Raw genomic sequence first — 57,671 nt, forward strand, 5'->3', positions numbered from 1 at the left:
ATTTAGGTTAAACTGTATTTGAGTCATAATTAATTCCTCCACATTGTTTTCTTCGCCGTTAACATTGTAACCATGAGGAATTAATTTGACTCATTTTCTTTTTACACAATTATATGGACTCAATCCCCATTGATTACCTTCTTCCCCTTTTTTCAGCGGCTTCGGTCACCTATAACCCCTATTGATTACCGTCTTCCCCTTTTTTCACCAACTTCGGTCACCTATAACCCCCATTGATTACCTTCTTCCACTTTTTTCAGCATCTTCGGTCACCTATAACCCCTATTGATTACCTTCTTCCCCTTTTTTGCCCTCTTCGGTCATTAAATACACCCAACCAAAATCAAAGACCATCCCGCTAGGCGAAATGGTCTATAATTGTAATCTATGATTTTTTCCCAAGCACCGGCGTCCGATCCTCCGTTTACCTCGATGGCGGAAGCATCGTTAATGCTACCCTGCCTTTTTTCATATCTACCGAGTCTACCCATACGGTAACGACATCTCCTACAGATACAATGTCTAATGGATGCTTTACAAATCGATTGCTGAGTTTTGAAATATGCACAAGCCCGTCCTGCTTGACGCCTATATCAACAAATGCACCGAAGTCAACTACGTTTCGAACTGTACCTTGCAGCTCCATCCCTGCTTTTAGGTCCTCTAGCTTTAGAACATCTTTTTTCAAAAGAGGGCGAGGTAAATCATCGCGTGGGTCACGTTCTGGTCTAACTAATGCATCAATAATGTCCTTTAGGGTTAGTTCCCCTATAGCTAGTTCTTCGGAAACTGAATTTAAATCGAGACCATGAAGGGCTGTTTTAAGCTCTTCTGTACCAAGGTCATCGGTCGTAAAGCCGAGACTTGCTAATAATTTCTTCACTTCATTGTAGTTTTCAGGATGGATCCCTGTCCTGTCAAGCGGCTGCTTTCCATCCAGTACGCGCAAGAAGCCTATCGCCTGCTCATACGTTTTTGCCCCTAAACGAGGAACCTTCTTTAGTTGTACTCTGCTTGTAAATTTCCCTTCCTCTTCACGCTTTTTCACAATATTGTTTGCTGCGGTTTTGTTAAGCCCTGCTACATACTGTAAAAGCGATGGAGAGGCGGTATTGACATTTACACCAACTTTGTTAACTGCCGTTTCGACGACAAAATGCAATGATTCTGACAGTCGTTTCTGGGAAACATCATGCTGGTATTGACCGACACCAACCGATTTTGGGTCAATCTTCACCAATTCTGCTAATGGGTCCTGCAATCGACGGGCAATGGAGGCCGCACTTCTCTCTTCTACCTGCAAATTCGGAAACTCTTCTCTCGCCAGTTCAGATGCCGAATAAACACTGGCCCCTGCTTCATTAACGATTAAATAGAAAATTTCCTCATCCATTTCCTTTAAAATATCGGCAACAAACTGTTCTGTTTCCCTTGAAGCAGTCCCGTTTCCAATGGCTGCCATCTCCACTTTATATTCGCGAAGAATGTTAATAAACTTTTCGCGGGCTTCCTTCGTCTTTGAAACAGGAGGATGCGGATAAATGACATCAATTTTCAGTACCTTGCCTGTTTCATCGACTACCGCCAGTTTACATCCTGTCCGGTAAGCAGGGTCGACTCCGATAACAATCTTCCCTTTTAACGGCGGCTGCAATAGTAAGTTCCGAAGATTTTCAGAGAATATATGTATGGCTTGCTCTTCACCTTTTTCCGTTAATTCACTGCGGAGTTCCCGCTCAATCGAAGGTTGAATCAATCGTTTATAGCTATCTTCCAACGCCTCTAACACGATTGGGGCTGCCGGTGAATGTGGAACACGAACCCATTTTTTCGTTAGATACGCCATAATTAAATCCATATTCATTTTAATTGACACTCGTAGGATATCTTCTTTTTCCCCGCGGTTTAATGCAAGAATACGATGTGGAACAATTTTATTTACAGGTTCATCATATTCATAGTACATTTCATAAATATTTTTCTCGTCTTTTTCCGCTTCTTTGACGACAGATACTACTGCTCCGGATTTAAAGGTTTCTCTCCGAATCCATTTACGGCTTTCAGCATCATCGGAAACCCGCTCGGCAATGATATCTCTTGCACCTGAAAGTGCGTCCTCCACCGTGAGGACTCCTTTTTCCTCCGATAAAAATTGCTTTGCTTTTTCCTCGATACTTTCTTTCGAAAAAGTCAGCAGCCATTCAGCCAATGGTTCCAGCCCTTTTTCCTTCGCGACGGTTGCTTTAGTCCGTCTTTTTTGTTTATAAGGTCTATATAAATCTTCAACCTCTTGAAGTTTCTCTGCCTTGGTAATTGCGGCGTTTAGTTCATCCGTTAATTTCCCTTGTTCACCTATTATGCGGATAACCTCTTCTTTTCTTTGCTCGAGGTTTTGGATATACTGCCAGCGTTCTAATATATTTCTGATTTGGACTTCATCAAGTGCGCCTGTCATTTCTTTACGATAACGAGCAATAAAAGGAACTGTATTGCCTTCATCTAGTAATGAAATAACACTTTTTACTTGTTTGAAAGAGATTGCTAATTCAGCAGCAATTTTCTTTAACAACTGATCATCTTTTACGATTGTATCATTCACAAAGCAAGCCTCCATTCCATTTCATTCTATTGTAGCAGAATAAGTAGTGAGTTTCATTAAACGGGGGTCCCCTTATTACTTTCAAAAAGGCACTGTTTGATTTCCGCTCCAGGTACCCGCATTCCACAGGCGGTCCGGGATTCTCCTCGGCGCACTACGCCTGCAGGGTCTCCCAACCACCTGTTTCTCTCGCAGGAGTCTTATGCCTTTGCTTCAATCAACATGTGTACAAAATCAACAACTTTAACATGGCCATTCCAAAAAAAATAGGCAAGCACATTGGCTTGCCTAAGCAATTTTGAGAATGAGGTCAGGATATGTATGAAAAAACGCTCTTCCTAAAAAGAGCGTGCTTTGCGTTAAAATTCGATGAGACCCAGGCTTATCTGCAAGGCTTCATCCACTTTCTCCATCATTTCGTCATCGAGATGGGTGATTTTATCGGTTAACCGCTGCTTATCAATTGTACGAATTTGCTCTAACAGAATGACCGAATCTCGTTCAAATCCGTAGCGCTTCGCATCAATTTCTACATGAGTAGGAAGCTTGGCTTTTTGAATTTGAGCTGTAATCGCTGCAACAATCACTGTGGGACTAAACCGATTCCCGATGTCGTTTTGGATGACAAGTACAGGTCGGACGCCGCCTTGTTCAGAACCAACAACTGGGGATAGGTCCGCGAAATAAACGTCACCACGTTTGACTATCAAAGGATTATCCTCCGCTTACAAGACGTTCAACTGTGTGTTCTGCCTCATATTCTGCTAAAAATGCTTCTGATGCAATCCCTAGATTTATCTTTGCCATTTCCATGTATCCACGTCTCATCGACTCGCGAATTTGTCTCTTTTTACGCTCGCGTAAATACATTTTTGTTGCCTGGTAGATAAACTCGCTGCGGTTTACATTTTCTTGTTTTACAAAACCATCTAATTCAGTTAAAAGATGTTGCGGTAACTTCACTAAGATTTCCGTAGTTGCGCCGGATTCAGACACAAACATACACCTCCACCATCACTACACACCATTTTTATCTAACCAGAATTCCTTCTGATGAATAAACGCCACTCCACTTCATGAATCGCCTTTTGGCCTGTTTCATACAGTGAGTTTCATTTATTATCTGTACCATATTTAATAATAACACTAATCGAACCTATTGCATAGACTAATTATAATACTACTGTATTATAAGCCAATAAAACACCCTTTTATGCACAAATCAACGCAATATCATAAATATGATGAAAAAACATGATTTAGCCCATTAATCTTGAAGAAGATAATTTTTTAAATCGACAATTTTTCCATCCTTTTTATAAAGACGTGGGACCCGATAGGCGATGATACAAGGGACCTCATAATTAATCGTGTCGAGATTTTTGGCAATCTCATTTATTGAAATAAACTGATTCTCCTGCGTGCCAATTAAGGTGACGGTTGTCCCAATCGGAACATAATGCGGCAGCCGGATCATACATTGGTCCATACAAATTCTACCGACAATTGGCGACCTAACACCTTCCACAAGCACTTCTTGTCCTTGCAACTTGCGAATCCAACCGTCCGCATAACCAATTGGAATCGTCCCAATCCACTCTTCTTCACCAGTTTCATAGGTTGCCCCGTAACTCACTTTTTCACCCTTGGGCATCTTTTTGACGTGGACCAGTCGTGATTGGAGTGAAAATGCCTCCTTTAGCTGAAAGGGAATTTCATTTTCCATCTCAAGTGAAGGTGTTAGTCCATACATCGCAATCCCAATCCGGACTGTATTAAAATAAGTCTTTGGATAGCGCAAAGCTGCCGCACTATTGCTGGAATGTATATACTTTGGTTTTTGTTTTAACGCCGAAACCATGTTTTCAAATGAAGCTAGTTGCTGATACATATAGGTTTCGTCTAGTGCATCCGCCGTTGCAAAGTGCGTAAAGATCCCTTCTAGAATAAATTGATCATTTTCAGAGATCATTTGCTCGACCACCGTTAATTCAGATACACTTCGAACGCCGATTCTTCCCATTCCAGTATCTACTTTGATATGAACTGAAATCCTATCATCGGGTGTTACATGTTTTAATGCCTCTTCCAGCCATTCTGGTTGGAAAACGGTCACAGTGATAGCAAATTTTGCAGCTACTTGGATATCTTCAGGCCGTGTCGCACCCAAAACCAGGATCGGAGCAGAAATCCCTTTATTCCTTAAGGCAATAGCCTCGTCCATAAACGCAACAGCAAGATAGTCTGCCCCTGCTTCAAGTGCGGTTTCTGCCACTCGAAGATCTCCATGGCCATACGCATTTGCTTTGACAACTGCAATCATTGTCACTGCTTGAGGCAAATGCTTCTTTATTGAGGTTAGATTAGCATGAATACAATCTAAATCCACTTCGGCCCATGTATCACGATAGAAAAAACCTTGCTCTTCCATGTTTCCACTTCCTAATAGCTTTAATTATATATTATTCCATTTTATCACAAAAAATATCATACGACTGTTACCTTTTTATATCAAAAAAAGAGCAAGCCCTATATAAGCCTGCTCCTTGACTGATTTATTTTACTGCTTCCCCTTGGACAGATGCTGCCACCTCAATTAGTTCTTTTTTCGTTAAGTTCTTGGATGCAATCATATAATCGACACCATTATGCGACCAAGAAATCGAGTGATCGGAAACTGCCCCAATCGTTGCCCCTAAGTCGACAATATCCCCTTCAACATAGGTTGGATTGGTAGATGCCGTTTTCGCAGTTACTTTTTCTTGGACAAGTGTAAAGGATTTTTTACCATCGTAAGTGAGAACAACCCTTTTCCCATCCTCCAATGCCACTTCTTTTTCCTCGATTAGTTTGGTTCCTTTCAGTTCTGCAGTTGGATACATAACCGTAAAGGCATCATCGCCGCCATCTGCCATTGCCGGCAGGTTGAGTTGAGCCCGTGTCATGTTTTTCTTCATATCGAAATCGTCCTTGTCAAAGCTGGCATTAAATTTAACCTTTGAGAACTCGACTGTTACGAGGGCATTTCGATCTGGATCCATTACTTTTACCACAGCTGGTGATAAATCACCTTTATTCAATTTGATTTCTTGGAATGGCAGCATTGAATTGTTTTGGTAACGGGTTTTGGTTTCAAATACATAATAATCCTTTGTAGTGGAGAATTTCGCACTTTTATCAGCAACAATGTCCTTAATCAGCGACTCATACAAGTAGGCCTGGCTGCTGTTTTGCGGCCAATCGCTTTGGAAACGGAAGCTCTTATTTAGAGCAGGCGTCAGAACAAATACCCCTTGGTTATTCCTTAAAATCATCTGACTTTGGTCTTTTTGAGCATTTTTCAAATTCACACGATAAAAGGTAGGATCTTTGTGCCAGATTTCCACGTTATACACTTGTGAATCCGAACCCATTTTCAACGTCATTTTTGCATTCACCTTATAGCCGCTTAGGTCATCTAGTTTTCCTGTTAACTCTTTAACCACATCACCTTGTGATTTAGAGCCACAGGCAGCTAGTACAAAAATGACCATTAGCCCTGTGATTAGCAGCAACAACTTTTTCCTCATTCCTTCAACCCCTTCTTGTCTCATTTCATATGATTCTAGAGAAGAGAAAGGCAGGGGTCAGGCAATGGAGTTTGCTATCCAAAATGACCATGGCTGACCTTGTCTCTCCTGTTTCCCTATGAATATATGAGACAACCTTTAGGAATATGATAAAGAAGTTGCCAAGCTATTTATTTAAATAAAATTAATCTTCTTCAATCATGACTTGCGCGACGGCGTAGTCCCTGCTATGTGATATGGATAAATGGGCCCGCGTCTCAGGCTTTGCAATAAATGGTTTTCCAGTGCTATCATTGTCGATTTCTATGTCTAAAAATGATAGCTCAGCACCAATTCCCGTGCCATTCGCTTTTGAATACGCTTCTTTTGCCGCAAAACGCCCTGCAAAAAATTCTACCTTTCTTGCTGCCGGTAACTCCTCAAATTTCTTCCGTTCCGTTGGGGTTAACACGCGGTCAACAAACTTCTTTTGGCGAAGTAGGATGTCCTGGATCCTTGAAAGTTCAATAATATCGATTCCAATCCCTTTAATCATTCTTCATCTTCCTTCTATTTGTTATATGATTAGCATAATAGTGTACAAGATAAGAAAAGCGGAATCGCCCGGTTAGCGGCGTATGGACTGGAGCACTTTGACCGAGATAAAGGAAACACGGAGAGCGTTAGCAATCCGATGTTGACTTATCGTAGGGAAAAGGGCGAAGTACACTAGCCGCTGGGCGATGGAGCTAGACAGTAGTCTAAGTTCATGTCTAAACTTATATATTATGTGACACAGGAGGTGCAAGTAATGTTTACACGAACGGAAAGCTTTCGCGATTTTATCCGCCTTTATCCGATCGTTTCTATTATCATTACCATTCATTTAGGATTATATTTATTAACTAGTTTACCAGTCTTCCCAAACGCCTGGTTCTTTGAAAACCTTTCCGGAGTAAATCTTTACATAACGGAAGGAGAGTATTGGCGCTTAATTACACCGACCTTTATGCATAGCGGGTTCTCACATGCTCTGTTTAATAGCTTTTCACTGGTTTTATTCGGACCAGCCCTCGAGCGCATGCTTGGCAGTGGGCGATTTTTATTCATATATCTGCTCACAGGAATCATCGCGAATGTTGCCACACTGCTGCTCGAACCACTTACATATACCCATGTTGGTTCAAGCGGGGCAATATTTGGACTGTTTGGCTATTATTTAGCGATTATTGTCTTTCGGAAACATATGCTTTCTAAGCAAAATGCGCAAATTATCCTGACACTCTCTGTGGTTAGTTTAATTATGACATTTTTACAGCCGAATATTAATATTACCGCTCATCTTTTTGGATTACTTGGCGGCTTTTTACTAGGGGCGATTCCTTATTTTAATAAAAAGGAATTAACAGATTCAATTCGAGGTACCGCAAACTGGGCAAGCAGTAAGAAAAAAAGGATCTCTTATCAATCTCCTTGGAAAGTTCTCATTTGGGCCGCGATTATCATCATTGCAATTATCGGATTACTCGCACAAAAATAACAGGGATTTGCAGTCGAATCATCCTTCACTGCTATCCCTTTTTTCCTTTGCCCAGCTTCTCCCCCTTATTCGATAGTAAAACTTGACTGGTCGATCCACGTTATGCCTTCACTATCTTGCAAATCCTTTACTAGTTGGAAAAGTGCCGCATCTTTTCGCTTCGCTTCAATCATACAGTGAATCTCAGGAACTGTCCCTTTGATTTGCTGTAAAAACGTGAGAAACATGTGGGGATCTATCGTGTCCGCATGTGCTCGAAAATCTTTTTCGGAGCGCGGACTCGATATATGCATCTTTATCGGCAGCGACGACTGTGCCCATGACGCAACAATCCGCTCCCAATCCGTCACCCATTCTTCATCTTCATGGTTAGCGAGGTGGTGGTGATAATCAAATACCATCGGTACCCCTAACTTTTCACAGAGATAAAGTGTGTCCTTCACTGTAAACGTCGTATCATCATTTTCAAGCATAATCATTTGTTGGATCGATGGGGAAATATAAGCCCAATTATGAATAAACAACTCGAGCGCTTTCTCCTTATCGTTATACCCACCGCCGACATGAAGTACACATCGGTGTTCGGGATCTATTTCTAGTCCTTTTAGCAAAGCTTTATGCATGTTGAGGGTTCTCAAGGAATTTTTTAAAATCTCTTTATCTGGAGTATTCAGCACCACGAAATGATCAGGATGAAAGTCAATCCGTGACGGATGTTCCTTTAGATAATTTGCCAGTTTCTTGAGGGTATCATTTAACGGGGTGATGTAGTCCCAATCGAGTAATTCCTCATGATTGGCGAGCGGAATCAGGCGAGAACTTAGCCTAAAAAAATGAATTTGATTACCTGCATTATGTTTTAAAAGACGGAGGCAATTTTCTAAGTTCGAAATCGCAATTCTCTCTAATTTCCGAATCGCCGCGTCCCTGTCTTTTATTTTTTCAAATTGGGCAAATGTCATTGTTTGCGAGGGGGAAGCATTCTGAAGTTCGACACTCATTGCGACATATCCAAGTCGTACCATTGTCATCATCATCACTCCAGCGGATTGTGTTTATGTTTACTATTCCCTTTTAGGCATAGAAAAAAGCATGAACAAAATCGTCCATGCTCTTGTTTATTTATTCCTCGAGCTGCAGCGCCTAGGCGCTTCCGCTTTTCGTTTAATGATTAAATGTTCTAGGCTTTGAAGTTGATTTACCGCCGCCCGTTCTTTTTTCACCGCTGCGAGGCTTGGCTGGAGCCTTTTTCCTGTTTCGGTCTCCATTGTAAGAACCTCTAGAATCATCTCTTCTTCTACGGTCACGGTCATACGGCTTTCTTTCTCTTCTTTGTGGAAGCTGTTCTTCTGTTAACTTAATTGGTGTTGTATCCGGTTCTTTCGTTAACATTTTCAATACAGCGGCAATTACAGTTGATGCATCATTTTCTTCCAACAATTCTTGCGCTGCTGCTTTATAATAATGTAAATTGTTTGATTCAATCGTTTGAACGATTTTTTCTACAACCGCTTTTTGTTGGCCTTCTAATGCTTCATCAAGCGTCGGAGCCTTCATTTTATCCATTTTGCGTTTTGTGGTTTTTTCCACAACCGCTAGATAAGATTTTTCACGCGGTGTAATGAACGTCATCGCCATTCCAGTTTTACCAGCACGGCCAGTACGGCCAATACGGTGAACATAGCTCTCTGGATCTTGTGGGATATCGAAGTTGTATACATGGGTAACGCCTGAAATATCGAGACCCCTTGCAGCTACGTCTGTTGCAACTAGGACATCAATCGTTCCTTCTTTAAATTTGCGCAGGACAGAAATCCGTTTTGCCTGGCTCAAATCACCATGAATACCTTCTGCTGTATACCCTCTTAAAGTTAGTGCCTCAGATAATTCATCAACACGGCGCTTCGTACGGCCAAACACAATTGCAAGTTCTGGTGATTGAATATCTAAAAGTCTTGTTAACACATCAAATTTATTTCGTTCCTGAACTTCAAGGTAATATTGCTCAATTAAAGGAACCGTCATTTCTTTCGTTTTCACGCGAACGATTTGCGGGTCTTTCATGAACTTTTCAGCCATTCTTTGAATTGGCCCAGGCATTGTCGCTGAGAAAAGTAATGTTTGGCGTTCTTCCGGTGTTGAAGCAAGGATGGATTCAATATCTTCAATGAATCCCATATTTAACATTTCATCCGCTTCATCAAGGATGACAGTGTTAACTGTATCAAGACGCATCGTTTTTCTGTTGATATGATCCAATACACGACCTGGAGTACCAACAATGATATGTGGAGCCTTTTTTAATGAACGAATTTGACGGCTGATATCTTGCCCGCCATAAATCGGCAATACACGCACTCGTTTACCGGAACCGATTTTATACAGTTCTTCTGAAACTTGAATGGCAAGTTCACGAGTTGGCGCAATAATAATCCCTTGAATCGCATCCGCACTAGTATCAATTTTTTCAACCAATGGAATTCCAAATGCAGCTGTTTTCCCTGTTCCTGTTTGAGCTTGCCCGATCAAATCAATTCCTTTTAGCCCCAACGGAATAGTTTCCGACTGAATTGGTGTAGCTTCCTCAAAACCCATTTTAAGGACAGCTTGTAAAGTGGCCTGGCATAGGCCTAATTCTTCAAACTTTGTCAATGTTTTCATTCTCCTTCATCTATGTGAAAATATTTTTGAGAGCTGAATATTTTCGCCGATACTCAGAAAAGCGGTAGCGCCTGCTCTATTGAGGCGAAAAGCGCTGGAGGCCTTAAGGTGAAGTCCGTTTTGGATTCATCAAGAATGGAATCCTTGACGATATAAGTTTAAATTTCATCTAGGATGAAATAAGTTTTTATTTCATCCACAAGGATGGAAGTGGATTTTTATACTTCATCTTAGGCAGGACCGAACGTCTCGGTCCCCTTGGCGCTTGAGCTGACACGCATCAAAAATGCCGTAAATAGGTAACATCTTTATTTTACCAAAAAAAAACATGCTCCCTCAAGGAGTATGCCCTTTAATCATCGTTCTTTAGACACGTTGATGAACATCATACCACTGTTACTAGTATTTTGCAATCAAGATAAGTTTGCAGAATATCCAAACCAATCTTATTACCTCATCAAAAAGCCTAATGTTTGAAATAAAAGGGCACCTTCTCCTCTCAAGGAGGGTCTCTGTTATTTTTCTTTTTTCACCCAGAAATCATTCATGTTCTTGTTAGTTTTAATTTCCTTAATTTACTTGCAGGGCAGTTACGATTTCTTCTAATTTCATTCCTCTTGAGGCTTTGACGAGGATTAACGTTTTATGATTTACATGTTGCTTTAATTCTTGAATGAGCGCTTCTTTTTCTGTAAAGGCAAACACTCTTTCAGATCCTAAAACCGTTCTAGCCTTCTGTGCAATATGCCCTCCTAATTTTCCATAGGTGAACAGGAGATCAACTTTTTCACCGTTTAAGGATTCACCAATTTGCTGATGGTATTGCTCTTCCTGTGGACCAAGCTCTAACATGTCGCCTAGGACGAGGATTTTTCTTTCATAACCTTGAAGATTGGATACTAACTCGATCGCTGCCAGCATTGACGTCGGGCTGGCATTATAGGCGTCGTTAATGATTTTTTCGCCTTGGTTCCCTTCTACTAACTCCATCCGCATATTAGTCAACTTAATACTAGCTAACCCCTCATTCATTTTTTCAAAGGGAATGGAAAAATAGTTCGCAATGAGCATAGATGCTAAGGCATTTAAAATATTATGCGTCCCGAGGACGGGAAGTTCAAAAGCAGAATCTGATGCATTAATTCTAAAACGATTTCCATTGTCTAACTGAGTAATTTCAGTGGGATATAAATCATTTGTTTCATTTCTTCCAAAGGTCTCAACCTGGACATTTCCGATGTGGCATTGAATTCTATCCATAAGCAGCGGCTCATCACCATGCAGGACAGCTAGTCCCCCATCTTTGAGCCCTTGCAGGATCTCAAGCTTTGCTTCGGCGATTCCTTCCCTTGAACCAAGGTCAAGAAGATGGGACTCACCAATATTAGTTATGACCACAGCATCTGGGCAGGCAAGCTTCGTCAGGAACTCAATTTCGCCTCTGCCGCTCATGCCCATTTCGAGAACGGCAATTTCAGTGTCCTCGTTTAATCCTAAAACGGTTAACGGCAGGCCAATATGGTTGTTATAATTACCTTCAGTCTTTTGAACCTTATATTGTGTAGAGAGGATACCAGCTGTCATATCCTTGGTCGTCGTTTTCCCATTGCTTCCTGTGATGCCGACTACTTTAACCGCTAATTGTTTCCGGTAGCTTCTTGCTAATTCCTGTAGGGCAACTAGACAATCTTCCACGATCAAGATCGGTAAATGTAAGGGCGGGTTTGGTACATCCTTTTGCCAAAGGGCAGCTGCTGCACCCTTTCGGATAGACTCCTCTACATATTTATGGCCGTCAGAATGTTCCCCTTTAAAAGGTATAAACAAATTTCCATTTTCAATCTTACGTGAATCAATCGATACACCCGTGATGAGGGTATCAGCAAATGTATTCATAACATCCTGAGCAGAAAGCATCTCAGCAATCTGTTTTAACGATCGTTTTATCATGGATATCCTCCTTTTTATTTCTTTGGTGTAAACTTTCCAATATCAACAATAGGCTTTGACATAGCATTTTTTTAAACCTCGGTTACTGCGGTGCACTTCTAAATACAAATGGACACGGCAGCTTCAGCCGTGTCTCTGTTTTTTAGAAAGTAAACTTTATCTGTTGTTTCTCTGCATGTCTTTCTTTGGCCAGATTGACAAGTCGCTCAATCAATTGCGGATACTCGACTCCTGTGTGTTTCCATAGAAGCGGGAACATACTAAACGGCGTGAAGCCTGGCATCGTATTGACTTCATTAATCAACGCCTTCCCATCTTTGGTCAAGAAAAAATCTGCTCGGACTAGACCAGAACAATCCAAAGCTTTAAAGGCTTTTACCGCCATTTCTTTCAGTTGCTTATATTCTGCGTCGTTAATGTCAGCAGGGATAATGAGTGCGGTATCTCCGCTTTCGTATTTTGCTTTATAATCATAGAAATCTTTCTTTGGAACTATTTCACCGGCCACTGAACATTCCGGTTCATCATTACCAAGAACCGCCACCTCGATTTCACGGGCAACAACGCCTTCTTCAATAATGACTTTGCGATCAAACTGAAAGGCTTCTGCAAAAGCTGCTTCTAATTCAGCACGATTTGTACATTTGCTGATGCCAACACTGGAACCAAGGTTGGCTGGCTTTACAAAGCATGGGTAACCAAGCTCTGTTTCAACTTTGCTGTAAGCCTCCGTTTTCGCTTTCTGCCACTCACTTTTAATAAAAGCTACATAGTTCACTTGGGCAAGACCTGCTTGTGCAAACACATTTTTCATCATGACTTTATCCATACCTGCCGCAGAAGCAAGTACTCCATTGCCGACGTATGGAAGATTTAACAGTTCTAATAAGCCCTGGACAGTTCCGTCTTCCCCGTTCGGTCCGTGTAACAGAGGGAAAATCACATCCAGCGTTTCATGCTTTTCAGCTTGGAAAAGTGCTGGAGCTAATGATAAAGGAGATAATTGATTCCCCTCTGAAAATTCAAGTGCCTTCACATTTTCTACTGGTCCAGTTAATTGCTGCCCTTTAATCCAGTTTCCTTCAGTATTTATGTAAATTGGATGAATATCAAATTTTTCAAGGTCTAACGCCCGAATGACAGCTAGTGCTGTTTGCAGGGATACTTGATGTTCAGCTGATTTTCCTCCATATAATAAACCTAATTTTGTTTTCATACGAAACCTCCATTTTCTCATTCACGGTTATATTTTAAACCTATTTTAAAAAGAAAGGAAATGTAGTCACCCAAGTTTTTTTAAGTTTTTTCCTATTGGCTATTTTATGATGTCTACGGCTTGCTTAAATACTAGCGCTCAATATTTTGTCAATTTAATATTCCTTTTTTTATTATCCTGTATAATGATTTTGAAACGTTTGATTGGAGGCGAGTTCATGACGGGATCACTTTTATCGATATTATTATTAGGCTTTTTGCTAGGAATTAAGCATGCAATCGAGCCTGATCATGTTATTGCAGTATCCACCATCGCGAGCGAATCTAAGAATTTAAAACGCTCCATCTTTGCTGGTGTCTACTGGGGCATTGGGCACACGGCCACCCTTTTTATTTTCGGAATGTTTTTGATTGTCGCCAAAAATACGATCACAGATACAGTTGCACTGAGTCTTGAATTTATCGTCGGAATCATGCTCGTTAGTCTCGGCCTAAATAGTATTTTAACATTTATGAAACAGCGTCATCCTCATTCCCATACCACTTCGGACCATGAAAAAAAAGCTCGGACTCATCTTAAATCCTTCTTCATCGGGCTCATTCACGGGCTAGCCGGCAGTGCGGCCATGGTTTTATTAACCATGAGTACAGTTTCGTCTGCATGGCAAGGTGCCTTATACATACTTATTTTCGGTTGTGGCACTATCGTTGGGATGCTCAGCTTTTCAACCGTGATTGGGATCCCCTTTGTGTTAACATCCGGTAAGCAAGTGAATCGATATTTGAATAACCTTGCTGGCATAATCAGCATATTATTCGGAATTTATTATATGTATAACTTAGGCGTGAACGAAGGATTATTTAATCTATGGTTTTCGTAAGTATGACCAAGTGCCCTTTTTTCCTATTCCAAATAAACAGTCCCACCCAAAGAGAGTGGGACTTTTGTTTTATCCAAAAAAAAATCAGACGACGTTTAACTTCCATTCCTTTGTTTTTTTGTCAAAAATGATTTTGGCATGACATGGTTTCGATGAGATTTGATCATATTCCTCGACCATATCGTCCATATTGGCGAAATCACCAATTACCCAGACGGGAATTTCGATTCGGCTCCGCTGATGATCCGCATCTCGTAAGGAAATACAAATCCCTTCCTTAATGAACGGTGTTAAAGACAGAAGGATTTCTTTATTTACTTGCGGATAGGTCTTTTTCTTTCGAAAGCCAAGAATGGATTTTTCAATTTTAAGATCCCCAAGCTTTCCTGCAACTACTTCGCTAAGGATATGGAAGAAATCCTTGAAGCTTCGGTAATACGTTTTGTTAAACCAGCCATCATCTTGAGCCAAATAAACAAAACGGTTCCCCAGTTTATTATAAAAAGGCAATTTTAGATGGTGTTTTTGATGACCTAAGTACAATAGTTCTGCGATTTCCTGCCCAGTCAGTTCATTCAACACATCTTCCTCAATAAAATCAATCCAACAGAAATTACCGTAACTATAGACATCTTCTTGAGCTAATTTATTTATTCTTTCATCCGGGCAGTATTCAAGTTGGGTATGCATATTAAAATCAGCATCATCAAAGCGGTGCTTTAGTAAAAGCAAGTGATTTAATGAACCTGAAAAAGCAGCAGCGAATTCAGCAAATTCGATACCGGAAGACAGTACATACTGGTCTGTTTGGTTCAAATGGACATAGATGAGATCCTGTATGTCTTGATGATGCTTTTTCAAAGCAAAACTCCTCCGATCAACACATAAAATGGTTTAGTCAATACTTCCTTATTTTATCAAATAATAGTCCAAATAGCTTATTTCAATTCTTTTACAAATAATAAGTTTGATTGACGCATACTAGATTTATGCCTATTGATTATTATTTGTTAATTTTCTTTTTTCATCTATATTTCTTTAGCCAATCAGAATCTATGCATAAGCGAGATAAGGAGCTGGTCCATCAGCCATGATTAAAGATATGAGTCAAGATGAATTAAGTTTATATATCATTAAAACATTAAAGGAAAATAGAAAAACGGAATTTGATAGTATTCTCGATGAACTCCAGCCCTATGATATTGCCAAGATCTATGAGGATCTCCCGGAAAAGCATAAAGGACGGTTTCTACTGTTTTTAAAATTTGACGTTCTTGCAGACTTGATGGAAGAACTCGATAAGGAGGATCAACTTGGCTTATTAAATATTTTAGGAATTGAAAAGTCTAGTATAGTTCTTAATTTAATGGATAATGATGATCTGGCGTTATTGCTGCATGAAGTATCGCCAGAGAAAAAAGATTCCCTTCTTTCTGGAATGAAGGCAGAGGAATCGATTGCCGTCCAAGATATTATGAAATATCCGCCGGAAACAGCCGGAAGAATCATGACGAATCGCTTTGTTTGGATTCGCAGCTATTTTACGGTTAGAGAAGCCGTAGATAAGTTTAAGGTGTTCGCTGAATTTGCCGAATCTATTAACTATCTATATGTTATTGATGAAGACCGGAAGCTAGTCGGGGTGGTTTCTTATCGTGATTTACTATTAGCAGAGCCAGATGAAAAAATAAGTACAATTATGTATGAACGGATCATTTACGTTACGGTATCAACAGACCAAGAGGTTGTCGCGCAAATCGTCGGGCGTTATGATTTTATAGCCATACCGGTAGTTGATGAGGACAATATTCTTGTCGGAATTGTCACCGTCGATGACATCATTGACATCGTAATTAAGGAAGCCAATGAAGATATTGAAAAATTATCGGCGACAGGGAAATCGATCGATTTTGAAACAAAAACTTTAGTTGCAGCAGCAAGAAGGCTCCCCTGGCTGATCTTACTATTATTTATCGGTGTGGTTTCAGGAAGAATAATCAGCAGTTTTGAAGATACCCTGCAACAGGTCGTAGCGCTTGCCTTTTTTATGCCGATGATTGCCGGAATGACCGGGAATACAGGAACCCAATCGCTGGCAGTCGTAGTAAGAGGGCTGATTTCGTACGATATTGATAAAGGTGTGATTGCGCGTTTAATCGCAAGGGAACTTGGCGTTGGGATTACTATCGGCATTACCTGCTCTATTCTTATTGCAGTGATTGCATATATCTGGCAGGGAAGTCTCATTTTAGGTGCTGTTGTCGGCAGTTCCCTATTTTTCACCCTTATCATCGGGACCCTTGCAGGGACGGTTATTCCTCTTATTTTATTTCGCTTAAAAATTGATCCTGCGGTTGCCTCAGGACCCTTGATCACAACCTTGAATGATATTTTTTCACTGCTTACCTACTTTGGGATTGCCACCATGTTTTTAAAATATCTCATGTAGAAAAAAAGCAGCTCCATTCTGTTGCATTTTTAATTTTTCCGGAATGTCTCAAAGAAAAGGACCATAATTATTTCTTAAATAGACAAACTGGTTTAAACTAAAGTAAGGAGAGAAATAATCATTTACTTAAGCGAAGGTGAATTATGTCAGACTTTATCCAATCGATTTTAGAGTTCTTATCACAATTGGGGTATTTCGGGATTGCGTTAGGATTAATGATCGAGATTATCCCAAGTGAAATTGTCTTAGGTTATGGCGGCTATATGATATCGCAAGGTCATCTCAATTTTTTTGGGGCTGTAATTGCAGGGACTGTTGGCGGGACAATCGCTCAATTGTTCTTATATTGGGCCGGTTATTTTGGGGGCAGACCTTTTTTGGAGAAATACGGAAAATATGTCTTGATTAAAAAGAATCATATTGATATAGCTGAACAATGGTTTGAAAAATATGGTGCTGGGGTTATTTTTTCCGCTCGGTTCATTCCCGTTGTTAGGCATGCGATTTCCATTCCAGCTGGTATTGCCAAAATGTCAGCAGCCAAATTTACGCTTTACACCGTGGCGGCTGTTATCCCATGGACAATTCTGTTCCTTTACTTAGGAAAAGTCTTAGGCAGTAACTGGGCACATATTAAAGAGTATGCACAACCCTACGTAATGCCTGCCATAATCGGTGCTATTGTTCTAGGGGCAATCTATTTTTTAATCAAAAAGACAAAGAAAACCACCGATTAATTTCGGTGGTTTTCTTGTGTTGAAAATTTTCTTTGCGCCCATGTGTCGAGCTTTTTCACATGTTTTTTCCCAATCGTTAAACCATATAAAATCAGTAAAACAATAATTAATGTAAACGAGTCGACTTTCTTTGTCGCGATAAAGTTAACAATGCCCATCAATACCTGAGGAATAACCCCTGTTAACAATAAGAGAACCGTGGCTATTTTAAACCAGAAGCTCGATTTCATTCCATATCTGGCATACAGCAAAAAGAATGTGGACGACCAGGCTAATACTTCTAAACTCACTAAGATGGCCCACTTATTTTCAACCAAAAAATCCAATGTCCGTCCCACCTTTTACTTTTTAAAATGAAATGGCAGTGTTGACACAATAACCTTCTTTTTAAAAATAAGATAGGTACGAATTAATAAACTCGATTGGTTGTGCAAGATATTATGCCAGCTTTTCTTGGTAATAAATTGAGGAATCAATACTGTAACCCGATAATTGTTTTCGCTTGCTTTGTGCTCAACCGTATCAATAAATTTCGATAAAGGAATTAGAACACTTCGATAATGTGATTGTAAGGTAACGAGTCTCACATCCGGCTGCCATTGCTGCCATTTTTCCTCGAACCGTTTTTCATCCTCACGATCAAACGACACATAAACGGCAAAGATTTGATCCGTTAATGATTTTGCATAATTAATCGAATTCTCAACAACCTTCGTAATCCCTGCAACCGGTACAATAATCACATTCCCCTCAATTGGAAGGGCAGGATTGTCTGGATGAATCCTTAATTGCTCACCTACTGCTTCATAATGATAATTAATTCGTTTGAAGGCAAACACGATTAACGGTAAAAAGATGAACACAAACCATACTTGGCTAAATTTTGTTAAGAAGAAAATGATTAATACGGCTAAGGTGATAAGTGCACCGACTAAATTGGCACTTAGTTTTGCGACCCAACCAGCCGGTTTTTCCCGTAACCACTTGATAATCATCCCTGATTGTGACAAGGTGAACGGAATAAAAACACCAACCGCATAAAGCGGAATTAAGTACTCCGTTTTCCCTCGGGAAACAATGATTAATATAATCGAAGCAACTCCTAAGGAAACAATCCCATTGGAATAACCCAGTCTGTCTCCCCTAATCGTAAACATCCTTGGCATATACTTATCCTTGGCAAGCGCGTAGGCCAATAAAGGAAATGCGGAATATCCAGTATTAGCAGCCAACACTAAGATGAGGGCTGTCGTTCCTTGGACAAAAAAGTAAAGATAATTGCGTCCAAAGGTTTCTTTGGCAATTTGAGAGACAACCGTTTCGTCATGCTTAGGCGAAATCCCGTAATAATAGGCTAGGAAAGTAATTCCCGTAAATAATAAGGCTAGCAGCGTTCCCATTAAAATTAATGTCTTGGCAGCATTTTTAGGTGCTGGATCTTTAAAGCTTGGAATCGCATTCGAAATCGCTTCAACCCCGGTTAACGCCGAGCATCCCGACGCAAAAGCGCGAAGCAGTAAGAAAAGCGTAATCCCTTGAACCGGCGTCCCAATTGCTGCATGCTGGACGATTGGGGAAACATTACCGGTCATAATTTTAAAGAGGCCGACACCAATGAGGATGAACAGAGCTATTACAAACAAATAAACCGGATAGGCTAGGATAGACGCTGATTCCGTTAACCCGCGCAGATTAAGAATGGTGATAAAGATAACTAGGACACAGGCAATCCCAACGGTATGCGCGTGCAGTGTTGGAAAAGCTGATGTAATTGCATCAGTACCAGCGGTAACACTTACCGCCACAGTCAATATGTAATCCACTAATAGAGAGCCTCCGGCAATTAATCCCGCTTTCTCGCCGATGTTTTCTTTTGAAACAATATAGGCCCCACCGCCATGTGGGTAGGAATAGATAATTTGTCGGTAGGATAAGATGAGAGCGGCTAATAGAAATAATACTCCCACTGCAATCGGAACAGAGTACCAGTAGGCAATGACACTAACTGTGGCTAACACAATTAGAATCTGTTCCGTCCCATATGCCACAGATGATAAGGCATCGGAAGATAGAATCGCTAAAGCCTTTAGGATATTTAATTTTTGTTCGCCTAGTGCCGTTGATTTTAACGGCCGGCCGATTAAGAATCTCTTAAAAGAAGAGAGCACTTGTTTCACCCACCAAATTTGAAGTAGAATTACCGATTGATTTTAACACAATACCCTTGGTTATATGAAGTGTTTTCTTTTTGAAACTACCAAATTTTTCATGCAACAGGCAATTAATAGCAGCTGTACTACTTAGTCTTATCCTAAATGGCACGATTAATGAAGAAAATTATCCGCAAAAGGCCGAAAAAAACTGCCTGGCATGTTTCTAGCCAAGCAGTCTATTTGTTTTTAAAGCATCAATCCAGTAATGGCCGCTGTTAATAAACTCACAAGTGAAGCGCCAAACAGCAGTTTAAGCCCAAACTTGGCCACCTGGTTCCCTTTCTTTTCGTTCAGTCCTTTGACCGCTCCGGTAATAATTCCGATCGAGGAAAAGTTGGCAAAGGAAACAAGGAATACCGAAACGATCCCAATCGTTCTTGTTGAAAGCGAATCTGTGATTTTTGCTAAATCCATCATCGCTACAAATTCATTGGATAATAATTTTGTCGCCATAATGGTGCCGGCCTTCACCACATCCGACGCCGGCACACCGACAATAAAGGCAAACGGCGCAAACACATACCCTAGAGCCACTTGGAAGCTAATACCGAATATCGCTGCAAACACATGATTGATTAGACTAATCAGGGCCACAAACCCAATCAGCATCGCCCCAACGATGATCGCTACTTTGAATCCATCTAAAATATACTCTCCAAGCATTTCAAAAAAGGTTTGTTTTTCTTCTTGAATATCAATAATATCTTCTTTCTCCGTAACCTCATAAGGATTAATGATATTCGCAATGATAAAACCGCCAAATAGGTTTAATACAAGGGCAGTAACCACATATTTTGGCTCAATCATTGTCATGTAGGCCCCTAAGATTGAGGCTGAGACTGTAGACATCGCAGAGGTACACAATGTATAGAGACGATGTTCAGGTAAATAGGCAAGCTGTTTTTTCACCGAAATAAATACTTCCGATTGACCAAAGACAGCTGATGCTACGGCATTATAGGACTCTAATTTACCGAGACCATTGATTTTACTTAACAGCAAACCGAGGAAGCGGATGATGATTGGAAGAACTTTAATATGCTGCGCAATCCCAATGAGCACAGAAATGAACACAATTGGCATCAAAACGTTTAGGAAAAACGGTCCTTCCCCTTTGTTAGCGATTCCACCAAACACAAAGTTAATCCCGTCAGCACTATACTTCAAAATATACTCAAACAAGCTTGATATGCCTTTAATCAATATAAGGCCTACTTCTGTATTTAATAGTAAAAATGCTAAGACCAGCTGCAAAACAAGCATGGTGATAATGGGCTTGATTTTAATTCCCTTTTTATTAGAGCTGGCAATAAACGCTAGTAAAAAAATAACGACCAATGCTACTAGAAATAATATGTATTTCAAATTAATTCTCTCCCTTATCTAGGTGTCCATTTTGGAGTGTAAGAAGTTGAAAATAGTAATACGACAAAAATCGACATTTTTCAAACACGTTGTTGATTATAAAAGCGCTGTCATTTTGTGTCAATTCATATAGACAAAGTAATACTATTCAGTTTTCCCCTACTTTTCTAATAACTATTAAAAATGATGGACGGTGTTCCAAAAAAAAAAGCACGGAGGTCTTATTTAGACTCCATGCTTTCATGTATATATGACGCTATAACTATTTTACGGTCGCTTTAATGACACGCTTCATTGCCAGCATCTGTCCCAAATGAATACTCTCATGGAAAATCGCAAAATTTGCTAACTCACCAAAGGTCTCCTGACCAAGGAATGGCGTTTTCAGCCTCTCGGTAAAACTCTCCGCTGGTATTTCTTTTATCCGTGTCAATTGTTCTTGCAACTGCACGATTAATTCCTGCATAGGAGGAATATCTCCTTCCCAGGCAGCAGGACTCGTACCTGAGGCAAACAACTCCATGTAGCGGGCTGGCAGCTGGGTTGATTTTTTCGGAAAGCCAAACATCATTTGCTCGGCAACAGTTAGAACATGGCCCGCATGCCAATGGATGTTATTATTAAATCCTTCAGGCTGAACGCCGGCAATCCCCTCTTCTAGATCAGCCACAAAGTTAACAAATCTTCCCCTTGTAAGCTCAAAATGCTTGAATAATAATTCACTCATCTCTCTTTGCCTCCCTTTCGATTGCATATCTATAGTTTAATGGATTGGCACCGTTCATGGAAACCTACATTTCGATAGGGGCTTCCAATCCTACTAAACGTAACCCTTCTTTTAAAACTTCTGTTACCGCATAGACGAGAGCTAATCGTGCCTGCTGTTCTGCACAGTCCTCGAGGATTTTCACCTCAGTGTAATATTTGTTGAACGCCTGTGCCAGGTCAATAATATATTTTGCCACTTGGGACGGGTCGAAGTTGAGACAGGCTCTCTTAATCGCAGGCGAGAATTCCATTAGGAGACTAGTTATCTTCCATTCTTTCTCCCATGAGTTGGTGTAGGTTGCAGCAGCTGACTCAATCTTACCAGCAGCTTTTCGTAAAATCGAACATGCCCGCGCATACGTGTATTGAACATAGGGACCGGTTTCCCCTTCGAAGCGAAGCATCTCTTCTAATGAAAATTCAATATCATTCATTCGATTGTTCTTTAAGTCATGGAAAATAACCGCCCCAACGCCAACTTGTTTGGCTACTTCATCTTTGTTTGAAAGAGTAGGATTCTTCTCTTCAATATTATGACGGGCCATCGCAATAGATTCATTTAAAACTTCCTCTAATAAAACAACCTTTCCTTTTCTCGTTGACATTTTCTTGCCGTCTTTTAGCATCATCCCAAAGGGAATATGGTGCATTTGGTTCGACCAATCGCAGCCCATCTTTGCTAACACTGCAATCAACTGTTTAAAATGCAGACTTTGTTCATGGCCAACCACATACAAGGATTGAACAAATTGGTATTCCTTCTGGCGATAAAGAGCGGCAGCTAAATCACGGGTCGCATAAAGGGTGGCTCCGTCAGACTTCTTAATGAGGCACGGCGGCAGTTGTTCTTCCGTTAGTTCAACCACCTGCGCCTGATCCGATTCCACAAGTAAGTGCTGTTCTTCAAGAAGTTGAACAACTTGATCCATTTTGTCATTATAAAAGGCCTCGCCTGCATAGGAATCAAATTGAACGTTCATTAATTCATATATTCTTGAAAACTCTTTTAATGACTCATCACGAAACCATTTCCAAAGTTCTAATGCTTGCTCGTCCCCATCTTCCAACTTCTTAAACCAACTGCGTCCTTGATCTTCAAGGGCCGGATCCTTCTCCGCTTCTTCATGAAATTTTATATAAAGGGATAATAACTCCTTAATCGGGTTTTGTTTAACCTTTTCAGCATCTCCCCAAAGTTGATAGGCCGTGATCAACTTCCCAAACTGCGTCCCCCAGTCACCAAGGTGGTTGATTTTAATCGGCTTATAGCCACATTTCTCCACAATTAGTGCAAGGGAGTTGCCGATGACCGTCGAACGCAAATGCCCCATCGAGAAAGGTTTCGCAATATTTGGGGATGACATGTCAATCGTAACTGCACCACCGTTTCCAAACGAGAGCGCACCGTAATTACCTTTTTGTGCGATGATCTCTCCCACGACATGTTCTGAAGCTGTCTTTTTGTTTAAAAAGAAATTTAGATACGCACCCACCACAGTTACTTTTTCAAATAGTGGAGAAGCAATCTGTTTACTTAATTCTTCCGCGATCACATTGGGTGATTTTCTTTTCAGCTTTGCTAACGTAAAGCAAGGGAAAGCTAAATCGCCATGTTCCAGGTGCTTAGGTTTTTCGATCATCAGTTCCAGGTCTGTCAGTGATATCTCTTCGTCAAGCAGTTCATGTAAAAGAGACGCCAGCTCTTGTTTAAAATTCATCTTCTTCGACCTCCTATTTTTTTAAAACGCAAAAAACTCCCGTCTCTACTAAAAGAGACGAGAGTTTATAATCCCGCGGTACCACTCTAATTGTTCAAATAATGAACCAGCTTTCCTTTGTAACGGAGAACCCCTCCGGCATACCCTACTGTTTGTTTCAGGCACGCATCTCAAAAGTGCGCTTCATTATCTAGTCTGTTTCAGGCTCTCACCACCCCTGAATCGCTGCACCATCTTAGATAGCTACTCTCTTTATCATTGATTTTTTCCGAATTTATTACTTGTTATTATACTGGATTAAAATGGTTTTTTCCAGTGACTGCTGATTATTTTTTACAATCAGGTAATCCTACTACTAAAGGAGGGATTTTAATGGCGAGAAGAAGAAATAAAATCCTTGTCCCAGAGGCGCGAAATGGCTTGGATGCGTTGAAGGCAAAAGTAGCAAATACCGGGAACCCAGAAGATGCGAAATTTGAAGCAGCCGAAGAAGTCGGGGTTCCATTGAAAAAAGGGTATAATGGCCAACTCACCTCAGAGCAGGCAGGGAAAGTAGGCGGCCGACTCGGAGGCAGCATGGTCCGGGAACTAGTGAAAATGGCACAAGAAAACCTAGCGAAGAAAAAGTAAAGACTGGGGCCTAATTTTTTTAGGTCTCCTTATTATTTTTGGCTGGTTAAAGGTTATTGTTGATATTTTAGCAATATTGATTGGACGCGGATACAGCGAGACTCCTGCGGGATAAGCCTGTCATGGGCGAGCACACTCAAAGGAGTAAATTTTAAAAAAAATCAACCTTTTTGATTAACAAAGTATATTTTTTAAAAAAAGTTTGACAATTTTGTGACAATTGATAGAATATTCTTACAGGGGAGTTGATGATGATGCAGGAAAAACACTTAAAGAGTATTTTTACATTTAAGAGAACGGCTATCTTCGGAGGTAGTCTAGGTATCATTCTTATTTTGTTAGGTCAATTTGCAAGCGGTTACAATACGACTTATTTCTTAACTGCACTAGGATTTGGAATACTCGCCGGTTCCGTGGTCAATTACCTTTTTGGAACATTCTTAAGTTTAATGGAAGAATTCACTGGCAATCGTAAAAAGGGTGCAGCTATTGCCACTGCTTCAAAAAATTATTATCTTCTAAAATAAAAAAAGCGGATGGACCACTTTTCGGGTACGTCCGCAGGCAGATATAAATACTAAAAGACTTGTACAGATGCGTACAAGTCTTTTTTATGTGGACAAACCCTTTACTAAAAACACTTTCATGATTTCCGCGATTTGTTCGGAGCTCATCGGCTGATGATTCTTCTCCCAGTCTGATACTAAGGCAATATACATTTTTAAAAGCAGAAAGCTGGTAATTTCAGTATCGGCCGCTGGGATTGCCCCTTTGGCGATGGCGGCATCCATTTTCTGTCTTAAATAAGCAATAATTTCATCCTCGACGTGCTGCAGCATTTCCGAAACCGCTAAGGTCCCCATTTCCGTTTCCTCTTGGACCAGTTTAATCATCAGATGGTGCTGGGAACGAAACTCTAATAACCGATAAAGAGCCCGATGCACGTTTTCGGTAAAAGGTAACTCTGGTTGGATGACTGAGTCTGCTTCCGCAATCATTTCCTTCACCATGGTTGAAATAATCTCTTCGAATAACTCTTCCTTATTTTTGAAAAAGGTGTAAATCGTCCCTTTGCCAACATTGGCCAGTTTTGCGACTTGGTCCATCGTTGTTGCTTTATAGCCAAATAATGAAAAAGACTTGGTTGCTGCCTCTACTATCATTTTTCTCCGATCGGTTGCCATGACGACCTCCACTGACCATTTTAGTTTTTTAGTCACTCTTTTTATAATATACCATATGTTACATTCCTGTTCAATTTCACCAATAACGAAATGCAGTTGCAAATCCGGGCTCCTGATTAGGAACCCGTAGAGCGATAATGCTTTACCCCATATTGCCAAACTAGAAGACAAGGAAGAATAAACAAACTGCCCGCAATGGGGATGAGCATGTAATAGAACTCGGTCCCACTGTTCTTCCCTATAATAAACAATAGTGGCAGGTAATTTACTGTTCCAAAAGGAATCACGAAGGTAAAAAAACGGGTCACCCATTTTTGATAAATATTTAATGGGTATTGCGCCATTTCCCTTCCGCCATCAGTAAATATGTTGACCACCTCAAGACCTTCAATCGTCCAAAAACACAAGGTGGCGGCGAGGATGTAGATGCCTGTAAAAATAAACACCCCGCTAACAATCATCAGCACCAAAGTGACAGCTTTTATCACCGACCATTCGATGTTGAGATTGGCCAGGGCCCAGGACAAAACAACCGCACTTTGAAGGAGACGGCCAAATCTTGTAAACTCGAACTTCGATCCGAGAACTTGGATAAACGTACTGCGGGGACGGACCAGTAATCGGTCAAATTCGCCAGTCCGAACTAAACTGGAAAAGGCATCAAAACCACGGGCAAAGCATTCACTCAGCGCGAAGGCCATGTGAATAATCCCAAAGCAAAACGCCACTTCAAAGAATTTCCATCCTCTAATTTGCCCAAACTGTTCGAACAAAAAGTAAAGACCCGCAAAGACCGTAAATGGAATAAAAAATTGCCCCAGCGATAATAACCAAAATGATGCCCGGTATTGCATTTGTGATTTAAAGTGAATCCATAAATATTTAACGTAGATTCCCATCGTCGATTAACCCCCTTGGACGACAACTTTCTTTAACACGTTGTTTAGTGCCGTTCTCCCCAGCCAAATCAGACCGAACAAATAAAAAAACTGGATGATGATCCCGATCATGGCATCCTGCAGCGGGATATGTCCTGAGTACACCCTGAACGGAAAATCTGCCGTCCATCGAAAGGGCAGGACATTCGCGATTTTTTGAAGCCACTCTGGCATGAGTGGTACAGGAATGATTAACCCGGCAAAAAATTCTCCGAGGACGCTAAACACCAACAATGATCCCATTGGAGACAAGGTCACAAACACAGAAATATACAAAAACATCGAAATGGCCACGAGTAGCAGCAATCCTAGTATTAAAGAGCTTAAGAATAATAGAAAGGCTGAGAAACTAGGCGGCATGGTCATGTTATATGGTTTTGGTAAAAAGAATGAAATGATTAAAATGGGGAAACAGCGCAAAAAGGCACTTGATAGCCGCTGCGCTAGTAGCTTAGCATACCAGAAACTATAAAGCTCACATGGCCGGCATAGTTCGTATGCAATATTTCCACTTGTAATCAGATCAAAAAGCTCCTGATCACGAAACCACATTGTTATAAAAACAAGAAAGGCCTGTTGCAGCCAGATGTAGGTGGTTATTTCTTTTAAAGAAATGGCCGGGCTATTGGTGGCATGTTCGTAAAAAGCCTTAAATACCATTAGCGCGATAAAACCCCAGAAGAATTGAGTGGCTACCCCCGCCAAAGCCGCAGTCCGGTATTGCATTCCCATGTTCAGCCTCATCTTCAAAACAGATAGATACACCCTCATATTTGGTACTCCTTATAGAGTTTGAGGATGATTTCTTCGATTGGCTGCGATTCAATCGAGACATCTATCAACTCCAGCTGATTGGACAATTGGGTAATAATCTCGGATGTGTTCACCTGTTCGGTATCAATGCAGAGAACTACCCGTTCAGGTGACTGCGAAAGCACGGTTGCATGCGGAATCCGGATTGGACTTGCATTTTTGCGGAAATCAGCTGTGATTGTTTTCTGGGCACCAAATTGTTTTCTTAATTCCTCTAACTGGCCGTCATACAATAAGCTCCCTTTTCCGATTAAGATGACCCTGTCGGCCAATGCTTCGATATCATTCATATCGTGGGTGGTGAGGATCACCGTGACTCCCTTTTCTTTGTTAATCGTTTTGATGAACTGGCGGACCGCTATTTTCGAGGCTGCATCAAGACCGATGGTTGGTTCGTCTAAAAATAATATTTTGGGATTATGTAGGAGTGAGGCCGCTATTTCGCAGCGCATCCGCTGCCCTAAACTTAATTGGCGGACGGGTGTATGGATCATGTTTTGCAGTTCGAGTGTTTCAATGAGTAGATTTAGCGTAGTTTGATATTCTTGCTGCGGGACCTTGTAAATGTCTTTTAACAGTTCGAACGAATCTAATACCGGGACATCCCACCATAACTGCGAGCGCTGGCCGAAGACAACTCCAATATTTTGTACATACTGAACCCGATCCTTCCATGGTGTGAAGCCCATGATGGAGCAATTCCCGGTTTCAGGCACCAGGATCCCGCTCATGATTTTTATCGTGGTTGATTTCCCCGCCCCATTCGGGCCGATGTAGCCGACAATTTCTCCTGGATTAATAGAAAAAGAGAGATCCTTAAGCGCATCAACAATTGTATGTTCTCGATAAAAAAGAGCCTTTGCCGCCTGGCGAAAGCCTGTCTGGCGCTTGGCCACCTTGAAGGATTTACTTATATTTTGTACATGAATCAACCGCTTTCCCCTCCTAATCTATCTTGAGTCACAGAGGAAAATAATAACATCTGGAATAAATTTGTGTCAAGAATTTTCTAAATAATGAACTTTTTTAAACGTTAACAAAATATACATTTTTATCCTCTAAACATCACCTTAATTTTTATAAAATGAACTTGTGCAAGACACGGAGAAAGGAAGTGGCATATGCTGTTTAAATCACGTATTAAATCAGATGAATTAAAAATTCTGTCTTATTTACACACACGAATGAATTTACCTGAAAATGACAACCAGTACTTTTTAAACCTTAAAAAGGGGTTTGAAGGGGAGGTGATGTTTGACTTGTTAACCGAAAAACTTCAGTGCAATTGTTATATACTGAACGATTTGTTACTGAAGGTTAACAATACGATGTTCCAAATCGATACCTGATCATAAAGGATACACTTCACTTTTTCGAAGTAAAAAATTATAAAGGCGATTATTATTTTGAAGGTGACAAATTTTACTCGAAGTCTAGCAAGGAAATTCTCAATCCTCTCGACCAACTAAAACGAGGTGAATCCTTACTCCACCAATTACTCCTTAAACATGGTTTTCATTTCCCCATTGACCCAAAGGTGGTTTTTATTAACCCCGAATTCACCCCTTATCAATCACCTAAAAACAAACCTATTATTTATCCGACACAAATTAATAGTTTCATGAAAAATTTTGACAACACCTCATTGAAATTAAATAACAAGCACAGAAAGCTAGCAGAACTATTAGTTTCACTGCATATTACCAAGTCTTCTTATACTCAGATACCCACTTATCATTATAGTCAGTGTAAAAAAGGTATTACTTGTTCAGCCTGCGATTCTTTTTCGATTACAGTCGAAGGAAGAAACTGTAGGTGCTTGGAATGCGGACAAGTTGAATTGGTTGAATCAGCTGTTTTGAGGATTGTAGAGGAAATAAAGATGCTTTTTCCAGATATGAAAATTACGACTAATTTGGTACATGAATGGTGTTGTGTGGTTGGTTCTAAAAAGAGAATCAGTAGGATTCTGGAGAAGAACTTTAAAATTGTCGGGGTTCATCAGTGGGCCTTTTACGAATGAAAGAAGAATTTATTTTAGTTTTATTGGTAGCTTTGTCAGATCTTCTCCTAAATAACTTATAGTAGGGACTTTTAATCCTTAAATACCCTATGAAGGACATTTTGCCTGTTCACTTGAGGAATGTGTCCTTCACCTACCTTGTGAGAGACATTCTTCTTACTCTCTCCGATGATACTGTCCTTCACCGAGTCTATGAAAGACATTCTTATTACTTTCTTGGAAGATACTGTCCTTCATCGAGCCTATGAAAGACATTCTTCTTACTCTCTTCAAAGATACTGTCCTTCATCGAGCCTATGAAAGACATTCTTCTTACTCTCTTCAAAGATACTGTCCTTCATCGAGCCTATGAAAGACATTTTTCTTACTCTATTCGATGATACTGTCCTTCATCGCGCATATGAAAGACATTTTTCTTACTCTCTCCGATGATACTGTCCTTCATCGAGCTTATGAAAGACATTCTTCTTGCTCTCTTGGAAGATACTGTCCTTCATCGCGCATATGAAAGACATTTTTCTTACTCTCTCCGATGATACTGTCCTTCATCGAGCTTATGAAAGACATTCTGATTATTCTATTCGATGATACTGTCCTTCATCGAGCTTATGAAAGACATTCTTCTTGCTCTCTTGGAAGATACTGTCCTTCATCGAGCCTATGAAAGACATTCTTCTTACTCTCTTGGAAGATACTGTCCTTCATCGAGCCTATGAAAGACATTCTTCTTACTCTCTCCGATGATACTGTCCTTCATCGAGCCTATGAAAGACATTTTTCTTACTCTCTCCGATGATACTGTCCTTCATCGAGTCTATGAAAGACATTTTTCTTACTCTCTTCAAAGATACTGTCCTTCATCCAACCTCTCTCCCCTTTTTGATTCATTTCCCTTCCGTCTCTTCAATCCGTGCCGTAGAAATCCATGCAGGAAGTTAAATGATACAATCATGAACATTCTCATATTAAAAGCATGAACTTTCCCACTACCGTCCGGAGTCATTTTCCCTTATGATTACAATACAATAAAGCATGGTAATAAGTTTTCCGAAAGGGATTGATCATGATGAACATATTCGTAACACTCGTTATTGTCCTTGTCATAATTGGCTTTGTACTATTTTTCAAAGTGAAAGGAAGAAATAATCCCATCAAAAGGGGTGGCCTTGGCATCATTACTCCTGTTTTATTTCTGTTGGTCATGTTTTCGTTAAGTATCAGTCAGCTGCTCCATATTCCTGGTGAACCTTTTCATCTGCCAGCCTATTGGGAAATATTGATTGCCGCTCTGTTAGGCACATTGTTTGGAGTAATTATGCTTACCCAGACATCCTATGAGATTCGTGCAGATGGGTTGATCTATTCAAAACCAAATAAAACATTTAAATATGTAATCATCACGATCATTATCATTCGCATCGCTTTAAGTCAGTATTTTAAGAGTATGGATTACATTGAATTTACTGTTCTGACGATGGTCTTAGCATTTCTATATATCTGTGTTTGGCGGATTGGAAGCTATCTTAAATTTCGTAAATTATATGTCCGCAGCCGACTAGCTGAAACTAAATGATGGCTATAATAAAAAGCTCTTCTATCTATTTTTTACAGAGAGAAGAGTTTTTTTGTACTCAGTTCCATTTTTTCCGTAACAATCCTTTAATAGAATGAGTGGGTTACATGCCTTTCTGATATCGTGTAATATTCATAGAAGTTGTATTTTCTGTGGAAAGTTTATCGATTCTCAGGGAAGGATAAATGTGGAAGCATATCATTTATTAATTTTGGAGGATGTTTCTTGATTACTCTCATCAAACCCTTGTTAGTTAACATCACGATCTTATTATCGTTTACATTTAATGCAAACTTATTTTTCCCCTTTCAAACGAAAGTTCCTTTTTCATTAAAACAAAAGGTGATTTATGGTTTAATCGGTTCGTTTGGTGCACTTTTCTGTATGTTTTATCCCATTGAAACGTTAGGAGCTACACATTTTGATTTAAGGATGTGTGCCATTCTCGTTCTTACCCTCTATGGCGGTTGGCTTCCTGGACTGATTGTTTTAGGAAGTGTCTGCGTTGTCCGCTATCTGATTGGCGGAAAATTCCTTATAATCGGCATCACGGTTTCCATTTTGGCCTTCGTAAGTGCCCTATTTTTCAGGAGATTTTTTCACAAATCTCCTTCAAAGCTTGCGGCAGGGACCGTGGTCATCATTTGTTATTTTATTGTCTATATTACAATCCTTTATTTCAGCGTCAATTTTTTAAAATCACCCTTTTATTTCATCTACTTTATTGCCATGTTTTTTACAAATATCGCCCTGATTTTCGTCATTGAAAACTTGATAAAGATTAATAAGCAATTTGAGGAAATGGTTTATCTTGATAAATTGACGATGATTGGCCAGCTTGCAGCTTCCATCGCACACGAAATTAGAAACCCGCTTGCGACGATCAGAGGATTTATCCAATTTTTAAGTACAGATACCACGGATTTGAAATTCAGAAAATACTCAGCCTTAATTATGGAAGAACTAGATCGTACCAACAGTATTATTACGAACTATTTAAAAGTGGCGAAGCCCGAACCGTTCCAAATTGCAACGGTTTCAATCAATGATGTGATTCATGACTGCGTTCAATTAATGCGTCCTCTTGCCACTTATTCTAATGTCATCATCGACTTTGAAAAAAAAGAACCGCTTTATGTATACGGGGATGAACCACATTTAAAGCAAGCCATCATGAATGTGATTAAAAACGGGATCGAATCGATATCCACTCAGGGAACCATTAAAATTGATTTAAATGCTGACCATTTTAACAATACGGTTGAAATTAGAATCAAGGATAACGGAAAAGGGATGTCGCCCGAACAGTTAAAGCAGATCGGCTTGCCCTTTTATACAACAAAAACGAAGGGAACAGGGCTAGGCAGTATGGTTACGAACAAAATCATCCGTGAATTGAATGGATCGATTGAATATGAAAGTGAAATCAATAAAGGTACAACAGTAAAAATTGTTTTCCCATTACAAATAAATAACACAGCAAGCGCCCCATCCTCGATATTTAAATAAAATGCTCAGAGCTTTATTTGCTCTGAGCATTTTTCTTTGCCATTTTTACTAAATTAACGACTTTTTCAAGTTTCGCAAATAGCGGTACCGAATGAAAAAGAAATAAATAACTTGTGCAAGGAGGAAACTGGAAAGAACGATGACCATTTCTTTTACAATTGATAATTCGTACAAGCTTTGCAAGGCCATGAAGGCAAACCCACTATGCACAAAGGCCACAACAATGGGAACAAAGAAAAGCAAGGCAAGCTGCTGGGTAACAATCTTGTTCAATTCCTGATCAGTTAAACCAACCTTGGTGATCGTTAAATATTGGCGTCGGTCATAATCCAAATCGGCATAAAGCCGGAAGTATAAAAAGCTTCCTGCCGCAATGAAGAAGACTGCCCCTATGAGTAAGGCTACGAACAGCATCATTTTATACATGCTCATTTGTTTTTCAAATAAAGTACCACTAACCGTCATCGAGTATGGTTTTTGTTCAGCAAACATAGTCATGCCGTCTTTTACTAGATTCTTTGCCATTCCTTTCGTTTCTTCGAGGTTCTCCGTGTAAAACCCGGTGAATTTTTCCGTATTTACTGGTGTAAGCTTGTTAAATAGATCATCACTGACCACGACGCCTTGACTAAGGATTAATTGAATCGGTATGACGATGTATTTAGTCGCTTGGTCCTGATGAAGTTTTATCTGATCTTGTTTTAAGGTATAAGTAATCTTTTCCAAGTTACTAAAAGTAGATGTGCGCAATTCTAAGATGTCATTACCAACAAGCGGTTTTTCGCTCATTTCGAAGCCTGCTGCTTTTGCGATTCTTTGATAGTCAGAAAAAGAAACGACTGGAATTTTCTCAGGCGCATAGGCATCGGTTGAAGAGGCAATAGCTACGTATTTAATTGGAACCTCATTGGTGGTATAGTTGATATTCTTTTCCTTTAATTCCGCTTTGATTTGGCTTAAATTTTGCTGATGAACGGGCTGATCATCTTTTGCTAAATAACTGATTTCTGCTGGATATTCTTTGTCCAATTGCTTATTCATCACATTCATTGAAGCAAGAGTCCCGACTGCACAAAATGCGACTGTCGAAACAATTGTTACCATGAAAAACATCCGAGCATTGTCCTTTAAACGGTAGGCTAGGCTGGAGATCGTAACCAAATTCGTTTTTTTCCAAAAGAGGATGCGATTTTTTTGAAGTATTTTCGTCACCCATACCGAAAGTTGCGTGTAGAAAAAATAAGTTCCGATTATAGTCATACCGATTACCGGCAAGATTCGAACCAATAATGTCAGCAAGGTTGCTGTTGCAGCTAAATAATAACTCACGCTAAGCAATACCGCAGATAAGAGTGATAGCAAGATTGATACTTTTGGTTCTTTTTTCGGTTTTTCGCCTGCTTGAAATAAATCAATTAACTTATTTACTCTGACCAGGATGGTCGTAAATAATGAAATACTTAAGAAAAGGATTAAAAAGGCACCAATCGTGAGGAGGAGGGCTTTCCCCGATAAATAGAAGGGCAAAGCTTCTATTCCAATCATTTTCGAACCGACCATTAAAAATAATTTCCCTGTGATCATCCCTGCCACAATACCAACGATAATCGCTCCGATTCCGATAATCATATTTTCCAAAAACACCATGCTATTTAATTGGTTTCTCGTCATACCATGCATCATTAAGATTCCAAATTCCCGTTTCCGTGATTTTAAAAAGGTGCTGACGGAATAGAGCACAAAAAGGAAAGAAAACACATACATAATCACCTCTGCAGCGGTCATTAATTGAACAGCGACTGCCGAAGTAACTCCCTTTTTTATATCGGGATGGAAGATAAACAATGCGTATATGAAAAAGATTAAGACCGAAAAAGCGCTGCTTAAAAAATAAGCGGAGTAGGTCCGTTTATTGCGGACCACATTTCTATAGACGAACTGTGGAAAGGTCACGGCTGTCCCCTCCTAACAATGCTAGCATATCAATAATTTTTTGGAAAAACGCCTGGCGGTTATCGCCGCGGTAGATTTCGTTATAAAGTTGTCCATCCTTAATAAAAATAACACGGTGACAATAGCTGGCTGCGACGGCATCATGTGTGACCATTAAGGCCGTAGCCCCGTCTTCCTTGTTAATGGTTGTTAGTGTTTCCATAACATCCTTTGCCGATTTTGAATCCAAGTTACCTGTGGGCTCATCGGCCAAAATTAGGGCTGGTTGGTGTATGATGGCACGGGCGATAGCTGTTCGCTGCATTTGCCCCCCTGAGATTTCATAGGTTCGTTTTTTCAAGATCTGGTCTATCCCTAACTTTTTAGCGACCTGATTGAGCTTCAGATCCATTTCCTTGACCTTTTCACCATCTAGGGTGAGCGGCAGAACGATATTTTCCTCCACTGTTAACGTATCGAGTAAATTAAAATGTTGAAAAACAAACCCAAGCTGATGGCGTCTAAATAGCGCCGTTTCTTTCTTGTTTAGTACATGGGGGTTTTTCCCGTTGATCGTAATTTCACCGGCTGTCGGTCTATCGATGGTAGCAATTAAGTTTAAGAGCGTTGTCTTCCCACTCCCAGACGGCCCCATAATCCCGACGAATTCGCCTTTATCAATCGTAAAATTTATATTTTCAATTGCTTTATGAGCAACTTTTCCTTCATAAATCTTCTCTAAATGTCTCACTTCTAAAATCGACATCCATTTTCACTCCCTGTTCCATTTGTACCCCCATTGTAACTAGAATCCAGCCCCTCCAGCCATGTCACTAACTTACAACTAACTTACACAATTGTAAGGTTGGGTTGTTTTTTGGTTGGTTGGCGGGTTGGTTGGTTGGCGGTGGTTTTTGTTAGTTTGTTAGCCAAAGCGTCCACCACAGGCGGACAAAACAGGAAAGTGTCCACGAACGGTGCCTGACACCAAAAAAGAACAACCAAAAAGTGCGCTTCTAAAACACGATGCGTACGGTGGTGCCTTGGTTTAGGTTGGATTCGATTTCGATGTGATGGCCGAGTTTTTGGCAGATTTGTTTGGCGAGGTGGAGTCCCATTCCGGTGGATTCTTGGAAGTTACGGCCGTTTTCACCGGTGAAGTATGGATTAAATACGCGAGGGAGATCGCTTTGGGGAATACCCACGCCTTCATCGCGAATTTCTAAGACGATTTTGATGCCACGCTTGTAACCATTAAAATAAATTTTCCGATTCTCCTCGATTGTATAACGAATCGCATTTGTCATGAGCTGCGTAATCACAAAGGATAACCATTTTTCATCTGATGCGATGCTTAAATCCCCGTCCATGTTTATCAGTGGGAACACTTTCTTACGGATAAATAACCGTTTTTGACTTGAGGTGACCGAACGGACAACGGTTTGCAAATCAAGGGTCTCGACATAAAAATCGCGTTCAAAGGTATCTAAACGCGCCGTGTACAGTACCATGTCCAATCCCTTTTTCAAACGATCCAGTTCATCCCCAATGGCATTGAATCGCGGATCATCCTCATCTTGAACAATTAAATGAATCACTGACAACGGCGTCTTCATTTGATGCACCCATTGATTGATGAACTGAATATGCCCCTCCAGCTTGTACTTATAATTATGCAGGTCTTTTTTATAATGTTGGAATTGACTTTTCAAAAGCTGTTGCAAACTCTCAGCCAACGGGCTCTGTTGAACATTGCTCGTAAAATCCTCTATTGAGGTTAAAGGCTCTTCCAAGCGCTGATAGAATGATCGATTCGTTATGTACCGAAAAAAGAGGTACCCTATCAGAAGGCACCCACTCAGGAATGCCGCATATAGACTTATCGCTAAATGATGAAACCCATCAAGCCAATAAATGGCTGTCATTACCACCAACTGAAGGATATAAAAGATAATCAGCGCCAACTGCTCGCGTAAAAAAAGCTTCATGGCTTATGCCCCCAGTTTGGAATAAGACGATACCCTTGCCCGCGAATCGTTTGAAGGGCATCCTCGATATCTATGGCAGCTAATTTTTTCCGAACACGAGTTACATAAACATTTAAAGTATTATCATCGACAAAGGCTTGATCGTCCCAGATTTTCTCTAATAGCCGATCACGACTGACGACCTTCTCTGCTTTTTTCATGAGTTCATCTAATATTTTTGCTTCGGTATGGCTGAGATCAATTTCCTGTTCGTGTAATATAAGCTTCAAGCGCTCCACATCCAAGGTCAACCCATCCACCGTAGTCGTCCGCTCATTTTGCGAACTAGCATACGAGCCATATGCCCTTCTCAGTTGACTATTGATTTTCGCCGTGACAATTTCATAGTCAAATGGTTTCGTGATATAATCATCCGCCCCATTTTCAAGAGCCATTACTTGGTCCATTTTCCCGTCCCGTGCCGAGATAAAGAGAATCGGACAGGTAGAAATGCTGCGGATTTGCCTGCACCAATAATAGCCATCAAATTTCGGCAAGTTCACATCCAATAGGACGAGATGCGGTTCATATTGCTCAAATTGCGCTCGGACTGCTTCAAAATTGTCAACAGACTTTGTATCGTAACCGAATTTATGTAAATGCTCTTTCAGCAAACTCACCAACTGTTGGTCATCTTCGATTATAAAAATTTTAAACATTACCATACTCCCTTCCCAATACTCCTCCTTGATTGTACCAAATGGCCGGGAACAATTGGAAATCAAAAAAAGCACCGTTCAGAAAACAGAACAATGCTTTGCAATCCCTTATTTATTGACAACAAGATAAGCAAAATGAAAATGATCAAAGGCATGCAGCCCATCTTCTCGTCCCTTAAAATACATATCCTCAATATTAGCCGGCGAGAGATTTTCATAGAGTAACATCTGGCAGTCTTGGAGCTCCAAGTCTAGTTCAAACGGGTCAAAGCCTGTAATGATAGGCTCACCCGTCCGGGCCGTAATTTGTCTCATTTTGGTTAGTTTTGTTGAGGCCATTTTCTCATGAAAAGCAGTATCATCGAGGTAATCAAAGGTGAAAGAACTTCCGTTTATGGACATGTCCGCTACAGAAGCTAGAAGTTGGTAGAAATCCTTTTTAGCCAGGTACATAACCACACCCAGCAAACTAAAATAAGTATACTTTTGTTGATCATAACCGCTATTCATCAATTCTTCACGAAGGGAATCACTTTTAAAATCAACTGGAACAAATTTCACGTTCTCAGGAAGAGCGATACCAGCTTCCTGAAGGCGGTTTATCTTAAAAGCTAGTGTCGCAGGGCGATCAACTTCATAGATCATAAAATCCTCTGGCAGATTTTCCTGCCGTAACCCAAAGGTATCGAATCCGGCACCGAGGATGACATACTGTTTAAATCCGCGTTCTATCGCAGACCTAAGGCCATCTTCTGCATATCTTGCCCGACTGACTAATTGGGGAATGGTCTGGTTATTCATCACCCACTGCAATTTTTCATCAATCGACTCCAATGTTTCACTTTTCTCCTGATCAAAGAAGGCAATTGCATTGGCCCAATTGGTGGCGATTAACTGCTTTTCTTCTTCTTTTAAAAGCGAATGTGCGATGTAGTCATTAAAAATCGGCTCTTTGCTTTCGGAAGCATGATAGCCCCTGGCAAAGCAACTAACTAATGCCGTTAAACTTTCCTTCCTAGTTTCCAAATAAGTTCCCCCTTCAACACCCATTTTTTAAACAGAAAAAATTCCTGGCAGTGTCTGCTAGGAGTTTTATTTTATGATAGAATTATAGTTATTGTCAATAAATAAATATTATAGCACACTTTTCATAAAAAGTCAATAAAAATATCATCCAATTAATAAAAATATCAAAACGAATGGTGTCAGGCACCGTTCGTTTTAACCAAAATTATTTTCCTGCCGTTAATTGTTGGTATTGCTCGACAATCCCTTTAAACAAAATGGATGTGATATCAAGCTGGGTATACTTTTCAATCGCAGTTTCTAAGCCCTGTTCGCGGATGGTCGATTGAACTTGAATGGCTTCCTCATCACTTTGAACATCATAAAGGAGTGCCGCTGCGATCCCCTTCAAAAGAAATGTCGGTTCAGTTCCAAACACTTCTGCATACTGTCTTGCAGGGCTAACGAGACGATCATTTGGCCCTAGCTTACGAATTGGTGAACGCCCCACTCTTGTCACCTCATCCACAATATAGGCATTAGAGAAACGCCCTATAATCTTATCAATATATTTATTGTGGTCTTCTTGATTAAAGCTATATTTTTTAACTAAAAACGCTCCGCTTTCTTTTAGGGCACCTTCCACTAGCTCTTTGATTTCTCTATTTTCCATTGCACGATTAATCGTCTCTACGCCAAAATGATAACCAAAGTACGCCGCTAAGGCATGACCTGTATTAACCGTGAATAATTTACGTTCAATAAACGGAACTAATTTTTGAACATAGATGATTCCCTTAACGGGCGGCTTCTCTCCAACTATCTTCGGCTCTTCCACTACCCATTCATAAAAGGGCTCAACCTTAACCATTAGTTTATCTTCATTGACTTGATTTGGCACAATCCGGTCCACAGCGGAATCTGGGAATCCGAAGCGCTCATCAAATTGGGATTTTTCTTCCGCCGATAGTGTTTCGTAAATCTTCTCTTTTAAAAAGGACGTACCGCCAATCATGTTTTCACACGCAATAATATTTAACGGCTTATCTGTTCGTTCGAGCCGCTTCCGTAACCCATCTGCAACCAAATTCGCAATAAACGGTAAAATACTAGGACCGATTGCCGTCGTGACAAGATCCGCTTCCGCAATGGCATCAATAACTTGTTCAGGATTAAGCGCACTATTTATCGCCCTTACATTCTTGATCACCACTTCCTCTTGCGACGGTTCCGCAAGAACAACATGGTATTCGTTCTTTTCATTCAGTAAGTCGACAATTTCACGATTTACATCAACAAAACACGTTTCATATCCGGAGTGATATAATAAATTCCCAATAAAGCCACGGCCTATATTTCCAGCGCCAAAGTGAATTGCGAGCATATTAGTTCACCTCTGCAAAAATCGATAAAATTTCTTCGGCGGATTTTGCGGCAACCAATTTGTCAATATTTTCTTCTTCCGAGCAAACAATCGCAATGCTAGAGAGAATATCAAGATGTTCATTGTCTTTACCCGCAATGCCAATTAACAGCTTGACGATATTTCCATTCCCAAAGTCTACACCTTGCGGAACTTGAATGAAAGAAATACCTGAATCCTTCACAAATGCCTTTGAATCCTCGGTACCATGTGGGATTGCAACAAAATTCCCCATATACGTAGAAGTTAGTTCTTCTCTTTCAAGCATTTTTTCAATATAGTCTGCATCTACATACCCTTTATCCACAAGAATGCTTCCTGTTAGTCTGATTGCTTCTTCCTTTGACCCCACTGATGCATTTAATAGAATATTTTCTTTTGCTAAAATTGCTTTTGACATAGTTAAACACTCCTTATATTGTTTAATTTCTCTGTAAAAAATTGATCAAATCTTGCTGTTAGATAGGCTAGTATTTCTTCCTGCTGATCCGATTGAAACAGGGCAATACTTTCTTCACTTTCAATTAATAACGAGCTAAGATAACTTAGGACTTCTAATGAACTTTCGGCTGTTTCCTGAGGTGATAACATTAATAATATGGACCTTATTTCCATTTGCTTTTGATCCATTCCAACCACTTCAATCGGTTGTTGAGTCCTATATATTGTGAATGTTGGTGTGATTACATATGGTGACCGGGCATGGAAGAGAGCCATGGATGTATCTGGAATACCTAATCCCCCAAGTTTTTCCCTTTCACTAATCGCATCCACTACCGCTTCAATATTATCAATCTTTTGGTTTGCAAATAATTCTTCACTAGCAAGCTTAATAATTGCAGCAGCCGTTTTGCTGTCGTTTATATTCCTTAATTCAAATCCTTCTAAGAGCACCGCGATGGTCTGGGCATAGCCCTGAATGCTGTTCATTTCTTCGATTAGGACACTTGCCTTTTTCTTATGGACTCTATCCATGAACGAAACCGAAAATTTATGTTCTGATCCATTAAAAATAATCTGTTCATTAATAAAAGAGCGGATTTTCTCAATTTCATCTTTATTTAAGATCGGGCTGACTAAGATGTAATCTGAATGATAATCAGGAATCGGGATTGTAGATATAATTAATTGATAGGTATCTGTTTTCATTCTCTTGAACTCCATAACAGACACATTTTGAATGTCCTTAAGCTCCGGAAACTCTTGCTGCAACCTCGTAGCCAGCATCTTCGAGGTGCCAATGCCACTTGAGCAAATAACCAATGTTTTTAATTGAACAATCTCCTTGTTCGCTAAGATGGCCGCACCAAAATGCATAACGAGATAACCAATCTCCTCATCAGGGACATAAAACTCATGAAACACTTGCTCAACCGCTTGTTTGACCGTAGAAAATAACTCCGCATAATCCCGTTTTATTTTATCTAATAATGGATTACTGATCCCCATCCTTTGTTTAATTCGATAGAGGGCTGGTTTCAAATGCACAACCAAACCTTCAAATAATGACCTATTTCCTGTAAGGTCTATTCCTGCACGTTTCCCGACCATTTCAATTAAATTCCTTGATTTAATTGCTACTTGAAGGCTAGAATCCTCGATTAAATATTCATTATCATGTCGCAGCTTCGCACCCTTTAGGTGCATAGTAATATACGCCACTTCTGCCTCTGGAATCTTAATTTGAAACACTTGCTCCAGTTGGGAGACAATTTTTTCTGCAAATTTATATTCCTTGGATGATTGATGGTCCTTAAGGTAAGACTGGTTAATCTTAATCCCTTCACCTTTTTGGATCCGTTCAACCGCCAAGGCCAAATGAACGACCAACCCGATGTAGGCACTATCAGCCATATTAAAAGGTAAATCCTGAATCGTGGTTTCAACAATTTTTTCAACCGTCAGCAGCTTTTTCTTTTCTACTAGTCCCAGAAGCCTTTCAGAAATTGTATTGATTTGCTGATTGGACCGCTTTTGAATCGTTTCTCTTGCCAATGATAGGATTTCTGACTCATCGATATACTCCGTAATCAGATTACTCATCGCTCTTCTTTTCGCACTTTCATCGCCTTCGATTTCAACCCCATATCCTCTTCGGCGTATTAGTGCTAAACCGAACGTTTGTAACCTTTCTTCTAATTTCGTTAAATCAGCACTTACCGTGGCAATGGTCACATTTAAATCATTGGCTAGACCTAAAAGCTTGACCGGTCCATCCGATTCCAATAATCCGCACAAAATGATCGTTTGTCTTTCATCTGGTGTATATTCTGTATGAAAAAGATTAAATAAAAATAGTTCAAGCTCGCCAATTTTATCCTTACTTCCCGTAATTTGTACGCCCACACCTGACTTCTTTAGCAAGGAAAGGTCATATTCTTTTAATATATCTTCTATATTCTTTAAATCTCGATGAACGGTCCTGCCGCTCACTCCAATTTGATCTGCGAGGTCTTTCACGGTCAACTCGTCTGATTCAGTTAACAAGATTTCAAGTATTTGTCTTTCTCTTGCGGAAATATACATGATCTCACTCCGTGTAAAGTAATGTAAGCCTCGTCCTCCAATCATAGGATGTTGCCAAAATTAAAATTAAATGCTTACATTTTCATTTTAATCCCGGAAAAACCCTTATACAACATAAGGATAATTAAAGTTAGTCATATCTATTGTTGACAAAATTTAAAAGCGGAAGCGCTCCTTAAGCGGCTTATGGATTGGCGCACTTTGATACAAACAAACAAAAACCTAGCACTAAGGCTAGGCACTGATTGTTTATTTCTTTAATGATTCAACTAACTCGTCATAACGAGGACTATTTAAGAAATTCTCTACGGAAATATGGTTTGCATTCGGCAGCTTGGCTTTTGCTCGATCCGTTAAATCCTTATGGGTTACGACTACATCTGCATCGCTTGGTAAATTGTTGATCGCTGTGTTGATAACAGTGACATCGATACCAGCTTTTTTCATTTTATTTCGTAAAATGGATGCACCCATCGCACTAGATCCCATGCCGGCATCACAAGCAAACACAACTTTATTTACTGCTTCTGCATTAATAGGTTTTTCATCAACTAGCATAGAAGAAACCGTGCTTTTCTTCCCTTTCATTTCTTCCATCTTGGCTGTTGCAGAAGTTAAATCCTCATCAGTTGCCTTACTAGTTTTCAAGATTAATGCTGCAACCGCAAAGGATACCGCTGCTGCCACTAATACACCTGCTAATACTCCAAGGTAATTTCCTTTTGGTGTCATCGCCATAAGAGCGAAGATACTACCTGGTGATGGAGCAGCTACAAGACCTGCATTGAAAAGGTTAAAGGTAAATACTCCACTTACACCCCCAGCCATAGCAGCTAGAAGAAGCATAGGCTTCATTAGAATGTATGGGAAGTAAATTTCATGAATACCACCTAAGAAGTGGATAATGACCGCACCTGGAGCCGTTTGTTTTGCGGCACCTTTGCCGAATAGCCAGTAAGCAAGTAAGATCCCTAATCCTGGACCAGGGTTTGTTTCTAATAGGAATAAAATTGATTTTCCAGCTTTTGCTGCTTGCTCAATCCCTAATGGACTTAAAATACCATGGTTAATGGCATTATTTAAAAATAGTACTTTTGCTGGTTCAATAAACACGTTTGCTAAAGGTAACATGTTGTGGTCAATAATGAATTGAACACCTGAAGCTAAAACCTTACTTAATGCTTCAACAACTGGTCCTACCCCTTTATACGCTAATAATGTTAACGCACCGCCGATAATCCCGGCAGAAAAGTTATTAACAAGCATTTCAAATCCAGATTTAATTTTCCCGTGAATCGCTTGGTCAAATTTCTTAATTAGGTATCCACCGATTGGCCCCATAATCATGGCTCCTAAAAACATCGGGATATCCGTTCCAACGATAACACCCATAGTAGCTGTCGCACCAACGACTCCACCGCGAATATCATGAACTATTCTACCACCGGTAAAACCAATTAACAGCGGCAGTAAGAACGTGATCATCGGTCCTACTAATTTAGCCAAATCTTCATTTGGTAACCATCCTGTTGGAATAAATAGTGCGGTAATAAATCCCCATGCTATAAAAGCGCCGATATTCGGCATGACCATACCGCTTAGATAACTGCCAAATTTTTGTATTTTCACTTTAACATCTGATTTATCATTAACTTTTTCAGTCATTATCTTATGTCCCCCTCTTTATCTAATTTGTTGAACTTTGTATCTTTATATTAAAGCGTTTACATGTATATTTCTATTTTTACAAAAATGCATTTTGTCATTGTGATTGTTGACAACATTTATGATTTCTGTCAAAACAAAAAATCGAGGAATGAACAGGCTTGGATGCCTGCTCATTCCTCGATCTGTTTAAAGATAAAAAGTCTGGTATTATGTAGCCTTATAACCCGCATTCTTTACCTTATCTAATTTTTTTAATAATCCAACGAAACCTCTAATTAAAAATAATGTAAAATTTACAGTTCCAAAAGTATGGAATGGCGTCCACTTTTTCCATTTAAATAATCTAGTATTCTTTTCAAAGTACCATTGGGCGATACTCATCGGAACACTAAATATCAAACTTTTCAAAAGGATTTTACTTAAATTATCATGATAAGATAGTTTAACCCAAATAACACTTAAGATCGGAAAAAACAATATATCATAAATGATGTTCGTCTTAAAAATTTTTGGAAATGGACGGACTGGATATTCTACTTTTTTGGTTCCAACAACATACGCATCAAGCAGTGTTGCAATAACTCCTTTTGAGAAGAAAATAACGAGGTTTTCTCTCATTTTTGAACCTTTGAATAGAAATGGCAAGGAAACTATGCACAAAGCTGTGAGTAGATTTAACAATTTCTTCTCCATAAAAAAAACATCCTTCCAAAAGGATTTATCATTAACACTATTAAATTTACCTATTCAAATAATATTATCCAAAAAAAGTCTAAAATTATTTACATAAAAAAAGCCAATCGGCGAATTCCGATTAGCTTTCACCTTCCAGAACACGAACCTCCACAGAAGGTAAGGTTTCTTCTAGTTCTTCTCTTTTTGACTCTAGCCAAGATGGCAGCATGAGTTTTTTTCCAAGTTCAGCGACTGGTTCATCTACCGAAAAGCCTGGTGGGTCCGTTGCTATTTCGAAGAGGATACCCCCTTCTTCATGAAAATAAAGAGCTTTGAAGTAGTTCCGGTCAAGAATCTCGGTGGGATAATATCCTTTTTCGAGGAGCAGGGATCTCCACCTTTGATGATCTTCTTCATCTTTTGCTCTCCAAGCTATATGGTGAACCGTTCCGGCTCCCATCAGCCCTCGGACAGAGGGATGTAACTGAATATCAATCGTATTTCCAAGAGTTCCTTCAGATTTAAATCTAAGAAATTCCTTTTCTTGTCCAATGCATTCTAAGCCCAAAATATTTTCTAAAACGTCAGCAGTTTTATGGGGTTGTGCAGAAAACAGAACAGCACCGCCAAAGCCTCTAATTGCATTTTCTGCTTAAACTCCCCCAAAGTTCCAAGTATTCATTGGTCCTTCATCTCGTTCTGTTAGTTCCAGTTGGAGTCCGTCTGGATCAGTAAATTTTAAATATGTTTGACCAAAGCGAATCGAGGAAGTAAATTCAATGCCAAATTTTCGTAATCGATTCTCCCAAAAATGAACAGAGCTCTTTGGTATTATATAGCTGGTCACGCCAACCTGACCTGTTCCAATTCGACCTTTCAGCTGTTTAGCCCATGGAAAAAAAGTAATCACAGTACCTGGTTGACCCGTTTCATTCCCAAAATAAAGATGATACACTTCAGGACGATCAAAATTAATGGTTTTTTTAACAAGCCTTAGCCCTAGCATGCCTGCATAAAAGTCAATATTCCTTTGTGCATCGTTTACCATCGCTGAGATATGGTGAATACCTGCCGTCTTTTGCATTTTATCCTCTCCATTTCATCAATGGCATTTTATTAGGGACTATTTAGGTCTCTCGATTTCAAAAATCTCACCAATTTTAGCATAACTATTTCCAGCCAGCCGACTTACAGCAGCTAAGCCCATTGGGTCAATTCTGCCATTTTCGTAAATATCATTTTCAATATGAAATTGAACCACTTTCCCTATAATAAAATCACACCCAGGTGTATCCAAACCACCCAATTCTATGGAACATTCCAATGAACATTCCATTCGAATTTTCGCTTCCTTTACCCCTGGCACAGAAATTTTTACACTCTCTACCGGAGTTAAGTTCGCTAACTTAATTTCGCTCTGATCAGGAGGTAGGTTAGCGGCTGATTTATTTATTTTGTCAACATTTTGGTCATCGACAATATGGACGACAAATTCTTTTGACTCGATGATGTTTCTCGCCGTATCCTTTTGTCTCCCAGCTGAGCGTTGAATGGATAATGAAATCATCGGGGGATTAGAAGATACGATATTAAAATAACTAAATGGTGCACCATTTATAACGCCGTCTTTTGAAAGCGTGGTGACGAAAGCAATTGGTCTCGGGATAATGCTTCCTATCAGAAATTTATAATTTTCTCTTTCAGACATGGAGGATGGATCAATCGAAAGCAACGTCATCATTCCTTTTCGTAAAATCAGTCTAGTTCTCTTACTTTAATTGGAAGCAAACCTTGTTCAATTTGTGCTCTATGTGGTTCATATTGTTCAGGGAGCATCAACTTTTCACCCATTGTCTCCTCTGATTCATCATGAGCGAATCCTGGAGGATCGGTTGCAATTTCAAATAGTATTTCCCCATGCTCTCTAAAATAAATGGCATTAAAGTAGTTTCGATCTCGAACAGGAGTGACACCATATCCATTTGCTGAAATATACTGCCTCCAATCCAATTGATCCTCATCATCAACGGCCCGCCATGCGATGTGATGTACAGTACCTACACCCATTTGTCCGCGTCCAATCGGCGTTAATTTAATATCGATCATGTTCCCGATATCCGCAGTGGAACGGTAACGAGCGAAATCTCCTTCTTTACCAATAAATTCAAGACCCATTACTTTTTCTAACAATTCCGCTGTTTTGTGAGGCTGGGACGACAATAGAGTCGCTCCGCCAAACCCTTTAATTGCAACTTCCGGTGATACCCCTCCGAAGGTCCTTAAATTGACTTCCCCTTCTTCTCTTTCTACAATTTCCAAATGAAGTCCGTGTGGGTCATCAAATTCTAAATATTGCTCACCGAAGCGTTCAATTTTCGTAAAAGGGACATTGAATTTTTCCAGCCTTTGTTCCCAAAATTCCATGGCACCTTTCGGAACAACATAGGATGTGACTCCTACTTGACCATCACCGATGATTCCTTGCCGAGCTCCTGCCCATGGAAAAAATGTAATGATGGTACCTGGCTTACCGCCTTCATTCCCGAAATAAAGGTGATACGTACCTGGATCATCAAAATTAACGGTTTGCTTGACCAAACGCAAGCCCAAAACGCCTGCGTAGAAATCTACATTCTCCTGAGGATGACCAACGATTGCTGTAATATGGTGAATACCCATCGTTTTTTTACCCATTTTTCTACACTCCTTTTTCATAAATTAAAGAATCTTGATACCTTATTTTGTCCTACTGAAAAAATTAAAGTCTCTTACTTTTTATTTTAATTTAAGAATCTCTAATTGAGATATTTTAGAATAAAAGTGCATCGAGAGCATATTTACCTGGACCGATTAAAGCGATCCCAATCGCAACAGCTAGTAACGTTAGATTATATTCGTATCCATTTGCTGTTGACCATAATCCGTTTGCAGCGTGGACCTTAACAATAGCCATTACCATTGTTCCTGCAATCAAAATTCCCGCAAGTGGGGTTAGCAGTCCTAATGTAAACAAGATTCCACCGATAAGCTCTGCCAGTCCTGCTAAAAGAGCCATGGTTACGCCTGGCTTCATGCCAATTGATTCGAACCATCCACCTGTACCTTTTAATCCATAACCGCCGAACCAACCAAACAATTTTTGAGCGCCATGACCCACGAATAATAAACCAATTACCAACCGAATGATTAATAAGCCAATATTTATCATCTAAAATTCCTCCTATTTGTATTTTATCTTGAATTCGAGATATTCATTTAAAAAAAATGATGTTTATCATTTTTATTTGTAATCCTTCGAGATATATCTCGGATTTAAATATCTTGAACTTGAGATAATAATAATACGTATTAACTTGTGTGTCAATACCTTTTTTAACTTTTAGATTTGAAACCCATACATATAAAAAAGGCGTTGGCAAATGCCAACGCTCTTTTCAAATAATTCCTCACGCTTATAAAATATCTATCCAAATCTTAATTGCTGTTGCTAAAATCAATAAAGCTAGAATTACTTGTAGAACTTTGGTGTTTATTTTTTTCCCCGCCATTGCACCTAGTGGTGAGGCGATTAAACTGGCAAAGACCATAATAAGTGAAGGTAAAAATTCTACTTGTCCCGTTGTAATCTTTCCGACTGTTGCACCGATTGATGAAATAAATGTAATCGCTAATGATGAAGCAATCGTCATACGAGTTGGGATCTTTAATACGACAAGCATGATGGGCACTAATAAGAACGCACCTGCTGCACCTACAATACCCGCTCCGATACCAACAATTAATGCGAGGGATGCTGCCAGCCATTTATTAAACTTCACTTGATCAAGCGGAATATCATCGATTCCTTTTTTCGGAACAAACATCATGACAGCGGCAATCAATGCTAAAATACCATAAACAAAATTAATTCCACCCTCTGTCATTAACTTGGAACCATAACCACCGACAAAGCTACCCATTAATATACTTACTCCCATATATCCAATTAGCGTTTTATTTAAATAACCTCCCTTTCGGTAAGCCCATACCCCGCCAATTGTTGCAAAAAATACTTGAACTGCACTTATTCCAGATACTTCATGGGCACTAAACGCAGCTAGACCGAATAACGGTGGGATGTATAAAAGCATCGGATATTTAATAATGGAACCGCCAATTCCAAGCATTCCTGAAATATAGGAACCAACAAAACCAATTAAGAAAATCGTGATGATAAAGCCCAATTCCACAATGTTTCACTCCTTTAAAAAAGGGAACCAATCTGGTTCCCCTATTTTTTAACCTTTTTTAATCCAAAACTTTAACACAAAGTTCTCTTCTTCATGCTTAATTAACTCATGACCACCAGATTTTGCCCATGCAGTAAGGTCATTTTTTGCTCCTTTATCCGTTGCATGAATCTCTAAAACTTGACCACTTTCAAGATCATTAATTGCTTTTTTTGTTTTTACTATCGGCATAGGGCACGCTAACCCTTTGGCATCTAATACTTTATTTGCTTCCATCGTTTTTCCCTCCTATTTTTTGAACTTATCTAACTGCACAGCGATTTGGTCCGATTTCCATTTCACGTTGTTTTTCTTCATCAGGATTGATTTTCCCCATATTTGTTTCACGGATTTCTTGATAAGAATTTGGTTGAGGTGGTAGATTTTCTGTTACAATTCTTCTAAATTCAGCTTCATCATCAATATATAAACCATGGTTTTTGGAATAAAGTGTTCCAAGTTTTTCAGCTACACTTCCATCTTCATTTAATTCTTCAATAATCATAAAATGAGCGGGAAGAACGATTAAATCCTCAGATAATTCTCTGTAACGCTTATATAAACTTTCTCTTAAATCTCCCACCCAATCCTGGGCTAAACCAACTAAATCTGGTCTACCGATCGAGTCAATGAACAAGATATCACCGGATAGTAAGAATTTCTCGTCAACAATGAATGAAGTAGATCCAATTGTGTGACCCGGTGAATATAAAGCATGAATATTGATTTTCACGTTTCCAATTTCCACATCATTACCATCTTCTAATGGTTGATACTGAAATGTTACTTCTGTTGCATCCTTTGGTGGTAACCAGTAAGTTGCACCCGTTTTATCAGCAATAACGGTTCCTCCTGAAATGTGGTCTGCGTGAAGGTGGGTATCGAATACATGGGTAATTTTAGCGCCAATACTTTCAGCAAATTCAAGATAAATATCAGTCATACGAGTAGAGTCAATAATGGCAGCTTCACCGTTTGATACAACCATGTATGATAAACATCCTTTACCGATTCGAACAAACTGATAAATTTCACCGCCATCTTTTAACTCCCCGACTTTAACAGGTTCTAAATGTTCGCTCCAAGCTTTCATACCACCTTTTAGGTAAGAAACTGTGAGCCCTTCATCGGAAAGCATTTCCGCCACCATGATAGATGATCCATCCTTTGCACAAACCACTAAAACTTCTTTGTCAGTAGGAATTTTTTCGATGATTCCTTCCACACCGTCAAGCAATTCAAAATATGGTACATTTATATATTTAAAGTTTTCACCTTCAATTTTCCAATCTTGAAAATCACTTTGATTTCGAACATCTAAAATAAATAATTCTTCCTTATTCATTACTTTTTTCGTTACCTCTTTTGAAGTCATTACATTTACAGTCATTTCTGAGTACCCCCAATGGTATTAGTAAGTTTAAAAAAAATATGCTTATAGACAGTCATTCAAATCAATTTTTATTCCCTTAATTATCAAAACTAGTAGTTCTTCCAGTCCACTGACTCATTCCTGGTACTATGTTAATAACTTTAGTAAATCCCTTTTCTACTAGCTTTTGTGCTGCAAGATCACTGCGGTTATCTGTTCGGCAGACAATATAAATTTCTTCTTCTTTATTTAATACACCTAAACGATGTTCTAGTTCACCCAAAGGAATAGAAATAGCATTAGGTATATGATTAAATGCATATTCTGCTGACTCTCTAACATCAAGAACCACAATATTTTCATTTGCTTCAAGTTTCGTTTCAAGTTGGTCAATATTGATGACATTCGGATGTTTTCTTTCGATTTTTTCATCACAAGAGGATTTTCTTAAATAATGCTTTAATACTTCTTCTTCCTCTAATGTACCTAAATACAGGTGACCTGTACTTTCAGCCCATGCCTTAATATCAGCTTTGGACCCCTTATCTGTTGCTTGTACTTCTAATACTTGACCAGCTTCTAATCCATTCATTGCCTTCTTTGTTTTCACAATTGGCATTGGACATGCTAATCCTTTTGCGTCTAAAATGACGTTTGCTTTCATGTTCTCCATTTTTATCCCCCTATTTTATACCCTGTAGGGTATTATTGTTGTTAAAAAAATTTATTCTACTATTCCTTCCCAGGAAAGCATTCCTCCTGTCATATTAATCACATTAAATCCATAGCTTTCAAGAAATTGTGTAGTACGTCCGCTTCTTCCACCAGAACGGCAAACTATGATATATTCTTTTGATTTTTGTAACTCATGCATGCGAAACTCAATTAAACCTAATGGAATATTAACAGCACCAGGTATTTTTCCAGTTGATACTTCATCCACTTCACGAACATCAATGATGTTTAATTTTGTTCCTTCATTTAGCAATGTTTCAACTTTTTTTGGTGTAATATTTTTCATTATGATTCCTCCTTAATATTATTAAAACCAGGCGCTTACACCGCCTCTTACATTTGTTACTTTATTAAATCCCAATTTTTTTAGTATCTTACTAGCCTTTTGGCTTCTCATGCCACTTTGGCAAATCACAATTACTTCTTTGTCTTTTGAAAGCTCATTCGATTTTTGAGCAAGTTGATGAAGAGGCACATTTTTAAATCCTTTGATGTGATTTCCTTTAAATTCACCAGGTGTCCGAACATCAACAAATTGCTTATGATTGTCTTTTAACTCATTTTTTAATTCCGTTGTAGAGATCTGCCTAACACTTTTTATTGGCATCATTCGCTTGGCGATAAAGAATAAGAAAAGCCCAATCAAGATATAATTAACAAACTCCAAGTCAATTCCCTCCTTGCATATAGGAGAAGGTCCCCCTACTATCATTAAATAAACAGATTAACATTACCTTCCTGAGCATCTGCTAAATAAGCTGCAACTCCTGCATATTCAATGTTGTCTAACAGTTCTTCTTTTTGCAAACCTAATAAATCCATGGTCATTGTACAAGCTATTAGCTTTATATCCTGCTCTTGTGCCATCTCTATTAATTGAGGCAGCGGAATTGCATTGTGTTTTTTCATTACTTTTTTGATCATCTTAGGACCAAATCCGGCAAAGTTCATTTTAGATAGCCCCAATTTGTCAGCGCCTCTTGGCATCATTTTCGCAAACATTTTTTCCATGAATCCTTTTTCAAGCATTATATTTTCCTCTTTTCTGAGTGCATTCAATCCCCAAAAAGTATGAAAAATCGTTACTTCATGATCATAGGCTGCTGCACCATTTGCAATAATGTAAGCTGCCATTGCTTTATCATAATCTCCGCTTAATAGGACAATTGTTGTTTTTTTCTTCTCTGTCATTTCCCTAACCTCCTGAATATTTTTAATTTACTTATACCCGTATAGGTATTATTGTATTTAAAAAAATTATCCTTTTTAAATCCAAAACTTTAATACATCATTTTCGTCTTCAAACTTCAGTAGTTCATGGCCACATGATTTAGCCCAAGCTAGAAGATCATTCTTAGCAGCCTTATCCGTTGTGTGAATTTCTAATACTTGACCGGATTCAAGTCCACTTATTTCTTTCTTTGTTTTAACAATTGGCATTGGACATGCTAATCCTTTAGTATCTAATACTTTATCAATTTTCATTATGAAGTCCTCCCTTTTTGTTTTTACCATTACCCCTATGGGTATTATACTATTGAAAATAAAAGAGGGCGTCAACCCTTTTTTATCGACTTTTCACCAATAGTTCTACTGCCGCTTTTACTAATTCTTCTGTATTCTTATCACCATTTTCATTAGCGAGTCGAACACATTCCACTAAATTTGAACTAACAACTACACCAATGGTTCGATCGATTGCCGTTCTAGCCGCGGATAATTGGGTGATTACTTCCTTACAATCCTTATCTTCTTCCATCATTCTTAAAATTCCTCTTAATTGACCTTCAATACGTTTTACTCTATTTTTTAATTGATCATTGTAATCCATTATTTCTACCTCCTTAAACAACGAGTTTCCATTTTGACGGATAAAGGAACAACATCGACAGGTTTTATATTATACCCCTAAGGGTATAATGTCAATAGGAATACATTTATCTAAATCCTTGGAAGAAAGAATCTGTTCAAGCATATCAGCACAATATAGAAATTGTAAAAAAATTATTTTTATTGATGCGCTAATTCAAACCTAGTTTTTGCTGAGAGTGATTTGGGGAACGTGCCTGTGCTTACCAGTAAAGGGTTTACTGAAATAATAAGGATTATTCATCCCTTGGATTACCAAGAATACACTCTCCACAAGGATTTTTCGGTGATAAGCGGATTTGCCTGTTACGATGTAAAGTCCATCATATAAATAGTGAGGGCGATATACAGCCAAATAGATTGTCATTCGGACAACTTGTGTTTTGGTATGTTACTTTTAGAGAAAATGAATAAAAAAGCGTTGGCCAAATGCCAACGCTTCAAATTCTAACTCTTTTAAAACAGCCTCTTATTATGCTTTAGAAATATCAATAAATCCTTCTCCGAACACATCACGAACATCGTGTATAGCGATGAAAGCATTCGGATCAGTAGATTGAACAATTCGTTTCAATTTTATTACTTCTTGCTTACTAATAACAATATAAAGAATTTCCTTTGGGGTTTTTGTGTAATAACCATGACCCGAGTATACAGTTACCCCTCTGTCCATTGATGTAGTCACCTGTTTGGCAATGTCATTCGGTTTATCAGAAATAATCGTTATAGCCTTCTTCGGATTCAAGCCTTCGATTACAAATTCCATCACTTTCGTGCCTACATATAGCATAATAATTGTCAGCATCAGCTTTTCTGCACCAATGATAAAATAAGATGAAAAAGCAACGATTAAATCAAAAAACAATAGACCATAGCTAATACTCCATCCTAAAAACTTATGTGTAATCCTTGCTAAGATGGTAGTACCTGCTGTTGTTCCTCCAACCCGAATAATTAAGCCAATCCCAGCCCCTATAGTGATTCCTCCAAAAATAGCATTCACCATCAATTCATCAGAAGCAATATTCCAGCCTTCTGTCAGATGAAGAAAAAGCGAATTAAAAACCACTGCAATAATCGTATAAATCGTTGTTACCTTACTCAAAAATTTATAACCAAAAATTAACAAAAATGCATTCAGAATTAAGTTGACTAAACCTGGTGACCACTCAAATAAATAGTAGGTAATAATTGTGATACCCGTTACCCCGCCTTCCCCAAGCTCGTTCGGAATAACAAATAAATTAACACCTAACGCAAAAAGAAAGGCACCAATAATGATAAAAATGATGTCTATGGTTGTTTTTTTCATACTCTACCTCACTGCTATTATAAATAGTTACTCAGGCACAAACTCTCATCATTATATCGTGGAACAATTAAATCGTACAGTAGTCTGTTATTTATTAGAAGTATAATTCAGGGGTGTAGTCTACTAACGTCCCGTTCGTATAAGACCAAAAAAATGGGATTTTACAAAAAACTCTATGATGTTTTAAACGACTTTATTGTAAATCCAATAAATAGCTTTATTGTTATACACAGCCTGTCGGGGTTTAAAAAATAATATAGATAAAGGAGCTTCCCATTAGCCAAATGGCGTTTAGGAAGCTCCTTTGTTTTATTTAAGTGAGACAGTACTTGTTTTGCGTATTTCATTATTGTCCATGGACATTAATGTTGGTAACTGAAGAATCCTTTTATATCAAGGTTTTTCTCAATTTGACACTAATATTTAAATTACATTAAAATTGGTAACCGGATTTTTTACATTTTATAACACTGATATTAATGTTAGTAAAATAATGTAAGGCGGTAAATTTAACTATTCCTTTAAAATTCTACAAAGATGTTCATCAGCACGGAAATGAGTCCTAAATTAGGACCAAAGGGAATTGCCAAAGCCCATTAAAAAAAAGCAGAGGGTGCCCCAAAAGTATAACTTTAGGGGCACCCCTTTTTGTATGTGTATTATTCTGTCAAACTTGTCTGTTGATTGGAACGAAAGGGCATCGCTCCTGCGGGGTCTCTCCTGCCCCGTACTTCCGCAGGAGTCTTCCCGTCTTCCGTTCAATCAAGCTTTCTCATTAATTAACGATAACTTTTCTTGATTTTGAAGTATTTCCTGGTTTATCTTTTGCGTACACATATAATGTTGTGCCACGTTTTTGTTTTTTGATAGTGATGGAGTATTCTCCTTTGTTATTGGCCGTTGTAGAACCAATCACTTTCTTTCCATCTTTTACATAGACCTTAGCTCCAGCTTCTGTTTTACCCGTTATTTTTGTCGATGACGATTTTACATTATTAACGGTTGGGACAGTTGGTGGAGTTTTGTCCTTTACTGTTACATTTACAGCTTTACTGGCGTTACCAGCTTTATCTGTCGCGGTAACCGCTAAAATGGTTCCTGCTTTTTGAGCTTTTATCGGGATTGAGAAGTTGCCATTTTTATCGGCTGTTCCGCTTCCTAATATGGTTTTTCCAGCTTTAACGATAACCTTGGAGCCTGCTTCTGCTTTACCAGTGATTTTTTTATCATTATCTCCTACTACATTAACGGTTAGGACAGTTGGTGGAGTTTTGTCCTTTACCGTTACATTTACAGCTTTGCTGGCGTTACCAGCTTTATCCGTCGCAGTAACCGTTAAAATGGTTCCTGCTTTTTGAGCTTTTATCGGGATTGAGAAGTTGCCATTTTTATCGGCTGTTCCGCTTCCTAATGTAGTTTTTCCAGCTTTAACGATAACCTTGGAGTCTGCTTCTGCTTTACCAGTGATTTTTTTATCATTATCTCCTACTTCTTTGACGGTCGGAGCATTTGGTGGCGTTTTATCTATAACGATAATCCTTAATTCAGGGCTTTCTTTTCCATTCGCATCTTTTGCTTTCGCATATAGTATGGTTCCTGCTGCAATTTTATTTTTTAGTGGAATCGAAAATGTACCTGTTTCGGCTTTTGCTGTTAAAGTTAAATCTTTTTTGTCCGTAAAAATGACTTCTGTTCCCTTTTCCGATTTTCCTGTAATTACTGTGCTTTCGGAAGTTACTGGGGTCACTTCAGGCTTCACTGGGTCTGGTGTTGGCGCGTCTGGCTTCTCACCTTTATAGATCGTGATCGTTTTCTCCGTGGTATGACCTACTAGATCTACCACTTCAAATACTAGGTCATTTTTGCCTTTTGATAATTCTGGTGTGAATTTGTAGTCGTAGGTAAAGTTTCTCATCGCATATGGTTCTTCAAATTTCTGATTATATTCTAGACTTCCATTAACTTTTAGATCAATTTCATCAAAATTATCGCCTAATGAAACGGTAAGCTCTGGAGCTTTACCATCCTCGGCAACATAGTTATTATCTGGAAGACCTTTCACATCAAGTGTTGGTGCAGTCGTATCGATCATAACCTGACGTCTGAATTGGATCTTGTTTCCTACTTCATCTGCGCCTTCAATGTAAATGTCATGGACACCATCTTCAGTGAATTGCAATTGTGTCGCAAATTCCCAACGCTTTGTAGTACTGTTATACTTTAAGTTCACATCAATTGGAGAACCAGTAATTTTATCGCCTGTTACTTTTAAATAATCCACATTTTTATTATTATCTGTTACATATCCAGTTAAAGGAATTTCACGTGTATCATATACTCCAAGCGCTCTTGGTGAAGCAACGATAATAGACGGAATCGTGTTATCTGAAGATAATTTAATACCGCTTGTATTCCAAGCTGCATCATATGCTGTTACATCAATAGTACTACCATCGGGTAAGGTTCCAATGTTTACTTCACCACTTGCGGATTTTTTGCCAATTAAATTTATTCTTGCATAAGTTCTATAACTGTCACCATTTCTAACAGTGAATTCAACCGCTAGCAATCCACTGCCAGTTTCTTTATCTTGTACATCGTACGTAGCAATACCTGTTTTCTTGTCGTATGATGCGCTCGTAACAGTAGGCGCAACTGTATCAACCTGAAAAGGTACATTTACTACTTGTTGATCCTTACCTGGCAGGTCAACCTGAGTTTTGATTTGGTAATAGTACAAGCCATCTGCTACAACCTCGTTATTCACCTTTCCATCCCACAGTGTGTAGTAAGGGTTAACCGTATGTGGATCCTTTTGAGCATAATAGTTTTTCCGTTGATTTTTGTCTTTATTTAGCTTACGTATTGTTTTTCCGTTCGCATCGGTAATACTATACTCCACCGTTTTGCTATTTCTCAGGAAGGATAGGACTGGTGCGATTGCTTTACGCCCAAGAGACATTTCATTACCATTTGGGTTAATGGCAATTAATCTCTTCTCCCAGCCAAATGTCCATGGGTTCTGTCCTAAAGCATAGCCATTTTCATTAACCATATATGAATCAGCAAAATAAGATCCTGCATCATATAACATGTTATCAAGAATTGGTGGTTTATTCCAATCCCCTTTGAAGCCAACATATGGAACAGAAATATTTGGTGCCGGGTTGTTTTGATCATCACTTGTAAGAGTGATGAAGCCTTCTACGAAATACCCATTTGGCATCAACGATTCTAAATCTGCTTTGGCATCAGATAAATCGACTTGGAACGTAATATCTTTTGAACCTCCAGCAGAAATAGTCACTCCATCTGGAGCGTCAACTTCTACTTTTGCTTTAGAAATCTCTTGATCATTCAATGTTAATTGTGATCCCGATACAGCATCTGTAAGTACAGAAGCATTAACTTTGTAGTTAACATCTTTATCACTAAAATTCGTTGCTGTAACTGTCATTGTGAATTTATCTTGACTGATTTCTTTCAGCTCAACTTTTCCTTCATTTGTTCCTTTATTCACAACATATACAGGAGTTGTAACTGCTGAATGTAATTGCATCAATCCTGAACCTTGTTGTCTAGGTGAATATGGAATATTGCCATTAGAGGCATTTGGAATAATTTTTGCCGTATTCATCAGCATGGTTTTAGCTCTTTTCACCATATCCATTCCCTTTAAATCTGGGAATAACTCATGTACTCTTTGTAGAACTAATGCTGATCCACCAGATACGTGAGGAGCTGCCATGGATGTACCACTCATTACTCCATACTGTCCATCATTCAATGTAGAGTAAATTTGGCCCCCAGGAGCTGTAATTTCTGGTTTCAGATTTAACTCAGGAGTCACTCCCCATGAACTAAAGGTAGACATTTTTCCAGCTGC

At 39.2% G+C, this 57,671-nt stretch carries 52 protein-coding genes, 2 pseudogenes and 1 other annotated feature (1 of these 55 running past the window's edge); of the genes and pseudogenes, 9 read left to right on the top strand and 45 right to left on the bottom strand.

Going from position 1 to position 57,671, the window contains the following annotated elements; genetic code table 11:
* Positions 1-424 precede the first annotated feature (424 nt).
* The 6 genes from KW850_RS26215 to acpS form a co-directional block, all read right to left on the bottom strand.
* Entirely contained in the window at positions 425-2,599 is a 2,175-nt protein-coding gene (locus KW850_RS26215) for a Tex family protein (protein ID WP_308128854.1), read from the bottom strand.
* Between the two features lie 359 nt (positions 2,600-2,958).
* Positions 2,959-3,309, bottom strand: a complete 351-nt coding sequence (gene ndoA / locus KW850_RS26220; protein WP_009795787.1) for a type II toxin-antitoxin system endoribonuclease NdoA — start codon at positions 3,307-3,309, stop codon at positions 2,959-2,961.
* A gap of 4 nt (positions 3,310-3,313) precedes the next feature.
* The gene (locus KW850_RS26225; protein ID WP_007083557.1) at positions 3,314-3,595 is read right to left on the bottom strand and encodes a CopG family ribbon-helix-helix protein; all 282 of its coding nucleotides are present in this window, start codon (positions 3,593-3,595) and stop codon (positions 3,314-3,316) included.
* 271 nt (positions 3,596-3,866) lie between these two features.
* A complete protein-coding gene (gene alr, locus KW850_RS26230; protein ID WP_218350703.1) occupies positions 3,867-5,030 on the bottom strand; it encodes an alanine racemase in 1,164 nt (387 codons plus the stop codon).
* Between the two features lie 124 nt (positions 5,031-5,154).
* On the bottom strand, positions 5,155-6,168 hold the full coding sequence (locus KW850_RS26235; RefSeq protein WP_218350704.1) for a LolA family protein: 1,014 nt from the start codon (positions 6,166-6,168) through the stop codon (positions 5,155-5,157).
* A 184-nt stretch (positions 6,169-6,352) separates the two neighbouring features.
* Positions 6,353-6,703, bottom strand: coding sequence for a holo-ACP synthase (acpS, locus tag KW850_RS26240; protein WP_218350705.1), 351 nt, complete (start codon positions 6,701-6,703; stop codon positions 6,353-6,355).
* A gap of 255 nt (positions 6,704-6,958) precedes the next feature.
* On the opposite strand from acpS, the gene KW850_RS26245 reads away from it, so the two are divergent.
* Positions 6,959-7,687, top strand: coding sequence for a rhomboid family intramembrane serine protease (locus tag KW850_RS26245; protein ID WP_218350706.1), 729 nt, complete (start codon positions 6,959-6,961; stop codon positions 7,685-7,687).
* 65 nt (positions 7,688-7,752) lie between these two features.
* On the opposite strand, the gene uvsE is transcribed toward KW850_RS26245, so the two are convergent.
* From uvsE to KW850_RS26265, 4 genes are all read right to left on the bottom strand, one after another.
* Positions 7,753-8,718, bottom strand: a complete 966-nt coding sequence (uvsE, locus tag KW850_RS26250; protein WP_218350707.1) for a UV DNA damage repair endonuclease UvsE — start codon at positions 8,716-8,718, stop codon at positions 7,753-7,755.
* 133 nt (positions 8,719-8,851) lie between these two features.
* A complete protein-coding gene (gene cshA / locus KW850_RS26255) occupies positions 8,852-10,339 on the bottom strand; it encodes a degradosome RNA helicase CshA (RefSeq protein WP_218350708.1) in 1,488 nt (495 codons plus the stop codon).
* 579 nt (positions 10,340-10,918) lie between these two features.
* Positions 10,919-12,298 (bottom strand): UDP-N-acetylmuramoyl-tripeptide--D-alanyl-D-alanine ligase, encoded by a 1,380-nt coding sequence (locus KW850_RS26260; protein ID WP_218350709.1) that lies wholly within the window; start codon positions 12,296-12,298, stop codon positions 10,919-10,921.
* Positions 12,299-12,440: 142 nt separating this feature from the next.
* The gene (locus KW850_RS26265; protein WP_218350710.1) at positions 12,441-13,514 is read right to left on the bottom strand and encodes a D-alanine--D-alanine ligase; all 1,074 of its coding nucleotides are present in this window, start codon (positions 13,512-13,514) and stop codon (positions 12,441-12,443) included.
* Between the two features lie 217 nt (positions 13,515-13,731).
* On the opposite strand from KW850_RS26265, the gene KW850_RS26270 reads away from it, so the two are divergent.
* Positions 13,732-14,394 (top strand): sulfite exporter TauE/SafE family protein, encoded by a 663-nt coding sequence (locus KW850_RS26270; protein WP_218350711.1) that lies wholly within the window; start codon positions 13,732-13,734, stop codon positions 14,392-14,394.
* Between the two features lie 84 nt (positions 14,395-14,478).
* Here KW850_RS26270 and KW850_RS26275 read toward each other — a convergent pair whose 3' ends face one another.
* Positions 14,479-15,255 carry a hypothetical protein gene (locus tag KW850_RS26275; RefSeq protein ID WP_218350712.1) on the bottom strand — a complete coding sequence of 259 codons (777 nt, stop codon included), beginning with the start codon at positions 15,253-15,255 and terminating at the stop codon, positions 14,479-14,481.
* 229 nt (positions 15,256-15,484) lie between these two features.
* Between KW850_RS26275 and mgtE the strand changes: the two genes are divergently transcribed.
* Positions 15,485-16,843 (top strand): magnesium transporter, encoded by a 1,359-nt coding sequence (gene mgtE, locus KW850_RS26280; protein WP_218350713.1) that lies wholly within the window; start codon positions 15,485-15,487, stop codon positions 16,841-16,843.
* A gap of 143 nt (positions 16,844-16,986) precedes the next feature.
* A complete protein-coding gene (gene uptA, locus KW850_RS26285) occupies positions 16,987-17,580 on the top strand; it encodes an undecaprenyl phosphate transporter UptA (protein ID WP_256358469.1) in 594 nt (197 codons plus the stop codon).
* Here the strand turns inward: uptA and KW850_RS26290 are convergent.
* The 5 genes from KW850_RS26290 to argS form a co-directional block, all read right to left on the bottom strand.
* Positions 17,577-17,906, bottom strand: coding sequence for a hypothetical protein (locus KW850_RS26290; RefSeq protein ID WP_218350714.1), 330 nt, complete (start codon positions 17,904-17,906; stop codon positions 17,577-17,579). The two genes, uptA and KW850_RS26290, sit on opposite strands and share 4 nt — an antisense overlap.
* 15 nt (positions 17,907-17,921) lie before the next feature.
* Positions 17,922-19,748, bottom strand: a complete 1,827-nt coding sequence (locus KW850_RS26295) for an APC family permease (protein ID WP_218350715.1) — start codon at positions 19,746-19,748, stop codon at positions 17,922-17,924.
* A 231-nt stretch (positions 19,749-19,979) separates the two neighbouring features.
* Positions 19,980-21,158 (bottom strand): NupC/NupG family nucleoside CNT transporter, encoded by a 1,179-nt coding sequence (locus KW850_RS26300; protein ID WP_218350716.1) that lies wholly within the window; start codon positions 21,156-21,158, stop codon positions 19,980-19,982.
* Between the two features lie 262 nt (positions 21,159-21,420).
* Entirely contained in the window at positions 21,421-21,885 is a 465-nt protein-coding gene (locus tag KW850_RS26305; RefSeq protein ID WP_256358470.1) for a DinB family protein, read from the bottom strand.
* A 64-nt stretch (positions 21,886-21,949) separates the two neighbouring features.
* The gene (argS, locus tag KW850_RS26310) at positions 21,950-23,644 is read right to left on the bottom strand and encodes an arginine--tRNA ligase (protein ID WP_218350718.1); all 1,695 of its coding nucleotides are present in this window, start codon (positions 23,642-23,644) and stop codon (positions 21,950-21,952) included.
* A gap of 50 nt (positions 23,645-23,694) precedes the next feature.
* Positions 23,695-23,912 (bottom strand) — a binding site (T-box leader).
* A gap of 104 nt (positions 23,913-24,016) precedes the next feature.
* Between argS and KW850_RS26315 the strand changes: the two genes are divergently transcribed.
* Together KW850_RS26315 and KW850_RS26320 are read left to right on the top strand one after the other, a co-directional pair.
* Positions 24,017-24,274, top strand: a complete 258-nt coding sequence (locus tag KW850_RS26315; RefSeq protein WP_218350719.1) for an alpha/beta-type small acid-soluble spore protein — start codon at positions 24,017-24,019, stop codon at positions 24,272-24,274.
* Positions 24,275-24,525: 251 nt separating this feature from the next.
* On the top strand, positions 24,526-24,801 hold the full coding sequence (locus KW850_RS26320; protein WP_218350720.1) for a hypothetical protein: 276 nt from the start codon (positions 24,526-24,528) through the stop codon (positions 24,799-24,801).
* Between the two features lie 84 nt (positions 24,802-24,885).
* On the opposite strand, the gene KW850_RS26325 is transcribed toward KW850_RS26320, so the two are convergent.
* From KW850_RS26325 to KW850_RS26340, 4 genes are all read right to left on the bottom strand, one after another.
* Positions 24,886-25,458 (bottom strand): TetR/AcrR family transcriptional regulator, encoded by a 573-nt coding sequence (locus tag KW850_RS26325; RefSeq protein ID WP_218350721.1) that lies wholly within the window; start codon positions 25,456-25,458, stop codon positions 24,886-24,888.
* Between the two features lie 116 nt (positions 25,459-25,574).
* The gene (locus tag KW850_RS26330) at positions 25,575-26,357 is read right to left on the bottom strand and encodes an ABC transporter permease (protein WP_218350722.1); all 783 of its coding nucleotides are present in this window, start codon (positions 26,355-26,357) and stop codon (positions 25,575-25,577) included.
* A gap of 6 nt (positions 26,358-26,363) precedes the next feature.
* Positions 26,364-27,167: an ABC transporter permease gene (locus KW850_RS26335; RefSeq protein WP_218350723.1), complete on the bottom strand. Its 804-nt coding sequence runs from the start codon at positions 27,165-27,167 to the stop codon at positions 26,364-26,366.
* Positions 27,164-28,141: an ABC transporter ATP-binding protein gene (locus tag KW850_RS26340; protein WP_218350724.1), complete on the bottom strand. Its 978-nt coding sequence runs from the start codon at positions 28,139-28,141 to the stop codon at positions 27,164-27,166. The genes KW850_RS26335 and KW850_RS26340 overlap by 4 nt, the downstream gene beginning before the upstream one ends.
* Positions 28,142-28,560: 419 nt before the next feature.
* Here KW850_RS26340 and KW850_RS26345 point away from each other — a divergent pair, with 419 nt between their 5' ends.
* The 3 genes from KW850_RS26345 (at position 28,561) to KW850_RS26355 (ending at position 32,314) form a co-directional block, all read left to right on the top strand.
* Entirely contained in the window at positions 28,561-29,232 is a 672-nt protein-coding gene (locus KW850_RS26345; RefSeq protein WP_308128855.1) for a nuclease-related domain-containing protein, read from the top strand.
* Positions 29,233-30,298: 1,066 nt separating this feature from the next.
* The gene (locus KW850_RS26350; protein WP_218350725.1) at positions 30,299-30,805 is read left to right on the top strand and encodes a CcdC protein domain-containing protein; all 507 of its coding nucleotides are present in this window, start codon (positions 30,299-30,301) and stop codon (positions 30,803-30,805) included.
* A 225-nt stretch (positions 30,806-31,030) separates the two neighbouring features.
* Positions 31,031-32,314: an ATP-binding protein gene (locus KW850_RS26355; RefSeq protein ID WP_218350726.1), complete on the top strand. Its 1,284-nt coding sequence runs from the start codon at positions 31,031-31,033 to the stop codon at positions 32,312-32,314.
* A 48-nt stretch (positions 32,315-32,362) separates the two neighbouring features.
* On the opposite strand, the gene KW850_RS26360 is transcribed toward KW850_RS26355, so the two are convergent.
* The 25 genes and pseudogenes from KW850_RS26360 to KW850_RS26480 form a co-directional block, all read right to left on the bottom strand.
* On the bottom strand, positions 32,363-34,267 hold the full coding sequence (locus KW850_RS26360; RefSeq protein WP_218350727.1) for an ABC transporter permease: 1,905 nt from the start codon (positions 34,265-34,267) through the stop codon (positions 32,363-32,365).
* Entirely contained in the window at positions 34,242-35,012 is a 771-nt protein-coding gene (locus tag KW850_RS26365; RefSeq protein WP_218350728.1) for an ABC transporter ATP-binding protein, read from the bottom strand. Before KW850_RS26365 ends, KW850_RS26360 begins: the two co-directional genes overlap by 26 nt.
* 250 nt (positions 35,013-35,262) lie before the next feature.
* Entirely contained in the window at positions 35,263-36,234 is a 972-nt protein-coding gene (locus tag KW850_RS26370) for a sensor histidine kinase (protein ID WP_218350729.1), read from the bottom strand.
* Complete coding sequence (locus tag KW850_RS26375; protein WP_218350730.1) at positions 36,231-36,932, bottom strand: response regulator transcription factor; 702 nt, start codon at positions 36,930-36,932, stop codon at positions 36,231-36,233. The genes KW850_RS26370 and KW850_RS26375 overlap by 4 nt, the downstream gene beginning before the upstream one ends.
* 108 nt (positions 36,933-37,040) lie before the next feature.
* Positions 37,041-37,958 carry a class I SAM-dependent methyltransferase gene (locus KW850_RS26380; RefSeq protein WP_218350731.1) on the bottom strand — a complete coding sequence of 306 codons (918 nt, stop codon included), beginning with the start codon at positions 37,956-37,958 and terminating at the stop codon, positions 37,041-37,043.
* Positions 37,959-38,163: 205 nt separating this feature from the next.
* Positions 38,164-39,321 carry a mannitol-1-phosphate 5-dehydrogenase gene (locus KW850_RS26385; protein ID WP_218350732.1) on the bottom strand — a complete coding sequence of 386 codons (1,158 nt, stop codon included), beginning with the start codon at positions 39,319-39,321 and terminating at the stop codon, positions 38,164-38,166.
* Position 39,322: 1 nt separating this feature from the next.
* Entirely contained in the window at positions 39,323-39,760 is a 438-nt protein-coding gene (locus KW850_RS26390) for a PTS mannitol transporter subunit IIA (RefSeq protein WP_218350733.1), read from the bottom strand.
* Positions 39,761-39,762: 2 nt separating this feature from the next.
* Positions 39,763-41,886, bottom strand: a complete 2,124-nt coding sequence (locus KW850_RS26395; protein ID WP_218350734.1) for a BglG family transcription antiterminator — start codon at positions 41,884-41,886, stop codon at positions 39,763-39,765.
* Positions 41,887-42,135: 249 nt separating this feature from the next.
* The gene (locus tag KW850_RS26400; RefSeq protein WP_218350735.1) at positions 42,136-43,551 is read right to left on the bottom strand and encodes a PTS mannitol transporter subunit IIBC; all 1,416 of its coding nucleotides are present in this window, start codon (positions 43,549-43,551) and stop codon (positions 42,136-42,138) included.
* A 210-nt stretch (positions 43,552-43,761) separates the two neighbouring features.
* Positions 43,762-44,247, bottom strand: coding sequence for a CBO0543 family protein (locus tag KW850_RS26405; protein ID WP_218350736.1), 486 nt, complete (start codon positions 44,245-44,247; stop codon positions 43,762-43,764).
* Positions 44,248-44,368: 121 nt separating this feature from the next.
* Positions 44,369-45,313: pseudogene (locus KW850_RS26410) on the bottom strand (ring-cleaving dioxygenase).
* A gap of 39 nt (positions 45,314-45,352) precedes the next feature.
* Positions 45,353-45,961: a flavin reductase family protein gene (locus tag KW850_RS26415; protein ID WP_218350737.1), complete on the bottom strand. Its 609-nt coding sequence runs from the start codon at positions 45,959-45,961 to the stop codon at positions 45,353-45,355.
* A 23-nt stretch (positions 45,962-45,984) separates the two neighbouring features.
* On the bottom strand, positions 45,985-46,923 hold the full coding sequence (locus KW850_RS26420) for a ring-cleaving dioxygenase (RefSeq protein ID WP_218350738.1): 939 nt from the start codon (positions 46,921-46,923) through the stop codon (positions 45,985-45,987).
* Positions 46,924-47,038: 115 nt separating this feature from the next.
* Positions 47,039-47,437: a DoxX family protein gene (locus tag KW850_RS26425; protein ID WP_218350739.1), complete on the bottom strand. Its 399-nt coding sequence runs from the start codon at positions 47,435-47,437 to the stop codon at positions 47,039-47,041.
* Positions 47,438-47,681: 244 nt separating this feature from the next.
* Positions 47,682-48,458: a sulfite exporter TauE/SafE family protein gene (locus tag KW850_RS26430; RefSeq protein WP_218350740.1), complete on the bottom strand. Its 777-nt coding sequence runs from the start codon at positions 48,456-48,458 to the stop codon at positions 47,682-47,684.
* A gap of 48 nt (positions 48,459-48,506) precedes the next feature.
* The gene (locus KW850_RS26435; protein ID WP_218350741.1) at positions 48,507-48,734 is read right to left on the bottom strand and encodes a sulfurtransferase TusA family protein; all 228 of its coding nucleotides are present in this window, start codon (positions 48,732-48,734) and stop codon (positions 48,507-48,509) included.
* 25 nt (positions 48,735-48,759) lie between these two features.
* Positions 48,760-49,903: pseudogene (locus KW850_RS26440) on the bottom strand (MBL fold metallo-hydrolase).
* 63 nt (positions 49,904-49,966) lie between these two features.
* A complete protein-coding gene (locus tag KW850_RS26445; RefSeq protein WP_218350743.1) occupies positions 49,967-50,542 on the bottom strand; it encodes a sulfurtransferase TusA family protein in 576 nt (191 codons plus the stop codon).
* 51 nt (positions 50,543-50,593) lie between these two features.
* Positions 50,594-50,890: a rhodanese-like domain-containing protein gene (locus tag KW850_RS26450; RefSeq protein WP_218350744.1), complete on the bottom strand. Its 297-nt coding sequence runs from the start codon at positions 50,888-50,890 to the stop codon at positions 50,594-50,596.
* A 21-nt stretch (positions 50,891-50,911) separates the two neighbouring features.
* Entirely contained in the window at positions 50,912-51,271 is a 360-nt protein-coding gene (locus KW850_RS26455) for a rhodanese-like domain-containing protein (protein WP_218350745.1), read from the bottom strand.
* Positions 51,272-51,315: 44 nt separating this feature from the next.
* Complete coding sequence (locus KW850_RS26460; protein WP_218350746.1) at positions 51,316-51,795, bottom strand: DsrE/DsrF/DrsH-like family protein; 480 nt, start codon at positions 51,793-51,795, stop codon at positions 51,316-51,318.
* 75 nt (positions 51,796-51,870) lie between these two features.
* Entirely contained in the window at positions 51,871-52,089 is a 219-nt protein-coding gene (locus KW850_RS26465) for a sulfurtransferase TusA family protein (RefSeq protein ID WP_218350747.1), read from the bottom strand.
* A gap of 82 nt (positions 52,090-52,171) precedes the next feature.
* Positions 52,172-52,435 carry a metal-sensitive transcriptional regulator gene (locus KW850_RS26470; RefSeq protein ID WP_218350748.1) on the bottom strand — a complete coding sequence of 88 codons (264 nt, stop codon included), beginning with the start codon at positions 52,433-52,435 and terminating at the stop codon, positions 52,172-52,174.
* A 510-nt stretch (positions 52,436-52,945) separates the two neighbouring features.
* The gene (locus KW850_RS26475) at positions 52,946-53,785 is read right to left on the bottom strand and encodes a YitT family protein (protein WP_218350749.1); all 840 of its coding nucleotides are present in this window, start codon (positions 53,783-53,785) and stop codon (positions 52,946-52,948) included.
* A 775-nt stretch (positions 53,786-54,560) separates the two neighbouring features.
* Positions 54,561-57,671: the 3' portion of an Ig-like domain-containing protein gene (locus KW850_RS26480; RefSeq protein WP_218350750.1), read on the bottom strand. The gene runs 1,674 nt beyond the window's last position; the window shows 3,111 of its 4,785 coding nt (coding positions 1,675-4,785); its start codon lies beyond the right edge, outside the window — the gene reads right to left on this strand; its stop codon occupies positions 54,561-54,563.

Source organism: Bacillus sp. sid0103 (assembly GCF_019219025.1).

Coding starts and splice junctions, on each gene's coding strand:
- alr (WP_218350703.1), bottom strand. CDS start 5,030: ATGGAAGAGCAAGGTTTTTTCTATCGTGATACATGGGCCGAAGTGGAT.
- KW850_RS26235 (WP_218350704.1), bottom strand. CDS start 6,168: ATGAGGAAAAAGTTGTTGCTGCTAATCACAGGGCTAATGGTCATTTTT.
- acpS (WP_218350705.1), bottom strand. CDS start 6,703: ATGATTAAAGGGATTGGAATCGATATTATTGAACTTTCAAGGATCCAG.
- KW850_RS26245 (WP_218350706.1), top strand. CDS start 6,959: ATGTTTACACGAACGGAAAGCTTTCGCGATTTTATCCGCCTTTATCCG.
- uvsE (WP_218350707.1), bottom strand. CDS start 8,718: ATGACAATGGTACGACTTGGATATGTCGCAATGAGTGTCGAACTTCAG.
- KW850_RS26260 (WP_218350709.1), bottom strand. CDS start 12,298: ATGATAAAACGATCGTTAAAACAGATTGCTGAGATGCTTTCTGCTCAG.
- KW850_RS26265 (WP_218350710.1), bottom strand. CDS start 13,514: ATGAAAACAAAATTAGGTTTATTATATGGAGGAAAATCAGCTGAACAT.
- KW850_RS26270 (WP_218350711.1), top strand. CDS start 13,732: ATGACGGGATCACTTTTATCGATATTATTATTAGGCTTTTTGCTAGGA.
- mgtE (WP_218350713.1), top strand. CDS start 15,485: ATGATTAAAGATATGAGTCAAGATGAATTAAGTTTATATATCATTAAA.
- uptA (WP_256358469.1), top strand. CDS start 16,987: ATGTCAGACTTTATCCAATCGATTTTAGAGTTCTTATCACAATTGGGG.
- KW850_RS26305 (WP_256358470.1), bottom strand. CDS start 21,885: ATGAGTGAATTATTATTCAAGCATTTTGAGCTTACAAGGGGAAGATTT.
- argS (WP_218350718.1), bottom strand. CDS start 23,644: ATGAATTTTAAACAAGAGCTGGCGTCTCTTTTACATGAACTGCTTGAC.
- KW850_RS26315 (WP_218350719.1), top strand. CDS start 24,017: ATGGCGAGAAGAAGAAATAAAATCCTTGTCCCAGAGGCGCGAAATGGC.
- KW850_RS26320 (WP_218350720.1), top strand. CDS start 24,526: ATGATGCAGGAAAAACACTTAAAGAGTATTTTTACATTTAAGAGAACG.
- KW850_RS26325 (WP_218350721.1), bottom strand. CDS start 25,458: ATGGCAACCGATCGGAGAAAAATGATAGTAGAGGCAGCAACCAAGTCT.
- KW850_RS26330 (WP_218350722.1), bottom strand. CDS start 26,357: ATGGGAATCTACGTTAAATATTTATGGATTCACTTTAAATCACAAATG.
- KW850_RS26335 (WP_218350723.1), bottom strand. CDS start 27,167: ATGAGGGTGTATCTATCTGTTTTGAAGATGAGGCTGAACATGGGAATG.
- KW850_RS26350 (WP_218350725.1), top strand. CDS start 30,299: ATGAACATATTCGTAACACTCGTTATTGTCCTTGTCATAATTGGCTTT.
- KW850_RS26365 (WP_218350728.1), bottom strand. CDS start 35,012: ATGTCGATTTTAGAAGTGAGACATTTAGAGAAGATTTATGAAGGAAAA.
- KW850_RS26370 (WP_218350729.1), bottom strand. CDS start 36,234: ATGAAGCTTTTTTTACGCGAGCAGTTGGCGCTGATTATCTTTTATATC.
- KW850_RS26375 (WP_218350730.1), bottom strand. CDS start 36,932: ATGTTTAAAATTTTTATAATCGAAGATGACCAACAGTTGGTGAGTTTG.
- KW850_RS26385 (WP_218350732.1), bottom strand. CDS start 39,321: ATGCTCGCAATTCACTTTGGCGCTGGAAATATAGGCCGTGGCTTTATT.
- KW850_RS26390 (WP_218350733.1), bottom strand. CDS start 39,760: ATGTCAAAAGCAATTTTAGCAAAAGAAAATATTCTATTAAATGCATCA.
- KW850_RS26395 (WP_218350734.1), bottom strand. CDS start 41,886: ATGTATATTTCCGCAAGAGAAAGACAAATACTTGAAATCTTGTTAACT.
- KW850_RS26400 (WP_218350735.1), bottom strand. CDS start 43,551: ATGACTGAAAAAGTTAATGATAAATCAGATGTTAAAGTGAAAATACAA.
- KW850_RS26405 (WP_218350736.1), bottom strand. CDS start 44,247: ATGGAGAAGAAATTGTTAAATCTACTCACAGCTTTGTGCATAGTTTCC.
- KW850_RS26420 (WP_218350738.1), bottom strand. CDS start 46,923: ATGGGTAAAAAAACGATGGGTATTCACCATATTACAGCAATCGTTGGT.
- KW850_RS26425 (WP_218350739.1), bottom strand. CDS start 47,437: ATGATAAATATTGGCTTATTAATCATTCGGTTGGTAATTGGTTTATTA.
- KW850_RS26435 (WP_218350741.1), bottom strand. CDS start 48,734: ATGGAAGCAAATAAAGTATTAGATGCCAAAGGGTTAGCGTGCCCTATG.
- KW850_RS26445 (WP_218350743.1), bottom strand. CDS start 50,542: ATGGAGAACATGAAAGCAAACGTCATTTTAGACGCAAAAGGATTAGCA.
- KW850_RS26450 (WP_218350744.1), bottom strand. CDS start 50,890: ATGAAAAATATTACACCAAAAAAAGTTGAAACATTGCTAAATGAAGGA.
- KW850_RS26460 (WP_218350746.1), bottom strand. CDS start 51,795: ATGACAGAGAAGAAAAAAACAACAATTGTCCTATTAAGCGGAGATTAT.
- KW850_RS26465 (WP_218350747.1), bottom strand. CDS start 52,089: ATGAAAATTGATAAAGTATTAGATACTAAAGGATTAGCATGTCCAATG.
- KW850_RS26470 (WP_218350748.1), bottom strand. CDS start 52,435: ATGGATTACAATGATCAATTAAAAAATAGAGTAAAACGTATTGAAGGT.
- KW850_RS26475 (WP_218350749.1), bottom strand. CDS start 53,785: ATGAAAAAAACAACCATAGACATCATTTTTATCATTATTGGTGCCTTT.